Source organism: Vibrio gelatinilyticus (genome assembly GCF_022836845.1).
In the GTDB taxonomy this organism is placed as follows: Bacteria; Pseudomonadota; Gammaproteobacteria; order Enterobacterales; family Vibrionaceae; genus Vibrio; species Vibrio gelatinilyticus.
On the sequence record NZ_JAJNNZ010000017.1, the window covers coordinates 1 to 57671 of the forward strand.

The window sequence follows — 57671 nt, forward strand, 5'->3', positions numbered from 1 at the left end:
CATCACATTGGCAAGCCCTTTTTTGAATTTTTCCTGACTTTTTTACCATTCGGCTAAAAAGCCTACAAAAGAGCTCAAAAAATCACGTTTTCTCTATTGCTGACTAAATTTACTGGCAAATATCGCCACTTTTTCCCAGTTAGTATATTCGACTTCTTTTGACGTATCCGTCTCCCCACCCGTCATGGTCATAATCAGTTTTATCATAAAACGGTCAAAGGGGTTATAACGAGGGTAATAAAGCGCGCCTGCAAAAACACCAATTAAAGAAGGCTGCCAAGGCGATTTACGAAGGAAGGTTTTAATGTAAGCACTCCCTTGCGGAGTATCCTTGCCTTGCTCTTCCTTTCGAGCCGTCAAGTTGACACAAAAAAACGCCGCATTTAGCTTTTCTAACTGGGCAACATTGTCCTCTATATAGCGATAAAGCTTTTTATTCAATTTACCATAGCGAATAGAGGCACCGATCAGGACCTTGTCATATGCTTGAAGGTCTATCTGCTCAGCGTTCTGATGAAGGTCGACGATATCGCAATCCATACCAGAGAGTTGCTCCGCTATATATTCGACTATCTTTTTGGTTTGCCCTTCTCGCGAAGAATACATTAGCAATGCTTTTGTCACTGTGAGTCCTTAGCTAACTACGCCAGAAAGAAGGCGTTAGTAATATCAGTAGCGTAAAAATCTCTAAACGCCCAAATAGCATAGAGACAATGAGTACCCATTTGGCCTTGTCGTTAATGTCACCAAAGTGAAGGGAGACTTCCCCCAAACCAGGGCCAAGGTTATTAAGTGTTGCGGCGACGGCCGAAAACGCACTGAGCTCATCGAGACCAGTCGCGATCAATGCCAGCATACACACTACAAAAACAAGAGCGTAGGCCGAGAAGAAACCCCATACCGCGTCGACGACACGTTGTGGAAGTGCACTGCCTCCGACTTTGATGGTGTAGACGGCTCTTGGGTGGATCAGTCGTTTCATTTCCCTCGCACCTTGCAAAGAGAGCAGAAGAATTCGGATAACTTTCATTCCTCCGCCTGTTGAACCTGCACACCCCCCAACAAAAGAGGAAAAAAGCAAAAGTACGGGCAGAAAGAGCGGCCATTCTGAAAAGCCAGTGGTTGTAAAACCTGCTGTAGTCGATATCGAAACGGTTTGGAATAATGCCTGATCGAACGTGTCATAAATGGAGTCATAACTCTGATGGTTTAGCAGCAATAAAAAGCACACAACGAAGAGTACGGCTTGAATAAAGACAAAAGCTCGAAACTCAGGATCTTTCCAATAGTACTTTGGATGCACCCCACCAGAAGCGAATGCTGCAAAGTGAAGCGAGTAGTTACAGGCTGAAATAAGAAGAAAGACAACAGTAATCATATTGATGGCGTGGCTATTGAAATACCCCATACTGGCATCGTGCGTCGAAAATCCACCAATAGCGATAGTCGAAAAACTATGAGAAATGGCGTCAAAAGGAGTCATACCCGCCAACCAGAATGCGACCGCACACAATATAGTCAGACTCAGGTAGATATACCAAAGCGCTTTCGCAGTTTCTGCAATGCGAGGAGTCATCTTGCTGTCTTTTACCGGGCCTGGAATTTCAGCACGGTATAGCTGCATCCCACCGATACCGAGTACTGGCAAAATAGCGACGGCCAGTACAATGATCCCCATACCACCGAACCATTGAAGAAACTGACGATAAAAAAGTATCGCCTTAGGAAGATGGTCTAAGCCGACAATGACTGTCGCGCCAGTGGTAGTCAGAGCTGAGAATGACTCAAAGAAAGCGTCCGTTATTGAAACATTGGGATTGTCTGATAGTAAAAACGGCAAAGCACCCGCACTGCCGATAACGGTCCAAAACAACACCACAATCAAAAAGCCGTCTCGAGCCTTAAGTTCGTGTTTATGTTTTCTATTAGGAAACCAAAAAAAGCCGCCGCATAACAATAAGACGAAAAACGTCGTTACGAATGGCACACCTGCGCCATCACGATATAGTAACGCAACGAGGGCCGGCGCCAGCATCGACACACTAAATAGAGCCAGCAGTAATCCGACGATTCGGATAATTGAACGAATTTGCATGTATTATTGGTCGAAGACGAGCTTCTCACTTCCTAATTGTTTCTGACCTTGGAAACCATAACCTTGGCTCCGCTTTTATTAATGATGCTCTGTGTTAGCACATCAGCTTGGTTGAGTTCTACTTCCACGACCAAAACCACATTGTCACTATAGTCAGCTGAAACTTCGTCTGCGTGAAACTTACTTAATTCCGTCTGCACGATAGTGATAAGGCTATAGTCTAACTCTAGCCGCAACAGAGTGGTGATTTTTTTTTCGATAGTTTGAACAAGCTTTAGAGCTTGCTGCACGCCACCACCGTATGCTTTTACCAAACCGCCTGTACCCAGCTTAATACCACCGGAATATCGAGTGACCACCGCCGTCAACTCACCAATCCCTGAACCGCTAAGTTGTGCAAGAATGGGTTTGCCCGCCGTTCCCGACGGTTCTCCATCATCGCTAAAACCCCAAAGCATGGAGTTTTCGGGCCTTCCAGCAATGAACCCCCAGCAATTATGACGGGCGCTAGCGTGCTGCCTTTTGACGTCATTAATGAATGATTTCGCCTCATCAACACTCGATGTGGGTGCTATTTGCGTGATAAAAACACTCTTTTTTATCTCTTCTTCAAAGATAACAGGCGTTTCAAGTATCAAGTAGGGGTTTGAGTTCATTGCAGTTTTAATGCTGTGTCGCCTAAAAGGGGTATTCTATCACGGCAGATTTCAATTGACTCAAAGATTAGGTCCTGGTCATAATGTTAAACACTTGTTTAAAAAATGTATTGAAAAAAAATTTATACAGGTTCACACTTACCAAACTGGTCTAACCAGACACTATTACAATAATACCCGTCTTCACAATCACGTATCGTCTGTCACGGAGAATGACAATGATTTACCAAGCTGAAACTCTACAGGTAAAGGAACTGCAAAATGGCATAGCTGAGCTATGTTTCTGCGCTCCAGGCTCAGTTAACAAACTTGACCTAGCTACTCTCGAATCTCTTGATAAAGCCCTTGATGCGCTTGCGCAATGGTCAGATCTCAAAGGTTTGATCCTCACATCTGATAAGAATGCCTTTATCGTTGGTGCTGATATCACTGAATTCCTTGGTTTATTCGCTAAACCAGAACAAGAACTCGCCAATTGGCTTGTTTTTGCCAACAACATATTTAACAAACTCGAAGACCTGCCAGTACCGACTCTGTCAGCGATAAAAGGGCATGCGCTGGGCGGCGGGTGTGAATGTATTCTTGCGACTGACTTTAGAATTGGTGACAAAACGACCAGCGTTGGTTTGCCCGAAACCAAACTGGGTATCATGCCGGGTTTCGGGGGTACGGTTCGCTTACCTCGACTTATTGGCGCCGATAGCGCAATGGAAATGATTACGGCAGGTAAAGCGTGCCGTGCAGATGAAGCCATCAAGCTTGGCCTTATTGATGCGATTGTTGAAACTGACGCACTACATAGTTCAGCAATTCAGACGGTTACAGATGCCGCCAATGAAAAAATAGACTGGAAACTACGCCGCCAACAAAAAACGTCACCATTAACGCTGAGCAAACTCGAGTCAATGATGAGCTTTACTATGGCGAAAGGCTTAGTGGCACAAAAAGCCGGCCCTCACTACCCAGCTCCAATGGCGGCAGTAAAGACAATAGAAAAAGCCAGTGGCTTTTCTCGTGACGAAGCACTAGCTATTGAAGCTGAGTATTTCGTTAAATTGGCCAAATCTGATGTTGCTCAAGCTCTCATTGGTATCTTCCTGAATGACCAATATATTAAAGGGTTAGCAAAAAAAGCAGCAAAATCTGGTAAACCAACCAATAAAGCAGCCGTATTGGGTGCTGGGATCATGGGTGGCGGGATCTCATATCAGTCGGCACTGAAAGGTGTCCCTGTCGTCATGAAAGACATCGCTCAAGCTTCACTCGATCTGGGTATGAATGAAGCCTCTAAGTTACTCAACAAGCGTCTAGAGCGTGGCCACATTACTGGTTTCAAAATGGCGGGTATTCTGTCGTCTATTACGCCAACGCTGCACTACGCGGGTATTCAAGAGGCCGATGTCATTGTAGAAGCCGTTGTTGAGAATCCTAAGATTAAAGCGGCAGTACTGAGCGAAGTTGAAGGCCTTGTCAATGAAGACACCGTCATCACGTCAAATACTTCGACCATTCCAATCAATGTTCTTGCTAAATCGATGAAGCGCCCAGAAAACTTCTGTGGCATGCACTTCTTTAATCCAGTGCATAGAATGCCACTGGTCGAAATCATTCGTGGTGAGCACACATCTGATGAAACCATTGATCGAGTTGTTGCCTATGCGGCAAAAATGGGTAAATCCCCTATTGTGGTTAATGATTGTCCGGGCTTCTTTGTTAACCGTGTTCTGTTTCCATATTTCGGTGGCTTTAGCCAGTTGCTTGCCGATGGCGCTGACTTTACACAAATTGATAAGGTCATGGAGCGTCAATTTGGCTGGCCGATGGGCCCGGCTTATTTGTTAGATGTGGTTGGTATTGATACCGCGCACCACGCTCAAGCTGTGATGGCTGAAGGTTTCCCTGAGCGTATGGCAAAAGAGAGCAAAGACGCGATTGATGTGCTTTTTGAGCAACAGCGATATGGTCAGAAAAATGGCCAAGGGTTCTACTCGTACAGCAAAGATAAAAAAGGCAGACCGAAAAAGTCACCGAGTGAGAGCGTCCCAGCTCTTCTAGCGACAGTTTGTGATTCAGAACGTTCTTTTGATGATGAAACCATTATTCAACGAATGATGATTCCAATGATCAATGAAGTGGTACTTTGTCTTCAAGAAGGCATTATTGCTTCGGCACAAGAAGCCGACATGGCACTTGTCTACGGTTTAGGTTTCCCTCCATTTAAAGGGGGTGTCTTCCGTTACTTAGATACTATTGGCGTAGCCAATTATGTAGCGATGGCAAAACAGCATAGCGACCTAGGTGCAATGTACCGTGTACCGCAAATGCTGGTTGATATGGCAGAAAAAGGCGAGAGCTTTTATCAAGCTCAGCAAGCTAGCAACCTATAACCCACTTAAGGATAAGGAATCTCAAAATGAAAAATGTTGTTGTTGTTGATTGCCTACGTACACCTATGGGCCGATCCAAAGGTGGTGCGTTTCGTCATACCCGTGCTGAAGATCTGTCCGCGCATCTAATGAAAGGGATCTTAAATAGGAACCCTCAAGTAGATCCAAGCCAAATCGAAGATATCTATTGGGGTTGTGTGCAGCAAACTCTAGAGCAAGGTTTTAACGTCGCTCGAAACGCTGCACTGCTTGCAGGACTGCCGATTGAAGTCGGTGCTGTAACGGTCAATCGATTATGTGGTTCATCAATGCAAGCTCTGCATGATGCTTCTCGCTCTATCATGGTTGGCGATGCTGACATTTGCTTGATTGGTGGTGTTGAGCACATGGGCCACGTGCCTATGAATCACGGTGTTGACTTTCACCCTCAGCTGTCAAAAAATGTCGCAAAAGCTGCAGGTATGATGGGGTTAACCGCAGAAATGCTTGGAAAGCTTCATGGTATTAGCCGTGAGCAACAAGACGAGTTCGCCGCTCGCAGCCACCAGCGCGCGCAAGCCGCTACTGTTGAAGGTCGTTTCAAGAACGAAATTCTACCTACAGAAGGCCATGCTGAAGATGGATCCCTCTTTACTTTGGATTATGACGAAGTCATACGCCCAGAAACCAATGTAGAGGGCCTATCCAAACTTCGTCCAGTATTCGACCCTGCAAACGGTACGGTAACGGCTGGTACATCGTCCGCACTGTCTGACGGCGCATCTGCCATGCTCATTATGAGTGAAGATAAAGCCAATGAACTGGGTTTGCCGATTCGCGCGAGAATCCGTTCAATGGCAATTGCTGGCTGCGACCCATCAATCATGGGTTATGGCCCAGTACCTGCGACGCAAAAAGCTCTAAAGCGCGCTGGTCTTACTATGGAAGACATCGATATTGTTGAGCTCAACGAAGCTTTTGCGGCTCAGTCACTGCCGTGTGCGAAAGACTTAGGTCTTCTGGATGCTGTCGATGAGAAGGTCAACCTCAATGGTGGAGCCATCGCATTGGGGCACCCTCTTGGCTGTTCGGGTTCTCGCATCTCAACAACCCTTATCAATATCATGGAAGACAAGGGCGCGAAGATCGGCCTAGCAACCATGTGTATTGGCTTAGGCCAAGGCATCGCGACTATCTTTGAGCGTCCATAAGCCCAAACCATGATGAAACAGCTCCGCTTGCGGAGCTGTTTTTGTTTATGCACATAGCGCATAGATCCAATGTTCAAGTTTCATTTTTTTTTTGCCCATTTCTCACCTACACTTTGCAACAGATAACTCGTCAACTCATTGGAGAACATCATGTTTAACGCATTGTTACTTAACCAAGAAGATAAAAAAACTATCGCTACTATTTCCCAGGTAGACGAGTCACAGCTTCCAGAAGGGAATGTAAAGGTAGATGTAAAATATTCATCTTTAAACTACAAAGATGGGCTAGCAATAACAGGTAAAGGCAAAATTATCCGCAATTTTCCAATGGTGCCGGGCATCGACCTTTCTGGCGTCGTATCTCAATCGGATGATCCTCGCTATAAAGAAGGTGACGAAGTCGTGCTGACTGGCTGGGGTGTGGGTGAAAACCACTGGGGTGGTATGGCAGAGAAAGCCAGCTTAAATGGCGATTGGCTAGTCCCTTTGCCAGCAGGCTTAGATGCTGAAAAGGTAATGACAATAGGTACCGCTGGATTTACGGCTATGCTATGTGTTCAAGCGATTGTTGATGCGGGTATAAAACCTGAAGACGGTGAAGTACTGGTTACTGGCGCTAGTGGCGGTGTGGGCAGCGTATCGATCACTCTCCTTAACCAACTTGGCTATCAGGTGGCTGCGGTAACAGGCCGAGCTTCTGCTAATGGGGAGCTGCTTAAATCGCTAGGAGCATCACGCATTGTTGAGCGCAGCGAACTCGAAGAGCCCGCTAAACCACTTGAACGTCAAGTATGGGCCGCTGCAGTAGACACTGTGGGCAGTAAGCTACTGTCTAAAGTCTTGGCTCAAATGAATTACAATGGTGTTGTGGCGGCGTGTGGACTAGCGGGTGGCTTTGATCTACCTACTACAGTAATGCCATTCATTTTGCGTAATGTTCGCTTACAAGGTGTTGATTCTGTTATGTGCCCTCGTGAAAAGCGTATTAAGGCATGGGATCAACTCGCTACATTGCTACCCGAATCTTTCTACGCACAAGCAAGCAAAACCGTTGCACTTGAAGAGGCGATTCAAGCTGCAGAAGACATTACTAATGGCGCTGTGACTGGTCGTGTCACCATTAAAATCTAGTTACTGAATACATCTATTGATAAGGTCAGCTATCACTGGCCTTTTGTTTATCCTAACCCCACATCTTCAATACGCCGTGCAATCAACTTACCACACTCTTCTTTGACCACTCGTCGCAGCCACTTCTGAGATTCAGAGGTATCACACCGGGTATGCCAAATCAAAGAGTAGTCAAAAGGGGTGAACTCGAAAGGCAGTGGCTTAATGACAAGGTTATATCGCTCTGCGACAAGGTAAGCCAAATCAGCTGGAACCGTAATAACCAAAGGCATTTTATCTACAATGGCCAAGGCAGCTTCCAAATGATAGGCCCGCAACACCATTTTACGAGGTTGCTGATTCAACAGCGACATATCCAATAAGCTTTTGACGCCATCACTGATCGCTATCATGGCATGGGGCAGATGGATATAATCTTCCAACGTCAGCTTTTTATCAGCAAGAGGGTGATTTGCCGATAGCAAACAAGACACTCCAACAGGCCCTAGAACCGCTTGATGCAAAGGCGCGACTGAACCCGTTGGTCGACAAATGGCCATATCGACCTTATCGGTACTTAGCTGCTTGAACAACGCCTCATGCTGTAATGGTGCAAATTCCAGAGAAATGTTTGGTGCCAATTCATAAATTTTAGGCAAAGCATAAGGCAGGATCGTCTGCATAGCGTAATCGGTCGTCGCGATCAAGAATCGGTCCGTACAATACTGTGGTTTGAACTCACTTGGGGTTAACAACTGGCGGAAGGATTCTAAGGGTTGCTCAATCTGCTGGCAGATTTCAAGCGCCTTGCTGGTCGGGATCAATCGCTGTCCTTGTCGAGTAAACAGTGGATCATTGAGCAGTTCTCTTAATCGACCTAACACTCGACTGGTCGCTGACTGACTCAAATTAAGGCGGATTGCCGCTTGGCTGACACTGCCCTCTTCAACAAGCACTTTAAGTGCAACCAACAAATTCAAATCGCGACGATATATCTCTTCTAATTCCATACGACAACCCACAACCTCACAGCGTATTGACCAGTCTACTCCCATATAAAAAAAAATCCCGCCTTTCAGCGGGGAAGCCCAAGAAATTGGGGATAGTGTCGGAATGTGGTGTGCTAAGTGTGTCTTTTACATTTTTATAACACTTAACTTTCATGCTCTTCTGATACGTCGTTCCAGCGGCGCATCTCAACCCAGATGCCAATAATTGCAGCGCTCAAGCCCAATAGGGGCATAAAAGAAGCGTCTACTGGCGATCTCAATACCAGAGCGCAAAAAGCAATAAAACAGAGAACTGAATATATCGTTAGCCTATCCAATGCTGTTAACATAGCTACTCCCTAGCTTCTTTGTTATCAGTTTGTTAAATTAAGTTAAACCAAATTGACTTGTTTGCCAAGTGTTATTGCATAATTTTTCTTCATCTGTATCATTTGGCTGTTTTTTTGTGAAATAAGATGTACCTATGACAATCAATACTGAACTGGCCACGCACAACCTTGAAGCAAAAGGATTACGTTGCCCTGAGCCCGTAATGATGGTCAGGAAGACAATCAGAAAGATGCAAGATGGCGACATTTTGCTGGTGACAGCTGACGATCCCTCCACAACGCGTGACATTCCGAGTTTTTGCGTATTTATGGATCACCAGCTCATCGCATCACAGGTTGAAACTTTGCCTTATCAATATTTGATAAAAAAAGGAATGGAATAAAAAAGGCTGCATAAATGCAGCCTTTTTAACAATTTGACAAGCCTAGTCATCAAATTCTATCGTTCTAATTTCTGACTGAAGTTTCGCCACCTGCTTTTGCAACAAGCGCATTTCGTTGTGCATTGGTATCAAATGAGCAACACGAATCCATGATTCCACGGTCAAGCCCGCCATGATAATAGAACCTGCAACCATTGGGACCCAGAGGTCGGTAAGCGCCATACCTAACAAGGTCAATACAAAACCAAAAGTGAATAAGTAACTCTGATTCTTTGCGGTCATTCCCATATAACGTGTAAGCATGATCGTGCCCTCGCTGACTGTTTTCTATCTATGACTATAAAATAGCACGACGATGTTGACACAAATATGTCGGCCATCACGAATACGATGGCCTCTCTGTCAGTTAATGCTTAAAAAGGCACCAAACCTTTAAAAGAGCGCAGCACCAAAAGCCAAACCGACAAACAATATCGCGGTGACTTTACGGATCAATGTCAATGGCAATTTATCTGCAGACAATTTACCAATCATGACCACTGGAACATTGGCAACAAGCATACCAATGGTAGTGCCAAGAACAACCCAAATAAGGGCATCGGCATACTGCGCGCCTAATATCGACGTCGCGATCTGAGTTTTATCACCAATTTCGGCGATGAAGAACGCGATAAAACTGGCAACAAAAGGCCCTCGATTAGAAATACTTTCATCGCCATCGAGTTTGTCTGGGATTAGAACCCACCCCGCCATGGCTAAAAAGCTCACCACCACCACCCACTTAAGTACCTCTGGGGTTAAAAAGTCGGCTACAACCACACCCAGCCAAGCTGCGAGCGCATGGTTAGCAATAGTAGCCAAAAATATGGCGGCGATGATTGGAATTGGCTTACGATAACGACTTGCCAAAAGTAATGAAAGTAACTGGGTTTTATCGCCGATCTCGGCCAGTGCAACCGTAGTAATTGATATAGCTAAAACGCTCAAGACATGCTCATTAGGGCAGGGATTATAATAAAGTAACCATAGACAAATGCCATGCCCCACCCCGGTTCATGGTATTTGTCTAAGGTCTTGCTAAACTTGTTGGCACAAGTCTCGAACGCCACGGTGATTTTGCACCGATTATGTTGACGAACGAATTCAAACTCCTGATAGAGCCGGAATAAGCTACTCCCCAAAGACGGGCGACATTTTAATCAGACAAAACGAGAAACTCAAGCTTAAAGCGTTACTTTTACGACCAGAATGCCAGTAAAACTAGCACTTTGAGGCAAACAAGAACATGAACCTATAAAAAACGTACTCTTTTACCCCTTTGGTGAAGAATTAGGCAAGATTACTACTACTCGGATGGACAATATCTGGGTATACTTGATCGTTATTTTTACCTTTTTCAGACAGAACTTTTCACATAGAGAATTGCGCGAATAGACTATGCAAAAATACGATATCAAAACCTTCCAGGGAATGATCCTCGCGCTGCAGGATTATTGGGCACAAAATGGCTGTACCATTGTACAACCGCTAGATATGGAAGTAGGTGCGGGCACCTCTCACCCAATGACATGTCTGCGTGCACTTGGCCCAGAGCCAATGTCGACAGCTTATGTTCAACCATCTCGTCGTCCAACAGACGGACGCTATGGTGAAAACCCGAACCGCCTACAGCATTACTACCAATTTCAGGTAGCGCTAAAGCCATCTCCAGACAACATTCAGGAGTTATATCTAGGCTCACTTGAAGTGCTTGGTATCGACCCATTAGTTCACGATATTCGTTTCGTAGAAGATAACTGGGAAAACCCAACTCTAGGCGCATGGGGTCTAGGCTGGGAAGTTTGGCTAAACGGCATGGAAGTAACGCAATTTACGTACTTCCAACAAGTTGGCGGCCTTGAGTGCAAGCCAGTTACGGGTGAAATCACTTATGGTATCGAACGCCTTGCAATGTATATCCAAGAAGTTGACTCTGTGTATGACCTAGTATGGAACGAAGCCCCTGATGGCTCTAACGTGACATACGGCGATATCTTCCACCAAAATGAAGTAGAGCAATCAACCTACAACTTCGAACATGCAGACGTAGGTTTCCTGTTTAACTTCTTCGATCAGTGTGAAAAAGAGTGTAAAGAGCTACTTGAGCTTGAGAAGCCACTGCCGCTTCCGGCCTACGAGCGCATTCTCAAAGCGGGACATGCATTCAACATTCTAGATGCACGCAAAGCAATCTCCGTAACAGAACGCCAACGTTACATCCTCCGTATTCGTAACCTCACTAAAGCGGTTGCCGAAGCGTACTACGCATCACGTGAAGCACTTGGCTTCCCTATGTGTAAAAAACAAGGTGAGGAGAAGTAATCATGGCTAAAGAATTCCTAATCGAGCTGGGTACTGAAGAGTTACCACCAACACAACTTCGTACTCTAGCTGAAGCGTTCGCTGAAAATTTTGAAGCGGAGTTAAAAGGCGCAGCTCTAGCACACGAAGGTGTGAAGTGGTATGCCGCTCCTCGTCGTTTAGCACTTAAAGTATCTGCACTAGCAGAAGGTCAGGCAGACAAAGTGGTTGAGAAGCGCGGCCCTGCGGTATCAGTAGCATTTGATGCTGATGGTAACGCAACCAAAGCGGCTCAAGGCTGGGCCCGCGGTAACGGCATCACAGTCGAACAAGCGGATCGCCTAAAAACAGACAAAGGTGAATGGCTACTGTTTAAACAGGAAGTAAAAGGTAAGGCGACGACTGAAATCGTTGCTGACCTAGCCGCTAAAGCACTTAGTAATCTGCCTATCGCCAAGCCAATGCGTTGGGGTGATAAAACGACTCAGTTTATCCGCCCTGTCAAAACGCTAACCATGCTAATGGGCAGCGACCTTATCGAAGGTGAAATCCTTGGTGTAACTTCTGACCGTACGATTCGTGGTCACCGCTTTATGGGTGAGCAAGAGTTCACTATCGATTCAGCAGAGCAATACCCAACAATTCTTGAAGAGCGCGGCAAAGTCATGGCCGATTACGATGCTCGTAAAGCGATCATTCTTGCTGACTCTCAAAAAGCAGCAGCAGCGGTTGGCGGCATTGCCGATCTAGAAGATGATTTAGTTGAAGAAGTCACCTCTCTTGTTGAATGGCCAGTGGTACTTACCGCTAAGTTTGAAGAAGAGTTCCTAAAGGTTCCTTCAGAAGCGCTGGTTTACACCATGAAGGGCGATCAGAAGTACTTCCCCGTCTATTCATATGAGAATGGCGATGAGAACAAGAAGCTTCTACCAAACTTTATCTTTGTATCGAACATCGAGTCAAAAGAGCCTCGCCACGTTATTGAAGGTAACGAGAAAGTGGTTCGTCCTCGCCTAGCGGATGCAGAATTCTTCTTTAACACTGACCGTAAACGTCCATTGATTGATCGTCTACCTGAACTAGAGCAAGCTGTATTCCAGAAGCAACTGGGGACAATCAAAGACAAAACAGACCGTATTACGGCACTGTCTGGCTACATCGCCAAATTAATTGATGCTGACGTAGAGAAAGCAACGCGCGCAGGCCTACTTGCCAAATGTGACCTAATGACATCCATGGTATTCGAATTTACCGATACTCAAGGTGTGATGGGTATGCACTACGCCACTCACGATGGTGAAGATGAGCAAGTAGCTCTGGCACTATACGAGCAGTACATGCCTCGTTTCGCAGGTGATGATCTACCGAGCACGGGGATTTCTTCTGCAGTCGCTATGGCTGACAAACTAGACACGATTGTAGGCATCTTCGGTATTGGCCAAGCACCAAAAGGCTCTGATCCATTCGCACTACGTCGCGCTTCTCTTGGTGTTCTACGTATCATCGTTGAGAACGGCTACAACCTTGATCTTGTCGACCTTATCCGTGAAGCTAAAGTACAGTTTGGCACTAAGCTTACCAACGACAACGTCGAACAAGATGTGATCGACTTTATGCTAGGTCGCTTCAATGCTTGGTACAAAGACGAAGGCTTCAGCGTGGATATCATCCAAGCAGTACTTGCTCGTCGCCCAACAAAACCGGCTGACTTTGACCAGCGCGTAAAAGCAGTATCTCACTTCCGTGAGCTAGAAGCGGCGGAATCTTTAGCTGCGGCGAATAAGCGTGTGGGTAACATTCTTGCGAAATTTGACGGTGAACTGCCAACCGATATCGACCTGGCACTGCTTACAGAAGACGCAGAGAAAGTACTGGCTGAAAACGTTGAAGTGATGACAGAAGCACTAGAACCTGCTTTTGCGACTGGTAACTACCAGGAAGCGCTGAGCAAACTGGCAGAGCTACGCGAACCGGTCGATGCCTTCTTCGACAACGTGATGGTGATGGCAGACGACGAGGCACTGAAGAAAAACCGCCTAACGCTGCTTAACAACCTCCGTAACTTGTTCTTGCAAATTGCAGACATCTCTCTGCTACAAAAATAACGTTGTGTAGAATAATATCAAGCCCAGTCAGCCGACTGGGCTTTTTTTAGGTTCATCGCGGATTAGCGTGAGCCGATAAGAAAACGGTAGTTGTGGTATGTTTTAGTCGCCAAACAAAAATACACACACAACTACCGCTTTCATGTCGAATAATACTTTTCTATCTTCCTTCTGGGAAGGCTTTCAAGTCATACAGAGCCACAAAACTGACTCGTTAATCACAATAACCTTAAAACCTGACTCCGCAGCTATGTGTCCATGTGATCGCACATCTGATTCTATTCATGACTACCTGTGGCGAGTGTTAAAAGAAGCAATGATGCTCGATACTCCTGTTGAGCTTTCGGTACAAACTCGACGGATAAACTGTCCTGACTGTGGCGTAAGAACTGAAGCTATTTCATAGATTTCTCCATATGCTCGAATCACAAATCGCTTGAAGGGCTATATTGAAAAGTTACTGCCGTTATTGCCTATCAAGCATATCTCCGAGCTGACTGGAGTGCATTGGCATACGATTAAAGAAATTGATAAACAACGTCTTAAGCGAGTTGTACCAACGGTGGCTTGGGGTGATTTACGTCAGCTTGTTATGGACGAGTTCGCCATCTTTCAGGGGCACAGGTATGCGACGGTCATTGCTGATGCTCAAACACACCAAGTGCTCTGGATTGGAATGGGCCGAAGTCGAAAAGACATTCGCCCATTCTTCGAAGAGCTTGGCGTTCATGCTGCCAACATTGAAGTTGTGGCGATGGATATGAACACAGCTTTTGACCTTGAAGTACAGGCACATTGCCCAAACGCTCGTATCGTCTATGACTTGTTTCATGTCGTGGCTAAGTTTGGCCGTGAGGTCATGGACAGGGTTCGTGTAGACCAAGCCAACCAACTGAAAACGGACAAAAAAGCACGTCGTTGGATAAAACGCTCCCGATGGGTTCTTTTAAAGAACCGAGAGAACTCGAGCGTAAAGCAGCAAAGTTATCTTGACCAAATACTGTCGATTAACCGAGATCTCATGATAACTCACCTGCTTGGAGCTCAACTCAAAGAGCTTTGGTATTGTGATTCAGAGGAGCAAGCCAAAGGGCTGTGGGAAGTATGGTGGCAGCAGGTGAATGAAAGTGGGATCCAACCTCTAATTAACTTTGCTAGAAAGCTCAAACCTTACCTTCACGGAATCGTGGCATCGGCTTCATATCATTTGAATACTTGCACGCTGGAAGGCATCAATAACAAGATCAAGCTTATCAAACGGATGGGATATGGCTACAGAGACACGGACTACTTCTTTTTAAAAATCAAAGCGGCCTTCCCCGGAAAACCGCGATGAACCTAAATTAATTAAAACAAATTTGACACATTTCACACAGTAAATTAACATCATTCATGTCATGTCTGTTTGGGAAGAAACGTTACTGGACTTTTTGGGGTTTGTTTACATCAATAGCAACCACTCACAAAGGAACAGGAGATCTTATTTCCTACCTCTATCTTTCTGATAAATTTTTTATACACTCAAGGATCGAATATATGAATAAGACTCTATTGAGCGTCTTGCTCGGTGGCTCAGTTGTACTGGCTGGTTGTGGGGGGGACTCTTCAAGTTCGCCAGGACCTTCACCGACTGCGCAAACGGGGCAGTTTATTGATGCAGCTGTTGCCAATATTAACTATGAAACGGAAACACTTTCTGGTGTGACTGACGAAAATGGTAACTACCAATACGAAGAGGGCGAAACAGTCACTTTTTCTATTGGTTCAGTGACTTTTCCTCCTGTACTAGCTTCAGGTGTCGTAACACCGCTTGATATTGCTGATAGTAACGACACTGAGGATGATCAGGTTGTAAACATCATTCGTTTCTTGCAAACACTCGATACAGATGGCGATCCGAGCAACGGCATTACGATTTCTGATGATGTGAAAACAGCGGCAACAGAAGATATCGACTTTGATGTCAGTAAAGCTGATTTTGAAAGTGATAGTGAAGTATTAGCAGTTATTGCTCAAGGTGGGCAAGAAAGTCCAATCAGTGCGTTAATCGATGAATCTGTTGCTCTTTCCCATTTTGAAGGATCGTTGAACAGTTTTGATATCACTTTTGGTAAGTTCGTAGGCACTTGGCTCATCAGTGGTGACAACGAGAATGAATTATTGTTGTTTACCTTCTTTGAAGATGGCACCTACCTTCATGCTGAAATCGATACTGATCTAGATGGTACCAACCCTGATGAAATCAATGGTATGGAGTGGGGCGAATACGAAGTCAATGACCAAGGAGAATTTTTTAGTGAAACAACGTACTTCGATGAAAATGGCGATACAGGCCTGACTGATATCATTACCTCTGACTTAACTCGCTCTCAAGATGGTGCAACAGTCAAATTTTCTTTCAGTGACGATGGTTTGACCCTCACGTTTAACATCACTGAGTATGAAAATTACGTTGACGTAAGCACTGACACAATGACATTCACTAAGCTAACCAACAATGGCATCGTGGGCACTTGGTTGATTGCGGGTGAGAATGAAAATGAGCTTCTGATGTTCACTTTCCTTGATGATGGAACTTATGTCCATGCTGAGGTTGATACGGATTTAAGCACTGCAGAAAACCCAAGTGAAGACAACGGCTTAGAGTGGGGTAGCTATGAGCTTAATTCACAAACTAATGAAATGACGATTTCGTTTGATTTGCCGGGAACAACAGACTTGAATGGTGATACTGGTCTATCGGATTTTGCAGACAGTTCAGACAACCAGCTGTTCGTTACAGTATCTGGTGATGTAATGACGGTTCGAGTGGTTGAGGGAAGCGATGAAGAAACGCTGACTTTCTATCGTCATTAAATTTAGCGAGTTAACTGCATAGTAAAACGGCCACGCATTGCGTGGCCGTTGTTTGTTTTAACGTATAGCTTGCGATGTACTATAAAACGAATTAAAAATCTGAGGTGGGTTATTATTCCTATAGTAAATCTGCAAGTTTGATATCAAAAACAGGCCTCAAATACTCTTAACGAATATTTCAGACACTTGTTGTACGAATCTCCAAAGGTCGCCTATCTAGGTGACCTTTTTCATTACTGCGTACGTAACAAGGTAGCAAAAGCCCCATCCAATGAATGAGGCTCTTATGTTTGAAGTCCTACTTAATCAAAGATGTGATTAGCGCAGCTACTGAGAGAAGTGTGGGAGTACCATCATTTGCCACGCTCTCCATTTAACTTGAGACTCGTGAGTGTACTTAATCTGCACTCCGATCTTACTCTTGTTTTGATTACGATTAAAATGAAAAAGGCAGCCCTAGGGCGAATGAGAGAGACCACAAAAATGCGGCCACTACATCACGCTTTCGCATTTTATAGCACCAACCGCTTGATACTGAATCGAGAGAAACATATCCTACGGAGGTTAAGTTGTTATGATAGCTAAACGCAATTAGCTATCACCAACAGAATTATTTCCAGCGTAAATAGTGCTTTGCCTCATAGTTTCATTAAGGTATGTTCAAAGATTCATCTTGCTACTCGCAGGATTAAAAACCGAAAAGATATGACAAGTGAACACAATGAACTAGGTACAACAATGCAATTTTCAAAGTTTGGTGAAAAATTTAATCGTTACTCCGGCATTACCCAATTGATGGATGATCTTAATGATGGTCTACGTACGCCAGGTGCCATTATGCTCGGTGGAGGCAACCCTGCTGCCATTCCAGCCATGCTCGAGTACTTTCACCAAGCCAGTGCCGATATGCTTGCCAGCGGCGATCTCGTGGCCGCCATGGCCAACTACGATGGTCCCCAGGGTAAAGATGCCTTTGTTAAAGCACTTGCAAAGCTGCTGCACGACACTTATGGCTGGGATATTACAGAGAAAAACATCAGTCTAACCAATGGCAGTCAAAGTGGCTTTTTCTATCTGTTTAATCTGCTTGCAGGCCAGCAGACAGACGGCTCACACAAAAAGATTCTCTTGCCCATCGCACCGGAATATATTGGCTACGGTGATGCTGGGATTAACGAAGATATCTTTGTCTCTTATCACCCTGACATTGAACTACTTGAGGGTGGACTCTTCAAGTACCATGTCGATTTTGAACACCTCGAAATTGATGACTCGGTGGCGGCGATTTGCGCTTCGCGCCCTACCAACCCGACAGGCAACGTACTGACTGACGCAGAGATCCACAAGCTAGATAAACTGGCGCGTGAGAATAACATTCCACTTATCATCGATAACGCCTACGGTCTGCCGTTCCCAAACATCATCTTTGAAGATGTAGAACCGTTTTGGAACGACAATACGATCCTGTGTATGAGCCTGTCTAAGTTGGGATTACCGGGTTTACGCTGCGGCATTGTCATTGCCAGTGAAGAGATCACTCAAGCGATGACCAATATGAATGGCATTATTAGCCTTGCACCAGGTAGCTTTGGTCCAGCTCTTGCTAACCATATGATTGAAAAAGGTGATTTGCTTGAATTGAGCTCCAATGTGATCAAGCCGTTCTATCAGCAAAAATCACAGCGCGCCGTCGAATTGCTGCAAGCGGCGATTACTGACCCACGTTTTCGTATTCACAAACCGGAAGGTGCCATCTTCTTATGGCTTTGGTTTGATGCGTTGCCAATTACCACTATGGAGCTGTATCAACGCCTTAAAGACCGTGGCGTATTGATAGTTCCGGGTGAGTACTTCTTTATTGGCCAAGAAGATGAATGGGATCATGCTCACCAGTGTCTGCGCATGAACTATGTACAAGATGACGACAAGATGCAAAAAGGCATCGCGATAATCGCAGAAGAAGTCGCAAAAGCCTATAAACAAGCCTAATGAGTAACGGAAAACTAAAAAGAGCGCCTAATGGCGCTCTTTCACTCTTCATAACAGAGCCGACTGACTAGCCTTCAATCAGTTTGTCGCTACCAATCTCGATTTTACGCGGTTTCATTGCTTCGGGGATCTCTCGCTCAAGATCAATGTGCAAAAGACCGTTTTCCATGCTTGCGCCTACCACTTTAACGTAGTCTGCCAATTGGAATTTACGCTCGAAATCGCGCTCTGCGATGCCTTGATATACATAACTCTTACCTTCTTCAGCCTTACGCTCACCTTTAACGATCAGCATATTCTCTTTCTGAGTAAGATCGAGCTGATTTTCAGCAAAACCCGCCACCGCCATTGTGATGCGGAAATGGTTCTCATCCTGTTGCTCGATATTGTATGGAGGGTAACCGCCAGGAGAATTTTTCGCTGTGTTCGCTTCCATCATGTTGAATAGACGATCGAAGCCAATTGCGTTGCGGTATAAAGGAGTGAAATCTACAGTTCTCATAATGCTATCCTCATAGTAAGCAATAGTCTTAGCCGTGAGTGTTCACCAACACCAAGTTCATAATTAGATGCAATGACGACTAAGGGATTTATCCACCACTCCACTGACAGCCTTGCTGTTCGGGGACGTAGCAACAAATCATATTTTTTTAAGTGTGCCGTTAAAGTTATCCTCCACTGAGCGATACTTTGCTGGCGTCTAAAAGGTCTGTTTCTTCTCTCTTGAGCAAGACAGCTCCCTCTTCACAACTAGATATAGGGATGGCGAAAATCGCTTTCAAGTCATTTTCTTAAATTATTTTTATAATGGTTATTTTTCATAGCGTTAAAAACAAAAAAAGACCGTCATCAGTGACAGTCTTCTCTGTATTAGATTGTTTTATTAAAGCTGGATGGGCTTAGTTCAAGGAGAAGGCGCGCAGTTTATAATCATAAATGAGCACCTTCGACACGGAAATCGGTTCACCCAGCGAAGAGAAATCAATCTAAACGTCTAGGTTGGCTACTTTAAGTGCGTTTTCTTCAATGAAGTTACGACGAGGTTCTACTTGATCACCCATTAGCGTGGTGAACAGCTGGTCTGCACCGACAGCGTCTTCAATGGTTACTTGCATCATGCGGCGTGTTTCCGGATCCATCGTAGTTTCCCACAGCTGATCTGGGTTCATCTCACCAAGTCCTTTATAACGTTGCAAAGACAGGCCGCGACGCGATTCTTTGATCAGCCAGTCTAAGGCTTCGACAAAGTTGCTCACAGCTTGCTTACGCTCACCACGCTTGATGTAAGCACCGTCTTCAATCAAGCCATCTAGAGCTTCCGCTAGATCGGCTAACTTGCCGTACTCTTTCGAGCTTAGCAAATCGACACTAATAACATGTTCGTGAGTCACACCATGAGTGCGGACCACCAACTTAGGCAGATTCACACCTAGCTCAGTATGTTGCTCAACCTCAAGGTTATATTGACTAGCTCCAACTTCTTTTGCGTTAAGCTGAGTGACCAGTTGATTACCCCATGCTTCAACAGCTGCCGCATCATGACACTGCTCAGCTGTGAGTCGAGGCATGTAAATAAATTCATGCACCAAAGAACGTGGGAAGCGGCGGCTCATACGATCCACCAGCTTAATGCCGGAATTGTATTGCTTAACCAATTGCTCTAGAGCCTCACCGGCTAGCGCTGGGGCGTCGGCATTGACGTGCAAAGCGGCATTATCCAGAGCCAAAGAGACTTGATACTGATTCATAGCGTCTTCATCTTTGATGTACTGCTCTTGCTTGCCTTTCTTCACTTTATAGAGTGGTGGCTGAGCAATATAGATATAGCCACGTTCAATAAGTTCTGGCATTTGACGATAAAAGAACGTCAACAATAGAGTGCGAATGTGAGAACCATCGACGTCCGCATCGGTCATGATAATGATGTTATGGTAACGCAGTTTATCTGGGTTATATTCGTCGCGGCCGATACCACAACCTAGCGCGGTAATCAGCGTGGCAACCTCTTGAGAAGACAACATCTTGTCGAAGCGAGCTTTCTCAACGTTAAGGATTTTACCTTTAAGAGGAAGAATCGCCTGGTTCTTACGGTTACGGCCTTGTTTTGCGGAGCCGCCTGCCGAATCACCCTCCACTATGTACAGTTCAGAAAGCGCTGGGTCTTTCTCTTGGCAGTCTGCCAGCTTACCTGGAAGGCCAGCTAGGTCGAGAGCGCCTTTACGACGAGTCATTTCACGCGCTTTACGTGCAGCATCACGAGCTCGCGCAGCATCGATAATTTTAGTACAAACAATCTTTGCTTCACCCGGGTTCTCAACGAGGAACTCAGACAGTTTCTCACCCATCGCAGACTCAACCGCTGATTTCACTTCAGAAGAAACCAACTTGTCTTTAGTTTGGCTTGAGAACTTAGGATCAGGCACTTTCACCGAAACGATAGCCGTTAGACCTTCACGAGCATCATCGCCGGAAGTCGCTGTTTTCGCTTTCTTGGAAAAGCCTTCTTTGTCCATAAAACTGTTTAGTGTACGTGTCAATGCAGCACGGAAGCCAGCAAGGTGCGTACCACCATCACGTTGAGGGATGTTGTTGGTAAAGCAGTAAATATTTTCTTGATAACCATCATTCCATTGCATCGCGACTTCAACGGTAATGCCATCTTCACGCTCAAAATCGAAATGGAAGATTTTTTGAATGATCGGTGTTTTATTGGTGTTAAGGTGTTCAACGAACGCCTGGATACCACCTTCAAACATGAAGTGATCCATTTTGTCTTCTTCACGCTCGTCGATAAGCTTAATCGATACACCAGAGTTAAGGAACGACAGCTCACGCAAGCGCTTCGCTAAAATGTCGTAATGAAACTCAACGTTAGAGAACGTTTCTTCACTTGGCCAGAAGCGGATTTCAGTACCCGTTGTCTCTGTCTGACCAACAACTGATAATGGGCCTTGAGGCTCACCGTGATGATACGTTTGCGAGTGAATTTCTCCACCACGATTAATCGTGAGCGTCACTTGCTTAGACAATGCGTTAACCACCGACACACCAACACCGTGCAGTCCACCCGATACTTTGTATGAGTTATCATCGAACTTACCACCGGCGTGAAGTACCGTCATGATAACTTCTGCAGCCGATACTTTTTCTTCTTGATGCATTTCTGTCGGGATACCACGGCCATCATCGCGAACCGAGACCGAGTTGTCCTCATGAATAGTCACAATGATGTCATTACAGTGACCTGCCAACGCTTCATCAATTGAGTTATCCACCACCTCAAAAACCATGTGGTGCAGACCGGTCCCATCGTCAGTGTCGCCGATGTACATACCTGGACGCTTACGTACCGCATCCAGACCCTTTAGTACCTTAATACTCGATGAATCGTAGTTCTGTGACATGAGTTACTCTCTCACTATTTATCCTTGCTCTATTGTGCCATGTTCCACATGAAACATCTTGCCATTTTCGTCGATCATGTCGACAACCTGACTTTCGGTAATAGAGCTTACAAAAACTTGAGCCTTCGTCTGTTTTAAGTAATCCGCTAAGCGTTTACGACGTTGACTATCTAATTCTGAAGCAAAGTCATCTATCAAATAAATGCTCTGCTTTCCGGTTAACTGAGCGAGATGTTGGCCTTGCGCCAAACGCAAAGCACACATCATCAACTTCAATTGACCACGAGACAACACATCCTCTACGGGCGTATTGTTGACCTTAATTCTTAAATCGGCTTTGTTGGGACCGCTAAACGTATATCCAAGCGACTGATCACGCTCGAAGTTTTTTTCTAGCAACGCATCATAAGACGTGTCTTTATCCCAGCCGCGGTAATAACCGAGTTTAATTTCAAACTCGGGTAAAAATGCTTGGCACATTTCTTCTGCCAACGGTTGCATTTGAGCAACATAAGCACGCCGCCAGCTGTCTATTTGTTCAGCCAGTTGCGCTAACTGACGATCCCAATACTGCATTTCTCGATAGCCCAATGCATTTTTGAGTAAGGCATTTCGTTGTTTGTTGAGCCGCTTAAATCGACCCCAAGCTTCATAAAACCCCACTTCGGAGTGAAAAACGCCCCAATCAATAAAAGCACGTCGGTGCTTTGGCCCATCGGTCAATAAATCAAACCCTTCGGGATGAATCAACTGCAGCGGTAGCACTTGCGCTAACTGTGCCAGTTTTTGCCCAGATTGACCGCCTATTTTAACCTCTGTTGAGCCATTGCGCTGCTTATTAATGCCAATTGGTAGCTCAAATTGATCCGAGTTCAAAAAACGGCCATGAATAAACAGTTCTGGGCACTCATTTTGAATCACTCGGCTGGTGAGCGAGCTCTTAAATGAGCGACCATGACCCAGCATATAAATCGCTTCGAGCAAGCTGGTTTTGCCACTTCCATTAGGGCCAATAATAAAGTTAAAGCCTGTAGATAACTGAATATCACAGGCTTTAATATTACGAAATTGCTGAACGACTAATCGCGTTAGAGGCATTATTCGTCTCTAACTTACAAACGAATTGGCATCACCACATACATGGCACTGTCATCTTCGCTATTTTCTATCAATGCGCTGGCATTGGCATTCGACATAGAAACCCTAACCTTCTCACAACGTAAGGTGTTGAGGACATCCAATACATAAGAAACATTAAAACCGATTTCTAGAGCATCGCCCTGATAGCTAACATCCAGCATTTCTTCGGCTTCTTCTTGCTCTGGGTTGTTGGCAGTTATGCGCATTTCGCTGTCAGCAAGATTGACCCGAACACCGCGAAATTTTTCATTCGACAATATAGCGGCACGGGAAAAAGCTTGGCGAAGTTCATCGCACCCAGCTTCTAAAAACTTGTCGGTATTTTGAGGTAATACGCGGCGATAATCGGGAAAACGGCCATCAACTAACTTGCTGGTAAAGACAAAGTTGTTCACTTCGGCGCGGATATTTGAGCCACCGATTTGTAGCGTTACAGGTTGCTCTGGCGCATCAAGCAGTTTGGATAGCTCTTGAACCCCTTTACGAGGAACAATGATCTGCTTTTGTTCGAATGCACTTGGTAGCAACACCTGAGACACCGCCATACGGTGACCATCAGTCGCAACACTGCGCAGCGTGGTGTCTTCTATCTCAAACAGCATACCGTTGAGGTAATAGCGCACGTCTTGATTCGCCATCGAAAACTGGGTCTTATCAATCAGCCCTTTCAGTTCGGCTTGAGTGACCGTGACCTCAGCTTCTTGGTGCCAGTCTTCAATATTAGGAAAATCACTAGCAGGTAGTGTCGACAACGAGAAGCGACTACGCGCTGAACGTACTTGAACGCGGTCCCCTTCCAATACAATGGTGATTGTCGACTCATCAGGAAGTCCACGACAGATATCAAGAAACTTGCGCGAAGGCACTGTAATACTGCCCGCTTCAAAATCACTTTCTAAGGCGATTTTACCTATGAGTTCAACTTCCAAATCAGTCGCGGTTATGGACAAAACACCATCGGCGACTTTAATCAGCAAATTACCTAAAATCGGTAAGGTGGGACGACCACCTAGAGCACCAGAGACCTGCTGAAGTGGTTTAATAAGATGTTGACGTTCAATAGTAAATTTCATAGATGACTCTTCGCAAACGGGGCATTCCATGCCACTCAATTTCTTGATATTTCTAACTAGGGATAATTATAGTGATTGTCTATTGATTAGGAAGACAGCGTACGAATTAAGTTAGAGTAATCTTCTTTGATATCATGGCTCTCTTCGCGCAACTGAGCAATCTTACGACACGCATGAAGAACCGTCGTATGGTCGCGACCACCAAAAGCATCACCGATTTCAGGCAAGCTGTGGTTGGTGAGTTCTTTGGCGAGAGCCATAGCAAGTTGTCTTGGCCTGGCAACAGAGCGCGAACGACGTTTAGACAAGAGATCGGCCATTTTTATCTTGTAGTACTCGGCCACCGTTTTTTGAATATTGTCGATAGTGACAAGCTTTTCTTGCAGCGCAAGAAGATCTCGCAACGCTTCACGAACAAAATCAATGGTAATCGGACGACCAGTGAAGTTGGCATTGGCAATAACGCGGTTTAATGCTCCTTCAAGCTCACGAACATTCGAACGCAGACGCTTGGCAATGAAGAAAGCCACTTCATCGGCCAGATGAATTTGGTGGTCTTCAGCCTTTTTCATCAAGATGGCAACGCGCGTTTCAAGCTCTGGCGGCTCGATAGCAACGGTTAAACCCCAGCCAAAGCGAGATTTAAGGCGGTCTTCTACCCCATTAATTTCTTTAGGGTAACGGTCAGAGGTCAGAATGATTTGCTGGTTGCCTTCAAGTAGCGCATTAAAGGTATGGAAAAACTCTTCTTGAGAACGCTCTTTATTGGCAAAGAATTGGATATCATCGATAAGCAATGCATCAACACTGCGGTAATAACGTTTAAACTCTTCGATGGCATTATTCTGCAGCGCTTTTACCATATCCTGAACAAAACGCTCTGAGTGCATGTACACCACTTTAGCGTTAGGCTTGTTATCCACAATCGCATTGCCCACTGCGTGCAATAAGTGAGTTTTACCTAAACCAGTCCCGCCATACAAAAACAATGGGTTATATGCAGCTCCAGGGTTATCAGCCACCTGACGAGCAGCGGCTAGTCCAAGTTGGTTCGATTTACCTTCAACAAAATTGTTGAACTTGTGCTTCATATTCACATTTGAGCGGTGGTTAATATCGACGACTTCAGTCTCATTGTCCCACGTTTTATGAACAGGCTGACGAGCTTGTAATCGAGCAGGGCCGGATGACTCCGCAGCGACATCAGCTGCAGTACGCACAGGTTTTGGTGGTGGAGCAGATACAGGACGGCTACCGACTTCGAATCGTAGATTAGGTACGTCATGGCCACAGTATTCCATCAGTAATCGGTTAATACTGTTGAGATATTTATCGCGAACCCAATCCAAAACAAATCGGTTTGGCGCAAATAAAGTCAAGGTATTGTCATTGAGCTCGGCTTGTAGGGGTCTTACCCACATACTGAATTCGGTAGCTGGTAGCTCTTCTTGAAGCTGTTGCAGACACTGCAACCAAAGCGAAGATGACACGATGCCCTCACTCTATTTATTGGAAATGGGAAAGATTGCTAATTTTACCTGTTGATAACCAAGATCGCTAGTAAATGATCGTCATTCCGGTGAATAAGATCTAAGTTATTCACAAATTTGCGCACCGATTTGGCTAGATCCCCACAAGCAACCCTTATTTTACTCACATTTTCATTCACAATTACGCGATCAAAGCTGAACTAACTACGATCTCGATAAAGTCGTAAAGCTGTGTATAGTTCGGTGTTTAAACTGTTATTGTATAAACTATCAACAACATTATTAATTAGCACAAAATCAACCCTTACTTGGTTATGGATAATAACAACTGGTTATTATCCATAACGTGTCAATAGACAGTAACATCTCACCCCATAAATAGGAGGAGTTGTACTATGAAAACCTGGATGAAAAGTATTTTGACTGTCATTGCTCTATCAGCATCGATGACACAAGCAGTTCACGCTGCCGCACAAGAAGTAAAAGTCGGCATGTCTGGGCGCTATTTCCCATTCACATTCGTCAAACAAGACGAACTACAGGGCTTTGAAGTGGATTTGTGGAATGAAATAGGCCGCCGCAATGACTACAAAGTTGAATATGTTACAGCCAGCTTCTCCGGTTTGTTTGGATTATTGGAAACAGGACGTATCGACACCATTTCGAACCAAATCACCATGACGGATGCGCGCAAAGCTAAATACCTTTTTGCAAACCCTTATGTCGTTGATGGTGCCCAAATTACTGTGCGCAAGGGTAATGACAGCATTCAAGGCCTTGAAGATCTCCAAGGCAAAACAGTAGCAGTAAACTTAGGTTCAAACTTTGAGCAGTTGCTTCGTAGCATTGATAAAGACGGAAAAATCAACATCAAGACTTACGATACTGGCATTGAACACGACGTGGCACTAGGCCGTGCTGATGCCTTTGTTATGGATCGCTTGTCCGCACTAGAATTGATTAAAAAGACAGGCTTGCCACTACAACTGGCTGGGCAACCTTTTGAGACAATTGAAAATGCATGGCCATTCGTCAACAATGATAAGGGACAACAGCTGCAAAAAGAGGTGAACTCAGCACTAGAAGCCATGCGAGCCGATGGCACGCTTAAAACCATCTCTGAGAAATGGTTCGGTGCAGATATCACTCAGAAGTAAGTGATCACTTTCTGTTGACGCCCACTACTCTTAGTCGTGGGCGTTTTGTTTTTCTAATCACTATTGATTCGTTGTATAAGTTAAGTTGGATACATTATGGGATTTGATTTTCAATACATGCTAGGCCTAATGCCAATACTCCTTAAGTATCTCGGTACCACTATGGAAATGGCCATTTGGGGCCTACTTTTTTCTTTAGTTCTGGCTGTGATCCTCGCCAATATTCGGGTATTTAAAATTCCGGTGCTGGATCAGTTAAGTCAGCTGTACATTAGCTTCTTCCGTGGTACACCGCTACTGGTACAACTCTTCTTACTTTACTATGGCTTACCACAAGTGTTCCCATTTTTGGTGGGCCTCAACGCCTTTAGTGCTGCTGTCATAGGTCTCACCTTACATTTTGCTGCCTATATGGCAGAAAGCATTCGTGCAGCCATCATTGGTATTGATCGCAGCCAAATGGAAGCGAGCTTATCTGTAGGTATGACGACCAATCAAGCAATGCGCCGAATTATCTTGCCACAGGCAACTCGCGTCGCCTTACCATCGCTCATGAACTACTTTATCGACATGATAAAATCCACCTCATTAGCCTTCACTCTAGGGGTTGCCGAGATCATGGCCAAAGCTCAAATGGAAGCAGCATCAAGCTTTCGATTTTTCGAAGCCTTCTTAGCCGTAGCACTTATATACTGGGTTGTAGTGTTAGTACTCACTCGCATTCAACTATGGGCTGAAAAACATCTCAATAAGGCGTACGTACGATGATCCAATTAAAAAACATTCATAAGTCCTTTGGTGATACGCAAGTACTTAAAGGCATTGATATTGACATCAAGCAAGGTGAAATCGTTGTTGTCATTGGCTCTAGCGGTACAGGAAAGTCCACACTGTTACGCTGTGTAAACTTCCTAGAGCACGCCGATCAAGGCCAGATCTCGATTGATGATGTTCAGGTTGACTGTGCAAACCACAAAAAGTCTGATGTGCTAGCGCTACGCCGAAAAACGGGCTTTGTATTTCAGAACTACGCACTATTTGCCCATATGACAGCCAAGCAAAATATCGCAGAAGGCTTAATCACTGTAAAAGGATGGAAAAAAGACGCCGCTTACCAACGCGCTCAACAAATTTTGGATGATATTGGCTTAGATGATAACGCCAATCAATATCCTGCATCTCTTTCTGGCGGCCAACAGCAACGTGTTGGGATTGGTCGTGCGATGGCACTTCAGCCAGAATTGCTGTTGTTTGATGAACCAACTTCGGCGCTGGATCCTGAGTGGGTGGGCGAAGTTCTCCATTTAATGAAGAAGCTAGCCACGCAACATCAAACAATGCTGGTGGTCACACACGAAATGCAATTTGCCAAAGAAGTGGCTGATAAAGTGATCTTTATGGCCGACGGACACATTGTAGAACAAGGCTCTCCAGAGCAAATTTTCAATCATCCACAGGATGTTAAGCTTAAGAAATTCCTAAAAAACGTCGGGATCGAATAAGGATCCTTGCGCTCTGGCTCACAAAACGTATAATTCGCCAACCGGAATTTTAGTCAAACTGATTATTGACTCTTTGTGAGTCAGTGATTACAATTCCGCCTCTTTGTTGAGAGGCGTCGGATTTCCTCTTTATATAATAGAGAAGAAAATACACCCACGCCGGGTTTGACAAGAACCTAAAACTACTGATCAGTAAAGGTAATAAACATGAAACGCACTTTTCAACCTTCAGTTCTAAAGCGCAAGCGCAGCCACGGTTTCCGTGCTCGCATGGCAACAAAGAACGGTCGCAAAGTAATTAATGCACGTCGTGCAAAAGGCCGTGCGCGCCTTTCAAAATAATTTTCTATTTTGAGTAAGCACGCATTTTATCGGGAGTTACGTTTGTTAACTCCCGAGCATTATCAAAACGTCTTTAAGCAAGCTCATCGAGCAGGCTCCCCCCACTTCACCATCATTGCTCGCAAAAACGACTTATCACACCCTCGACTTGGTTTAGCGGTTCCTAAAAAGCAGATAAAAACAGCTGTAGCTAGAAATCACTTTAAGCGATTGGTTCGTGAAAGCTTTCGTAACAAACAACATGACCTTCCAAGTAAAGATTTTGTTGTAATTGCGAAAAAGAGTGCGCAAACTCTAAGCAACGATGAAACATTCAAACTTCTAGATAAATTATGGCATCGCCTATCTCGCCCTTCGCGTGGTTAGCTATCGGTATAGTCTATCTATACAGATGGATAATTAGCCCCTTAATTGGCCCCCGCTGCCGATTCACTCCAACATGCTCTCTTTATGCAATTGAAGCGTTGAAAGCTCACGGTTTTGTAAAAGGGTGTTGGTTATCAGGCAAACGTCTATTAAGATGTCATCCTTTGAATGAAGGGGGATTTGACCCCGTACCACCAGTCCAAAAACAAGACAGAGATAAATAACGATGGATTCTCAACGTAATATTCTGTTAATCGGTTTGGCTTTGGTTTCTTTTTTGCTGTTTAATCAATGGCAAGCATATAAGAACCCAGCTCCTCAACCGGTTGCACAGACTCAAAGCAGCAGCACTCTACCTGCACCGTCATTTGCTGGCGATCTCGACCCAGCACCTGGTCACGCAGCAGCAGCGAAAACAATTACTGTCAGTACTGACGTATTGACTCTGTCAATCGACACTGTAGGTGGTGACGTCGTTTCTACTAAACTGAACCAATACTCAGCTGAGCTCGATTCAGATGAACCATTTGTGCTACTGAGAAATGAGCAAGGTCATCAGTTTATTGCGCAAAGTGGTCTAGTTGGTCCTCAAGGTATCGATTTAAGCAGCACAAATCGCCCTGCCTACCACGTTTCAGCCGATAGCTATACTCTACAAGACGGTCAAGACGAACTACGCGTTCCTATGAGCTACGAAGCCAATGGACTGACGTACACCAAGACTTATATCTTCAAGCGCAACAACTATGCGATTGATGTGGAATATGCCGTAAACAACACCTCGGGCCAGAACGCGACATTTGGTATGTACGCTCACCTGCGCCAAAGCCTGCAAGATAAAGGCGGCAACATAGCCATGCCGACATACACTGGCGGTGCTTACTCAACACAAGACACTCGTTACAAGAAGTACAGCTTCGACGATATGCAAGATCGTAACTTGTCGCTAAACCTGGTTGATGGCCAGGGTTGGGCAGCAATGATTCAGCACTATTTTGCTGCGGCTTGGATCCCTCGAGATGAGCCGGGAACAAGCCTTTACACTCGCGTGATTGGTAATTCTGGCGATATCGGTATCCGCATGCCAAACAAAACGATTGCAGATGGCCAAAGCGCCACTTTAAAGGCAACGCTTTGGGCTGGACCTAAACTGCAAAACGAAATGGAAGCGACGGCACCAAACCTTGACCTAGTAGTAGACTATGGTTGGCTATGGTTCATTGCCAAACCTCTGCACACGCTTCTATCGTTCATTCAAGGCATCGTCGTAAACTGGGGTCTTGCGATCATCTGTTTGACTTTCTTGGTTCGGGGTGCAATGTACCCACTGACGAAAGCTCAATACACCTCGATGGCAAAAATGCGTATGCTGCAACCAAAACTGCAAGCAATGCGCGAGCGTATTGGTGATGACCGCCAGCGTATGAGCCAAGAAATGATGGAGCTGTACAAGAAAGAAAAAGTAAACCCACTGGGTGGTTGTTTACCTATTCTTCTACAAATGCCTATCTTCATCGCACTTTACTGGGCACTAATGGAATCTGTTGAACTTCGTCATTCGCCGTTCTTCGGTTGGATCCACGATCTATCAGCACAAGACCCTTACTACATCTTGCCTCTACTAATGGGTGCAAGCATGTTCGTTATCCAGAAAATGAGCCCGACGACCGTAACGGATCCAATGCAGCAGAAGATCATGACCTTTATGCCGGTTATGTTTACCTTCTTCTTCCTGTGGTTCCCATCAGGTCTTGTTCTGTACTGGTTGGTATCGAACATCGTGACGCTTATCCAGCAGACCTTGATCTATCGAGCGCTGGAGAAAAAAGGCTTACATTCGAAGTAACCTAAAGCACAATCAATAACAGAAAGGCGGCCTAAATGGTCGCCTTTTTTATTTACCATGATTACAATTCATCTAAAGCAATGCGACTAGGCGATAATATGACAACTGATACGATTGTGGCGCAAGCCACAGCGACTGGACGAGGTGGTGTAGGCATCATCCGAGTTTCCGGCCCACAGGCAGCACAGGTAGCGTTAGAGGTCACAGGTAAGGCTCTTAAACCAAGGTATGCAGAATACCTTCCGTTTAAAGCCACAGATGGCCTCGAACTGGATCAAGGTATCGCTCTCTATTTTCCAAATCCTCATTCGTTTACAGGCGAAGATGTTTTAGAGCTACAGGGGCATGGTGGTCCTGTTGTTATGGATATGCTCATTAAGCGAATTCTGGAAATCCAGGGGCTACGCCTTGCAAGACCGGGTGAGTTTTCTGAGCGAGCTTTCCTTAATGACAAACTCGATCTCACACAGGCAGAAGCGATTGCCGACTTAATTGATGCCAGCTCAGAAGAAGCGGCTAAATCGGCCCTGCAATCATTGCAAGGTGAGTTTTCCAAACGAATCCACGTATTGGTCGAATCCCTAGTCCATTTGCGCATTTATGTCGAAGCTGCCATCGATTTTCCAGAAGAAGAAATCGACTTCCTTGCCGATGGTAAAGTGTCCGCTGACTTACAAACTATTATTGATAACCTTGCTGAAGTCATTAGAGAAGCAAACCAAGGCGCTATTATGCGTGAAGGCATGAAAGTGGTTATCGCGGGTCGGCCAAATGCAGGTAAATCAAGTTTACTCAATGCACTTTCAGGAAAAGACTCAGCCATCGTCACCGACATAGCAGGTACTACTCGAGATGTACTTAGAGAGCATATCCATATTGATGGTATGCCACTGCACATTATAGATACAGCAGGCCTTAGAGATGCCTCAGATGAAGTTGAACGTATCGGTATCGAAAGAGCTTGGGATGAAATTGAACAAGCTGATCGCGTGTTATTTATGGTCGATGGCACCACAACGGATGCTACTAATCCGCTCGATATCTGGCCTGACTTTATGGACAAACTACCTGAAAAGATCGGTATAACGGTGATCCGCAATAAAGTGGATCAAACGAAGGAAGAATTAGGGATCTGCCACGTCAATGATCCAACGCTCATTAGGCTGTCAGCAAAGACTGGACAGGGTGTGGATGCATTACGCGAGCATTTGAAGTCCTGCATGGGCTTTCACGGCGCAAATGAAGGCGGCTTTATGGCAAGGCGACGTCACCTCGACGCCCTTGCTAACGCTGCTGATCATCTAACCATTGGTCAGCAGCAGCTCGAAGGCTACATGGCTGGAGAAATCCTAGCAGAAGAACTTCGAATCACGCAGCAATACCTCAACGAGATCACCGGTGAATTTAGCTCTGATGATCTTCTTGGCCGTATCTTCTCTTCATTCTGTATTGGAAAATAAAAGGATTACAATGATTCACATCATCACAGGAAGTACCTTAGGCGGCGCTGAATATGTTGGCGACCACCTCAGTGATCTCTTAATAGAACAAGGCCTACAAACCGAGATACATAACCAGCCTGATTTGACTGAGATCGGAAATCAAGGGTTATGGCTTATCGTAACCTCGACACATGGCGCTGGTGACTACCCAGATAACATTCAACCTTTTATTCAAGCCTTACAAAATACGCCACCGAAAATGGATGAGGTAAAGTATGCAGTCATCGCCATTGGTGATTCTAGCTACGATACATTTTGCCAGGCAGGTAAACACGCTCACGAGTTACTTCTTGATATAGGAGCAACACCGGTGAGTGACTGTTTCACTATCGATATTCTTGAGCATTCGGTCCCGGAGGATCAGGCTGAAGAGTGGCTAAGAACGCATATTTCACGTCTCTAACCCCAGAACTACATCATCAGAAAGCGGCATTTTGCCGCTTTTTTTACACCTGTGTATAAATTTTGGGGTCAAGCAACGATCTGACCGCTCACATTTTAACCACTTAGACTGTGTATAACTAGTCAAGTAATCAGTGAAGAACCTATAGTTATCCCAATAACAACTTAGCCTCTCTCCCCCCCCTGTGTATAACTAGCCATTTTGATCCCAGCTAATCCTCGATCAGATCAGAGCAAGATCACAAGAAACGATCCACAAAAGATCCATGTCTTTGTTGATCATTTTCGAGTTATCCACAGAAATGGGCGATCCTAATAATAGATCTAATAAAAGATCATATAAATAGATCTTATATTTAATAGATCTCTTGTCTTGATCCAAAAAAACCGAAAAGCGTTTTATCACCGCTTGAAAGGAGGTAGAATATCGCTCCTTTTTGTTTGTCTAATTTCTCTATTGAATACCAGAGGTCGGTTCATGCTTTATCACGAAACATTTGATGTCATTGTTGTTGGTGGCGGACATGCTGGAACGGAAGCGGCACTCGCATCAGCCCGTACAGGACAAAGTACACTTTTACTCACTCAAAACATCGATACCTTAGGGCAAATGTCCTGCAACCCAGCCATTGGTGGGATTGGTAAAGGCCATCTGGTAAAAGAAGTGGATGCTATGGGTGGATTAATGGCTCAAGCCATTGATTACGCAGGTATTCAATTTAGGACGTTGAATGCATCAAAAGGGCCAGCGGTACGAGCAACTCGAGCTCAGGCGGATCGTGCGCTGTACAAAGCGCATGTTCGACACGCTCTTGAAAACACCCCCAACCTGACGTTATTTCAACAATCGGTCGATGATCTTATTGTTGAACAAGATCATGTCCGTGGTGTTGTTACCCAAATGGGGCTTAAAATCCACGCCAAATCCGTTGTGTTGACCGTTGGCACCTTCCTTGGTGGTAAGATACATATCGGCATGGAAAACTTCTCTGGTGGCCGTATGGGCGATCAACCATCAATTGCGTTGGCAGATCGATTACGTGAATTACCATTTAGAGTGGATCGACTGAAAACGGGTACACCGCCACGAATTGACGCTCGAAGTGTCGATTTTTCAAAAATGGAAGTACAACACGGTGATAACCCAACGCCTGTATTTTCATTTATGGGACGTCGTGAACAGCACCCAACACAGATCCCATGTTTTATTACTCACACCAATGAAAAAACGCATGACTTAATTCGTGCCAATTTAGATCGAAGCCCAATGTATGCAGGGGTGATTGAAGGTATTGGTCCGCGATATTGCCCGTCGATTGAAGATAAGGTAATGCGTTTTGCTGACAAAAATAGTCATCAGATTTTCGTTGAGCCAGAAGGCTTAACAACACACGAATTATACCCAAATGGTATCTCGACTAGTCTACCATTTGATGTTCAGATCCAAATCGCACGTTCGATGAAAGGATTTGAAAATGCACATATTGTTCGCCCTGGTTATGCGATAGAGTATGATTTTTTTGATCCTCGTGATCTCAAGCAAACCTACGAAACCAAATTCATCCAAGGTTTATTCTTTGCCGGACAAATCAATGGTACTACTGGCTATGAAGAAGCTGCCGCTCAAGGTCTTATGGCTGGCTTGAACGCGAGCTTATACGCTCAAGATAAACCAGGGTGGAGCCCGCGTCGTGATCAGGCCTACATGGGGGTTTTGATTGATGACCTATCGACCATGGGGACCAAAGAACCGTATCGTATGTTTACTTCTCGAGCCGAGTACCGATTGTTACTACGTGAAGACAACGCGGATATTCGCCTCACCGAAAAGGCGCGTGAATTGGGTCTTGTGGATGATGCTCGCTGGGCACGATTTAATGAGAAAGTCGACAATATGTCCAAAGAACGTCAACGCTTGAAAGACGTTTGGGTGAACCCGAAATCTCAAGGAATTGAGCAGTTAAACGCTCTGCTGAAAACACCAATGTCGCGTGAAGCAAGTGGTGAAGATCTTTTGCGTCGTCCAGAGATCTCATATGAACAGTTAACCTCGTTAGAGACTTTTGCTCCTGCTCTTGATGATCATCAAGCATCCGAGCAGGTAGAGATCCAAGTCAAATATGAGGGCTACATCCAAAGGCAGCAAGACGAAATTGCTAAGTCACTGCGACATGAACATACTCAATTGCCAGCCGAGTTGGACTACAACGATGTAAAAGGCCTGTCGAACGAGGTGATTGCCAAACTGTCTGAAACCAAACCGGAAACGATTGGTATTGCATCTCGAATTTCTGGTATTACCCCGGCGGCCATTTCCATTTTGTTGGTCTATCTGAAAAAACAAGGTTGGCTAAAAAAAGGTGAAACAGCATGAGTTCTTTAAGAGTTTTACTTGATGATCTGCTTCTTCAAACCTCACTCGAGGTCTCAGAAAAGCAACGAGACCAGTTGGTTGGCTACGTAAATCTGTTAAACAAGTGGAATAAAGCGTATAACTTAACGTCAGTTCGTAATCCTGAAGAGATGTTAGTGAAACATATCCTTGATAGCATCGTCGTTAGCGAGCACCTCGAAGGGAACCGATTTATTGATGTGGGCACAGGCCCAGGTTTACCAGGGATCCCACTGGCTATCATGAATCCGGATAAACGCTTCCATCTTTTGGACAGTTTAGGTAAACGCATCCGATTTATTAAACAGGTTTTGCATGAACTAAGAATCGAGAACGTCACAACAGTTCAGGCTCGAGTGGAAGAATTTCAACCTGAGGAGTTGTTTGACGGTGTCTTAAGCCGAGCGTTTGCTTCCATCACGGATATGGTTAATTGGTGTAGACACTTACCAAAATCGCAAGATGGTCGCTTTTATGCTCTAAAGGGCCAACTTCATCAATCAGAGCTTGATGACAGACCCGAGTGGTGTTCTGTGATCGGTATCAAACCTTTGCAAGTTCCTGAGTTGGAAGGTGACCGTCATCTTGTAATCTTATCCGCTAAGGGATAATGGAGAGTGTGTCGTGGGAAAAATTGTCGCTATCGCCAATCAAAAGGGTGGCGTAGGTAAAACTACAACGTGTATTAATCTTGCGGCATCAATGGCTGCGACCAAACGCAAAGTACTGGTCATCGATTTGGATCCTCAAGGGAACGCCACCATGGCATGTGGTGTCGATAAGTACCAGATAGAAACAACTGCTTACGATTTGTTGGTTGAGGAATTACCGTTCGATGACGTAGTTTGCCGTCAGACGACGGGTAATTTTGATTTAATTGCAGCTAACGGTGACGTGACTGCTGCGGAAATCAAATTAATGGAAGTTTTTGCACGTGAAATACGTCTAAAACAGGCATTAGCCCCAATCCGTGATAACTATGATTTCATCTTTATCGATTGTCCACCGTCTTTGAACTTGCTTACAATCAACGCGATGGCAGCAGCAGACTCTGTGCTAGTGCCAATGCAATGTGAGTATTTTGCGTTGGAAGGCTTAACCGCCTTGATGGATACGATCAGTAAATTGGCAGCAGTGGTGAACGAAAACCTCAGAATCGAAGGCCTATTGCGAACCATGTATGACCCAAGAAATCGACTGGCGAATGAAGTCTCAGACCAGTTGAAAAAGCATTTTGGAGATAAGGTTTATCGAACCGTCATTCCTCGAAATGTACGTCTGGCGGAAGCGCCAAGTCATGGTAAGCCAGCAATGTACTACGACAAGTATTCCGCTGGAGCGAAAGCCTATTTGGCTTTGGCCGGCGAGATGCTACGCCGTGAAGAAGTCGTAGCGTAACCATTTAAGGAAAGGTCTCAATGTCGAAACGAGGTTTAGGAAAAGGGCTAGATGCACTGTTATCTACCAGTTCAATAGCACGTGAAAAGCAACAAGTTGCTACACACAGTCAGTCACTCTCTTCGGAAGGAGAGTTAACGGACTTAGCCATCAATAGCTTGCGACCTGGTATTTATCAACCTCGCAAGGATATGGCTGCCGAAGCGCTTGAAGAACTCGCGGCCTCTATTCAATCTCAAGGCATCATTCAACCGATAGTGGTTCGAAGTATTGGTAACGATCAGTTTGAAATCATTGCCGGTGAACGCCGCTGGCGTGCCGCTCGTCAAGCAGGTTTGAGACAGGTACCCTGTATCGTCAAAAACGTTCAGGACCGTGCAGCGATCGCGATGGCGTTGATTGAAAATATCCAGCGTGAAGATCTAAATGCCATTGAAGAAGCACAGGCGTTAGAGCGACTGCAAGATGAGTTCAAGTTAACGCATCAACAAGTGGCTGATGTAATCGGTAAATCCAGAACGGCTGTGAGCAATCTATTGAGATTGAACCAATTAGAGCCGGATGTGAAAAAACTGGTTGAAGGCAAAGCTCTTGATATGGGACACGCCAGAGCACTGTTAGCCCTTGAAGGTGATATGCAGTGCGATGTGGCAAGTACCGTTGCCAAGAAGCAATTAACGGTGCGTCAAACTGAAGATTTAGTGAAAAAGTGTTTAAAACCGAACTCTTCTGAAGAAAAACGGCCAGAAGATGGCGGTGCGATAGAAATTTCAAAGCGACTGAGCGAAATCTTGGGTGCTAAAGTTTCATTAACGCGGTCTGCAAGCGGAAAGTCTAAAGTGACAATAAGTGTTGATGAGCCTCACAAATTAGAGCAACTAATTGCCAAGCTTGAGAGCTAAATGAGATAATTGATGTAGGTCAATTATCGATTAATTGATTTTTTGTGCGAAAGTTATGGTTTTGTGAATAAAAGCGCGGCTTTTTGCTGTGGTTTAATTGCAATAAGTTTAATGAAACGTATAATTTTCGCCAATTTCCCAGCACAGTAGTATTTAGGTGCAATGTGGATATTACTAGAGGTAAAGAATACATGGTAGCGGCGTTGGTAAGGCCTGGACGAGAGCTCGCAAAGCGATTGTTAATAATCCAAGCTAGCGCGGTTACAATAGTGGCGGCTGTTATGGCGATTGCTGTAAATGCTGAGTGGGGACTTTCGGCGCTGATTGGTGGAGGCATATTTGTGTTTGCCAATGCAGTTTTTGCGCTGTTTGCTTTCATGTTTAGTGGAGCTCGAGCCTCAAAACAGGTGATGATCTCTTTCTATGCAGGAGAAGCACTGAAAATCCTTATTACGGTGATTCTATTTTCGGCCGTCTACATGTATGCACGGGTGGAACTTGTTCCCCTGAAACTAACCTATTTGCTGGCACTAGGTATTAATATCTTTGCGCCAGTGCTATTCATTAACAACAAAAAATAGGACGAGTTATGGCTGCGCCAGGTGAAGCGCTTACATCGGCCAGTTACATCACTCACCACTTAACCAATCTTTCTTTAGGAAGCCTTGGTCTGGTGGACGAGTCGAGTTTCTGGAACGTACATATCGATAGCCTGTTTTTCTCTGTGCTTACTGGTTTACTCTTTTTGGGAGTGTTCCGTAAGGTAGCAAAGGGAGCAACAGCAGGTGTGCCGGGCAAGCTGCAGTGTTTTGTTGAGATGGTTGTTGAATTTGTCGATACTAACGTCAAAGATACATTCCATGGACGCAATCCGCTAATAGCACCCCTAGCACTGACTATCTTCTGTTGGGTTACACTAATGAACTTGATGGATTTAATTCCTATCGATTTCTTACCGTATCCTGCAGAGCAGATTGGCATCCCTTATCTAAAAGTGGTTCCTTCTGCAGATGTTAATATCACCATGGCTATGGCACTGGGCGTTTTTGCTCTGATGATCTACTACAGCATCAAAGTAAAAGGTCCGGTTAATTTTGCTAAAGAGTTGACTTTACACCCGTTTAATCACCCAATCATGATTCCTTTCAACATGTTGATTGAGATTGTTTCGTTGCTTGCGAAACCGTTATCACTCGGTATGCGTCTGTTTGGTAACATGTTTGCAGGTGAGGTTGTATTTATTCTCTGTGCAGCAATGCTTCCATGGTATTTACAATGGATGGGTTCTCTACCGTGGGCTATTTTCCACGTGATGGTAATCCTGATCCAAGCCTTCGTGTTCATGATGCTAACAATTGTTTACTTATCAATGGCACATGAAGATAGTGATCATTAATTTTTTAACGCTTTTTATTTAGGCTTTTAGCCAGCAACTATAAATTGGAGATAGTAATGGAAACTTTACTGAGCTTTTCTGCAATCGCCGTAGGCCTTATCGTAGGTCTAGCTTCTTTGGGTACGGCGATCGGTTTCGCGATTCTAGGTGGTAAATTCCTAGAAGGTGCAGCTCGTCAACCTGAAATGGCTCCTATGCTACAAGTTAAGATGTTCATCATCGCAGGTCTACTTGATGCGGTTCCAATGATTGGTATCGTAATTGCGCTTCTATTCACTTTCGCGAACCCATTTGTTGGCCAACTAGGTTAATCAACGTTTGTGGCAAATATCGATTTGCCTTTGATTACTGCTAGTTAGTTAGTGAATAAATAGAGGGGTAGCTGTTGTGAATATGAACGCAACTCTGCTGGGTCAAGCAATCTCATTCGCACTGTTTGTGTGGTTCTGCATGAAGTATGTATGGCCACCAGTGATGCAGGCGATTGAAGAACGTCAGAAGAAAATTGCTGACGGTCTAGCAGCCGCTGAACGCGCTGCGAAAGACTTGAACCTGGCACAAGCCAACGCTTCCGACCAATTGAAAGAAGCGAAGCGCACTGCAACTGAAGTTATTGATCAGGCAAACAAGCGTAAAGCTCAAATTATGGATGAAGCACGCGAGGAAGCTCAGGCAGAACGCCAGAAAATCCTAGCGCAAGCTGAAGCAGAAGTTGAAGCTGAGCGTAACCGTGCCCGTGATGAGCTGCGCAAACAGGTTGCAACTCTGGCAATAGCTGGTGCCGAGAAAATTCTTGAGCGTTCTATCGATAAAGATGCGCAAAAAGATATTCTCGATAACATTACTGCGAAACTTTAAAGCGAGGGGCGCTTATGTCTGAATTGACTACAATTGCACGCCCCTATGCTAAAGCAGCATTTGACTTTGCGGTAGAAAAAGAAGCATTAGACCAATGGGTTGAAATGTTAACTTTTGCTGCCGAAGTCACCAACAATGAAAGTATTGCAGATCTCCTTTCTGGAGCTGTAACCGCAGACAAGTTGTCTGAAATTTTCATTGCAATTGGTGGCGAACAGTTTGACGAGTTTGGTCAAAACCTTATTAAGGTAATGGCTCAAAATGGTCGATTAGCAGCGTTGCCTGCTGTGTTAGCTGAATTCATCTCTCTTAAACAAGAGCATGAAAAACAGATTGATGTAAATGTCGTATCTGCATCAGAACTAACAGAGCAACAACAAGCTGGTATCAGCGACAAACTGGAAAAGCGCTTAGCGCGCAAAGTTAAGCTGAATTGCAGTATAGATGAGACCTTACTTGGTGGGGTCATAATTCGAGCCGGAGATCTTGTCATCGATAACTCAGCACGCGGTCGATTAAACCGCCTGAGCGATGCATTGCAGTCTTGATGGGGATTGGAGCATGCAACTTAATTCCACGGAAATTAGCGAACTAATCAAACAACGTATCGAATCTTTCGAGGTTGTGAGTGAAGCTCGTAATGAAGGTACTATCGTATCGGTAAGCGATGGTATCATTCGCATTCACGGCCTAGCGGACGTGATGCAAGGTGAAATGATTGAATTACCGGGTGGCCGCTTTGCACTGGCACTTAACCTTGAGCGTGACTCGGTTGGTGCGGTTGTAATGGGCCCATTTGCCGACCTACAGGAAGGCATGAAAGTAACAGGTACTGGTCGTATTCTTGAAGTGCCAGTTGGTCCAGAAATGCTTGGTCGTGTTGTTAACACGCTGGGTGAGCCAATTGATGGTAAAGGTCCAATTGAAGCGAAGCTTACGTCGCCAGTAGAAGTGATTGCACCAGGCGTAATCGACCGTAAATCGGTAGATCAACCTGTACAAACCGGCTATAAGTCAGTTGACTCAATGATCCCAATCGGTCGTGGTCAGCGTGAGCTTATCATCGGTGACCGTCAGATCGGTAAAACGGCAATGGCGATCGATGCAATCATCAACCAGAAAGATTCTGGTATTTTCTCAATCTACGTCGCAATTGGCCAAAAAGCCTCAACGATTGCTAACGTAGTTCGCAAACTAGAAGAGCACGGCGCACTGGCGAATACCATTGTTGTTGTTGCCTCTGCTTCTGAATCTGCTGCGCTGCAATACCTTGCACCGTATTCAGGTTGTGCGATGGGCGAATACTTCCGTGACCGCGGTGAAGATGCACTGATTGTTTATGATGATCTATCTAAGCAAGCGGTAGCGTATCGTCAGATCTCTCTACTATTGAAACGTCCACCTGGCCGTGAGGCATTCCCTGGTGATGTATTCTACCTCCACTCTCGTCTACTAGAGCGTGCAGCTCGTGTAAGTGAAGAGTACGTAGAACGTTTCACTAACGGTGAAGTGAAAGGTAAGACGGGTTCTTTGACTGCTCTGCCGATCATCGAAACTCAAGCGGGTGACGTATCTGCATTTGTACCGACTAACGTAATCTCGATTACCGATGGTCAGATCTTCCTACAAACTGAGCTATTCAACGCGGGTGTTCGTCCTGCTGTTGACCCAGGTATCTCAGTATCTCGTGTAGGTGGTTCAGCGCAAACGAAAATCATCAAGAAGCTATCGGGCGGTATCCGTACAGCTCTAGCTCAATACCGTGAACTTGCAGCGTTTGCTCAGTTCTCGTCAGATCTTGATGAAGCGACTAAGAAGCAGCTTAACCATGGTCAAAAAGTAACAGAACTAATGAAGCAGAAACAATATGCTCCAATGTCTGTATTTGACCAAGCTTTGGTTATCTTCGCGGTAGAACGTGGCTACTTGAATGATGTAGAACTTAACAAAGTTCTTGATTTCGAAGCGTCACTACTGTCGTACGCTCATAGTCACTACGCTGATTTCGTTAAAGAAATCAACGCAACGGGTGCATTTAACAACGATATTGAAGAGCAGCTTAAGAAGCTAACCGACGATTTCGTAGCAACCCAGACTTGGTAATTGGTTGGTGACTCTAGGGTCACCCACTAACGGAGAGTAACAATGGCCGGCGCAAAAGAGATTCGTAATAAGATCGGGAGTGTCAAAAGCACTCAAAAGATCACGAAAGCAATGGAAATGGTAGCAGCTTCAAAAATGCGTCGCTCGCAAGATGCACGCGAAGCTTCTCGTCCATATGCTGAAACAATGCGTAAAGTGATCGGTCATTTGGCAAATGCAAACCTAGAGTACAAACATCCGTACCTAGAGGAGCGTGAAGCCAAGCGTGTTGGTTATATCATTATTTCTACTGACCGTGGTTTGTGTGGTGGTTTGAACATTAACTTGTTTAAGAAGTCCATCAAAGACATGCAAGCTTGGTCTGAGAAAGGTGCAGAAGTCGAACTGGCAATCGTTGGTTCAAAGGCGACAGCATTTTTCAATAACAGTGGCGCTAAAGTAGCCGCGCAGGTTTCTGGTCTAGGTGATAACCCTAGTCTTGAAGACTTGATCGGTTCTGTCGGCGTGATGCTGAAGAAATATGATGAAGGCGAATTAGATCGTCTGTACGTAGTGTTCAACAAATTTGTGAACACTATGGTTCAAGAACCAACGATCGATCAATTACTACCTTTGCCTAAATCGGATAGCGAAGAAGTTCAGCGCGATCATTCTTGGGACTACATTTATGAGCCCGAGCCAAAACCATTACTCGATGCTTTGTTGATTCGTTATGTAGAATCACAAGTGTATCAAGGTGTGGTCGAGAACCTTGCTTGTGAGCAAGCGGCTCGTATGATTGCAATGAAGGCTGCAACTGATAACGCTGGTGACATTATTGAAGATCTAGAACTTGTGTATAACAAAGCCCGTCAGGCGGCGATTACACAAGAACTATCTGAAATTGTTTCCGGGGCCGCAGCGGTTTAAAGCTTAGGTAAAACTAAATAGTTAGAGGATTAACGATGGCTACAGGTAAGATCGTACAGATCATCGGTGCGGTAGTCGACGTAGAGTTCCCGCAGGGTGAAGTACCACGTGTATACGACGCTCTAAATGTTATTGAAGCGAAAGAACGTCTTGTTCTTGAAGTTCAGCAACAGCTAGGCGGTGGCGTAATTCGCGCAATCGTAATGGGTAGCTCTGATGGTTTACGTCGTGGTTTGACAGTAGAAAATACTGGCGCTCCAATCACAGTTCCAGTGGGCAGCAAAACGCTTGGCCGTATCATGAATGTACTTGGTGATGCGATTGACGAGTGTGGCGACATTGGCGCTGAAGAACATTATGCAATTCACCGTTCAGCTCCAAGCTATGAAGAGCAGTCTAACGAGACAGCCCTTCTAGAAACTGGTGTTAAAGTAATCGACTTGATTTGCCCATTCGCGAAGGGTGGTAAAATCGGTCTATTCGGTGGTGCAGGTGTAGGTAAGACCGTCAACATGATGGAACTTATCAACAACATCGCACTACAGCACTCAGGTCTATCCGTATTTGCGGGAGTTGGTGAGCGTACGCGTGAAGGTAACGATTTCTACTTTGAAATGCAGGAAGCCGGTGTTGTAAACATCGAAAACCCTGAAGAATCAAAAGTAGCAATGGTTTACGGTCAGATGAACGAGCCACCAGGCAACCGTCTACGTGTTGCACTGACTGGCCTAACAATGGCAGAACGTTTCCGTGACGAAGGTCGTGACGTACTGTTGTTTGTTGATAACATCTACCGTTATACACTTGCAGGTACAGAGGTTTCGGCTCTACTAGGTCGTATGCCATCTGCGGTAGGTTATCAGCCAACTCTTGCAGAAGAGATGGGTGTACTTCAGGAGCGTATCACGTCAACTAAGTCTGGTTCTATCACGTCTGTACAGGCGGTATACGTACCAGCGGATGACTTGACTGACCCGTCTCCAGCAACCACCTTTGCTCACTTAGATGCAACAGTTGTACTTAACCGTAATATCGCAGCAATGGGTCTTTACCCTGCGATTGACCCACTAGATTCAACATCTCGTATGCTTGATCCTCTAGTTGTAGGTCAAGAGCACTATGATATCGCTCAAGGTGTTCAAGGAACACTTCAGCGTTATAAAGAGCTGAAAGATATCATTGCTATCCTAGGTATGGACGAGCTATCTGAAGAAGATAAGCAAGTTGTATCTCGTGCTCGTAAGATTGAGAAGTTCCTTACTCAGCCTTACCACGTAGCGGAAGTATTTACAGGTGACCCAGGTGTTTACGTAGCTCTTAAAGAGACTCTGCGTGGCTTTAAAGGTCTACTAGCTGGTGAATACGATGACATTCCAGAGCAAGCGTTCATGTACTGCGGTACTATCGACGAAGCTATTGAGAATGCCAAGAAGCTATAAGGCTAAATAGGAGGCGATATGGCAGCAATAACCTTTCATCTTGATGTTGTCAGTGCGGAGAAGAAACTATTTTCTGGCCGTGTTGAAACATTCCAGGTGACCGGTAGCGAAGGTGAACTGGGTATATTCCACGGCCACACTCCGCTGCTGACCGCTCTTACGCCTGGTATGGTGCGTATCGTGAAACAGCACGGCCACGAAGAGTTCATTTATGTCTCTGGTGGTATTGTTGAAGTTCAGCCAGGCACTGCGACAGTGTTGGCTGATACAGCAATCCGTGGTGAAGAACTTGATGCATCGAAGGCAGAAGAAGCCAAGCGCAAGGCTGAGGAGCATATCCACAATCAGCATGGCGACATGGACTTCGCACAAGCGGCCAGTGAACTGGCTAAAGCCATCGCTCAGCTTCGTGTAATCGAACTGACGAAAAAGCGTCGCTAGTTTAGTTAACTAAATTAGCCGCGAACCAAAGGCGACCTCAAGGTCGCCTTTTTGTTTTATTTTTAGAGAAAACTTGACCAAAAAGTTTAACACTTAAGCGGATCATCGTTAAAATTACAATCATAAAATACAACGTCAATGGATAGAAAATGAAATTTAGTGCAGTGGTTCTTGCGGCGGGTAAGGGTACCCGTATGTACTCAAATATGCCGAAGGTGTTGCACACCTTAGCGGGCAAACCGATGGTGAAGCATGTGATTGACACCTGTCAAAACGTGGGTTCGCAAAACATTCACTTGGTGTTTGGCCATGGTGGGGAGCAGATGCAGCAGACTCTGAGCGCTGAGAGCGTTAATTGGGTTTTGCAAGCAGAGCAGCTCGGTACTGGCCACGCGGTTGATCAAGCATCCCCGCACATTGCCGACGATGAAAAAGTGCTGGTGTTGTACGGCGATGTGCCACTCATTTCAGAACAAACGATCGAGAACCTTCTCGATGCTCAGCCAAATGGCGGTATTGCGCTGCTAACAGTGGTGCTTGATAACCCTGCGGGTTACGGTCGCATTGTACGTCGCAATGGCCCAGTAATAGCGATTGTCGAGCACAAAGATGCGACAGAAGAGCAAAAATTAATTAAAGAAATCAATACTGGTGTGCTGGTGGCTACTGGTGGCGATCTTAAACGCTGGTTATCTGGCCTGAGCAATAATAATGCCCAGGGGGAATACTATCTCACCGACGTTATCGCTGCGGCACACGCGGAAGGGCGTGCGGTTGAAGCGGTGCATCCTGCCAACCCTATTGAAGTTGAAGGCGTGAATGATCGTGCTCAGTTGGCACGATTAGAGCGAGCTTTTCAATCAATGCAAGCTCAGACTCTGCTAGAGCAGGGCGTGATGCTGCGCGACCCTAGTCGTTTTGATCTGCGTGGTCAGCTTCAGTGTGGAATGGATGTTGAAATTGATACAAATGTAATTATTGAAGGCAGTGTAACACTAGGCGACAACGTCATTATTGGTACTGGTTGCGTATTGAAAGATTGCGAAATCGATGACAATACTATTGTCCGTCCATACAGCGTGATTGAAGGTGCGACCGTTGGTGAAAAATGTACGGTAGGTCCATTCACCCGTCTTCGTCCTGGTGCGGATATGCGCAATGACTCTCACGTCGGTAATTTTGTTGAGGTGAAGAATGCTCGTTTAGGTGAAGGTTCTAAAGCCAATCACTTAACGTACTTGGGCGATGCTGAGATCGGCCAGCGCACTAATGTTGGTGCGGGTGTGATTACTTGTAACTACGATGGCGCGAACAAATTTAAGACGGTCATTGGTGATGACGTTTTTGTTGGGTCTGATTCTCAGCTGATTGCACCTGTGACGATTGCCGATGGTGCCACTGTAGGTGCTGGTTCGACTGTCACCAAGGATGTCGCAAAAGATGAACTGGTCATTTCACGAGCTCGTGAGCGCCGAATTGCCAACTGGCAGCGCCCAGTAAAAAAGAAGTCATAGTCATCAATATCATATAATTAAGCCCCGATTTATCGGGGCTTTTTTTGGTGTTAATGAGAGGGGATGGCAATGCGCTTTTCTAGCCAACGAATTGCTTGTGAAACCAGTAAAATTAGCAGTAAATACTCAATCACTAAAAAGGTATAGATCTCTAGCGGTAAGTACTCATTAACCACCAACTCATTAGCTCGCCGGGTCAGATCGCTCAGACCAATCACACTGACCAAAGAGGACATTTTTAAAATATAAACAAACTGGTTACCTAGCGGTGGCAGTATTTGTCTGAATGCTTGGGGCAGGATAATTAAACGCATTTTTTGCCAATAATTAAGCCCCAACGACTCTGCGGCTTCGTGTTGTCCTTGTGAAATGGCTTGTATTCCTCCACGAAACACTTCGGCCATAAAGGCGCTTTCAGCGACAGTGAGTGCGATCACGCCAGCCCAAAAGTGATTGAGGGAAATGTCCAGTAAGGTGGGCATGCCATAATAAACCCACAGCAAAAGGACCAGCACCGGAATGGACCGTATTACTTCAACATACACGCGGTTTAGCCATTGAAGCCAGCGACGGTGCGATAGAGCAGGAAAGGCGACAAGCAGGCCAAGCAACATGGCCAATACCATACTGAGCAGTGATATTTTTATGGTATCTGAGAAGCCTGAGATCAGAAACCGCAGGTTTGTCTGTCCTTGTGTTGTCGATGGATCGAGAACATACCATCCCCAGTCATAGCCACTACAACCTTGCAGAAATGGTAAAAAAAGAGCGATAAAAATAATTTTTTGGCTCACAAAGGCCTCTCTTTCCCAGAAAAATCTTTTATATACTGCTATGTTATCAATGTTGTCGGAAAAATGTTAAATACTTTAAGGGATTAATTAATGAAGAAGTGGATTCTAGTATTATCACTCGTTGTTTTATCAGTGGGGCAAGTGTCGGCGGAAGTGAGCCGGTTACAGAAAATTTTGGATGACGGAGTTCTGAGAGTCGGAACTACAGGGGATTGGAACCCAATGACCATAAAAGATCCGGCGACCAACTCTTATCGCGGGTTCGATATTGATGTGACCACTGAGCTTGCTAAAGATCTCGGGGTGAAAGTGGAATACGTAGCCACGGATTGGAAAACGCTAGTGAATGGTATTACCGCTGATAAATACGATATGACGGGCAGCGCGTCGCTAAATATGTCTCGAGCCAAAGTCGCTGGCTATAGTCAGCCCTATTTTTATTTAGCGTTTGTTCCAGTGGTGCAAAAGAAAGACCTTGAGAAATACTCTGGCTGGGCGGATTTTAATCAACCAAGTGTTAAAGTAGCAGCCACATTAGGAACGGTTCAAGAAAAGATGGTGAAAGACTTCTTTCCAAAAGCTGAGCATATTGTGATTGAAGCGCCTGCTCGTGATTTCCAGGAACTGTTGGCGCGTCGTGCTGATGTTTCTGTCACGTCAAATGTCGAAGCGGCTACATTGGTTACCAAATTCAAACAACTCGCAATCGCGCCAGTAAAAGAAGCGCGTAAACCGACCCCGATTTCAATGCTATTGCCCCAGACCGATCAGGTTTGGATTAATTATGTTAATCACTGGGTCGAACTGAAAAAGACACAAGGCTTCTTTAAGGCAACGGCCGAAAAGTGGGGTTTAAAAAGCCTCTAACGTAGTAAAGGGCGACAGAGTCGCCCTTTGTGGTTTTTTGCTGCTAGCTTTTTTATTCGTCACTTACAACGCGTGAGTTATCTGGCAATGTAAGCCCACGAGTGAGTGTTGGAGTAGCAATAAGGTAACTTAACCACATCAAGACTAAGCAGCCTAAAATAACATAACCCACGGCTGCCTGCGCTACGAGTGCGAACGCAGCAACGATGACACTGGCAAGGCTACTGATGCCTATTTGTAGGCTATTTTGCAATCCTGCCGCTGTTGCAGAGCAATGTGGTGCGCTAGATAGGGCGCGATTGACCACAATTGGGTAAAGCGCACCATTCGCGACAGCCAGCAGACAAAATGGAGCGAGAATTGGCCAAACGCTTGAAAGTTCCCATTGGCATGCAACAAAAACCAGTAAAATAGCCACTGTCTCTAGACCAAGTAATTGTTTAAGGACTGTCTCATCTCCAAGCTTTACCACCAACTTCTTACCTAGGTAACCACCAAGCATAAAAGCGATGGTTTGCGGAACAAAGCTCATTCCAATGTCTTTCGCTGAGTAACCCAATTGGCTCATGATCTCTGGCATACCGGTTAAGTAAGCAAAGAAAGCAGCCGAAGCAACAGCGTATAGCAACACATTGCCGACATAGTCACGTGAGGCTAATAAACTCTTTAGATCATCTGAGATGGCGGTTTGTTTTTGCTCTATCTTTTGCTGATCGTTCATTGATAGGGTAATCGCAGCTAAAAGCGCTCCTGTTATGGCTAGTACCACAAAAATGCTATGCCAGCCCCATAGTTCGGTAAGCAAGACGCCTAACTGCGGTGCAAGCGCCGGAGATAGCGCCACCAGCGGCATAATAGTAGCAAAAACCTGTTGGCTGGTTTTTTTATCGAACTTGTCAATGACCATCGACTGCCAGATCACGGCTGGTGCGCAAACGCCGATGGCTTGAAGTAAACGAAGAGACAATAGTTGCCATACCTCTTGGCTCCATGCCAGCCCCACCGAAGCGACGGTAAAAATGGCTAAGCCAGAAAATAACGTGTTGCGATGACCAAAACGATCGCTGGCCAGTCCCCATAAGAATTGTCCTAAGCCCATACCAACTAAAAAAACGGTAAGCGATAGCGCAATTTGCTCTGGCCCGGTAGCAAAGTCCTGCTCAATCAGCTTAAAAGCAGGTAAGTACATGTCCGTGGCTATAAAGCCCAACATAGATAAAGCAGAAAGATAGATAAGTTGTAGTTTTGTGATTTTCATTTTATTTTCCTTGAAATTATTTCACAGGAAAGGTTTGGCGCCAGCCCTATCTGTAAATCATCGACATTCTATTTATTGTCTCTATAAAAATGAAACGCTATATTTTCTAGTTATCTATCAAATTATTTGAAAGCAATGTATGTACTCAAGATCATCGTTAGAAATGTTGGATATGGTAGCGAGGTTGGGCAGTTTTAGTGCCGCAGCCGAGGCATTGCATAAAGTGCCTTCTGCGATCAGTTATAGCGTGCGCCAGATTGAACAGGAACTGGGGGTTAAGGTGTTTCATCGACTGCCTCGAAAAGTAGAGTTGACACCAGCAGGTAAGGTGTTTCTTGAACAAGCGCGGCTGATGCTAAGGCAGATGGATGAGATCACTCATAGAACAAGACGTACAGCTCAAGGGTGGCAAAGTACCTTAAAGCTGACGTTAGATAATATTGTAAGGCTGGATAAGCTTCCGCTACTCATTGAAGATTTCTATGCGCAATTTGAATTTGCTGAACTGCAGATCAATATGGAAGTCTATAACGGTTCGTGGGAAGCATTATCACAGCAGCGTGCGGACATTGTGATTGGGGCAACCAGCGCGGTGCCAATCAACGGTGAATACGGTGTGACCAATATGGGGAGTCTGGACTGGGCATTGGTTATGTCACCCAATCATCCGTGTGCGGGCCTCACAACCCTGACAGAAGAGCTGGTGTCCCCTTTTCCTGCTGTGTGTCTTGATGATACCTCCAGAGAGTTGCCCAAGCGTCATACTGACCACTACGCAAAACAACGTAGGCTGTTGCTGCCAAATTGGTACAGCGCCATTGAATGTCTCAAGCAGGGAGTGGGTGTGGGCTATATGCCGCGTCATATCGCTCAGCAATATCTATCTCGAGGGGAATTGGTGGAAAAGATCATCGGAACCCAAAAGCTCAATAGTGAGTGCTGCCTGGTGTGGCATAAGCGTCAAAACCATCGCTTGATAAATTGGATGATCGATTATTTGGGGGATGAAGAGCAGCTTTATCTAGATTGGCTGAAATAAGAAATGGGAAGCGAGGCTTCCCATGTTGAATCATTGATTAAGATAAGAAAAACTTGTACGACGGGTTGTCCGTCTCATCTTTGCATTGATAGCCTAGCTCTCGCAAATGAGCGGAGAACTCATGTAAATCACTGTCTTCAAGCTCAAAACCACATAGCACACGGCCATAATCAGCGCCTTGGTTACGGTAGTTGAATAAGCTAATGTTCCAGTGAGTTCCTAACGTGCTCAAGAACTTAAGTAAAGCTCCTGGGTATTCAGGGAATTCAAAACTATACAAGCGTTCTTTTATTGGCTTGGATGGCCTACCGCCAATCATATAGCGAATATGCAGTTTCGCCATTTCATCGTCAGAGAGGTCGACAACGGGATAACCACTGGCGCGAAGATCATTAATGATACCTTCCAGCTCATCTTGGCCGCCAATAAGACGTACACCAACAAAAATATTGGCCAGCTTGTCGTCGTTATAGCGGTAGTTAAACTCCGTAACCGCACGACCACCAATGATGTTACAGAATTCAAAGAAAGCACCTTGGCGCTCAGGAATGGTCACAGCCAAAATACCTTCACGTTTCTCACCAAGTTCACAACGTTCTGAAACATAGCGTAAACCATGGAAGTTAGTGTTCGCTCCAGAGAGCACTGTGCCAAGTTGTTTATCTTTTAACTCATTGCTTTCTGCAAACTTTTTCAAACCCGCAAGGGCAAGAGCTCCTGACGGCTCAGCAATCGCTCGAGTGTCTTCAAAGATATCCTTAACCGCAGCACAAATCTCATCACTCGATACCGTGATATGGCCATCAATGTATTTCTGGCACAATCTGAATGTTTCATTACCGATAATTTTAACGGCAACACCATCAGCAAACATGCTGACTTGATCCAATGCGACGGGTTCCCCGGCATCCAGTGCAGCTTTCAGGCAGGCTGAGTCTTCGGGCTCAACCGCAATCACTTTGATTTCAGGCATTAGCTGTTTGACCAACACCGCGACGCCAGCCGCTAGGCCGCCACCGCCAACAGGGACAAAAATATAGTCGAGATGGCCATTTTGCTGCAGCATCTCCATACCAATCGTACCTTGTCCTGCAATGACCAATGGGTGATCGAAAGGAGGAACAAAGGTGTAGCCATGCTTGACAGACAGGCGTTCAGCCTCAGCCTTGGCTTCATCAAAGTTGCTGCCATGAAGAACCACGTTGCCACCGAAGCCCCTTACCGCTTCGACTTTGATGTCTGGGGTGGTTTTAGGCATCACAATGGTGGTGTTGATGCCTAATTTAGTCCCAGATAGCGCCATTCCCTGAGCATGGTTACCTGCTGAGGCTGCAATCACGCCCGCACGTTTCTGCTCATCGGTTAAGTTAGCCACCATGTTGTAGGCACCACGCAGTTTAAACGAGTGTACTGGCTGGCGATCTTCGCGTTTAATTTGTACTTGGTTACCGATACGAGCGCCCAGTCTTGGCATATCTTGAAGTGGCGTTACGGTTGCCACTTCATAAACCGGCGCTCTGAGTATCTGACGCAGATAATCTGCGCCAGATTCGGGATGATTATCTGCTGGACTCATCGCCGTTAACCCTCGAGTTTAGACTTATCGCGCACAGCACCTTTGTCTGCACTGGTTGCAAGATTGGCATAGGCCTTAAGCGCCAGAGATACGGTTCGTTCACGATCTACTGGCTTCCAACCCAGTTTGTCTTGTTCAATGCGGCGAGCAGCAAGCTCGGACTCAGAGACATCAAGAGTGATAGTACGTGAAGGAATGTCGATGCTGATGGTATCACCGCTTTTCACAAGGCCAATTGTGCCGCCATTAGCAGCTTCAGGTGAAGCATGACCAATAGACAGGCCAGATGTACCGCCCGAGAAGCGTCCATCTGTCAGTAGAGCGCACTCTTTGCCTAGCCCCATCGACTTTAGATAAGTCGTCGGATACAGCATTTCTTGCATTCCAGGGCCACCTTTAGGACCTTCATAGCGAATCACAACCACATCGCCAGCTTTGACTTTTCCACCAAGAATGCCATCTACGGCATCTTCTTGGCTTTCAAATACCACAGCAGGGCCTTGGAATTTAAGACTACCTTCATCGACACCAGCCGTTTTCACAATACAGCCGTCTAGGGCGATATTACCCTTAAGAACCGCCAGGCCACCATCTTGGCTAAAGGCGTTTTCTTTTGTGCGAATACAGCCATCTGCACGGTCATCGTCTAGGGTATCCCAGCGACAGTCTTGTGAGAATGCTTGAGTTGTTCGAATGCCGGCGGGACCTGCGCGGAAGAATTGACGAACGTCTTCAGACTTAGTCTGCATAATATCGTATTGAGCAAGCTGCTCTTCCATTGACAGACCAAGCACCGTTTGGGTTTGGTTGTTGATAAGACCAGCTCGGTCAAGTTCACCCAAAATAGCCATGACGCCACCAGCACGGTGTACGTCTTCCATGTGGTATTTTTGTGTTGATGGTGCAACTTTACACAGGTGAGGTACACGGCGTGACATACGGTCAATATCTTCCATATCAAAGTCGATTTCACCTTCTTGGGCTCCAGCCAGTAGGTGTAAGACTGTATTGGTTGAGCCGCCCATAGCGATATCCAGTGCCATTGCATTTTCGAAGGCTTGCTTATTGGCAATATTACGAGGCAGTGCAGACGCATCGTCTTGCTCATAGTAACGCTTGGTGAGCTCAACAATACGCTTGCCCGCATTAAGAAATAGAGCTTCGCGATCGGCGTGTGTTGCTAACATTGAACCATTCCCCGGTTGAGATAAACCGAGAGCTTCAGTTAAGCAGTTCATTGAGTTTGCGGTAAACATACCAGAGCACGAACCACAGGTAGGGCATGCAGAACGTTCAATCTGTTCGCTTTGCTCATCGGAGACTTTTGGGTCAGCCCCCTGAATCATGGCATCCACGAGGTCCAGTTTGATGATTTGATCAGAAAGCTTGGTTTTACCCGCTTCCATTGGTCCACCAGACACAAAGATTACAGGAATATTGAGGCGCAGTGCCGCCATCATCATTCCAGGGGTAATTTTGTCGCAGTTAGAGATACAAACCATGGCATCGGCACAGTGGGCATTGACCATATATTCCACAGAATCGGCAATCAGCTCGCGTGAAGGTAGTGAATAGAGCATACCTCCATGACCCATAGCGATACCGTCATCAACAGCGATTGTGTTGAACTCTTTAGCAATACCGCCGGCTTTTTCTATTTCACCGGCAACAAGTTGGCCCATATCTTTAAGGTGCACGTGACCTGGAACAAACTGGGTGAAAGAGTTAACAACCGCGATAATCGGTTTTCCAAAATCCTCTTCTTTAACGCCAGTTGCACGCCAAAGGGCGCGAGCACCGGCCATGTTACGACCGTGGGTTGTGGTTGCTGATCTATATTTAGGCATGTGACTCGTTCCTTATTTTGCCGGTGCTGCGTTTTTGTCAGTGTCTTGAGGGTATACGTAATCTAACCAACCCCATTTATCTTCTGTAGTGCCATTAAATAGGCCGAAGTAAGCATCTTGCATCACTTTTGTGATTGGGCCTCGTTTACCCGTGCCCACTTCAATCTTGTCGACAGTGCGAACAGGAACAATTTCAGCTGCCGTTCCTGTCATAAAAATCTCATCTGCGAGGTAGAGCGCTTCACGTGCAATATTGGTTTCTAGAACTTCGTAACCCAAGTCTTTAGCAATGGTCATAATACTGTCGCGCGTAATCCCAGGAAGGATGGCACTGGTCGCTGGTGGCGTCATCAAAACCCCATCCTTGATCACAAAGATGTTTTCGCCTGCGCCTTCAGATAGGTAACCATCGACACTAAGCGCAATACCTTCATCATAGCCATGTCGGCGAGCTTCCCCACCGACCAGTAGCGAAGAAAGGTAGTTACCGCCAGCCTTTGCTGCTGTTGGAATTGTGTTAGGTGCCGCGCGATTCCAACTAGAAATCATGGCATCAACGCCATTGGCAAGCGCTTCTTCACCAAGATAAGAGCCCCATGGGAAGGCGGCTATAATCAGCTCCATTTCGGTGCCTTCTGGAGGACAAACACCAAGACCGACGTTACCAACGAAGCCCAATGGACGAATGTAGGCTGACTCCAGTTTGTTTTGGCGTAGCGTTTCGCGCGTTGCTTCCATGATCTCCTCTTCTGAATAAGGGATAGGGAAACGATAAATTTTGGCAGAGTTTTTTAACCGCTTTGCGTGTTCAGGGTGACGGAAAATGACCGGACCGTTCGGCGTGTTGTAGCAACGAACACCTTCAAAAACAGAGGTGCCGTAGTGCATAGCGTGAGTAAGGACGTGAACATTGGCTTTGTCCCAAGGAACCATCTCACCATTAAACCAAATAAAATCTGCTGTACTTTTAGACATTTAGCACTCCTTCCTTATGCACTTTGTTCTTGTAAGTTGTGATTAGGCAGCTCGTTATTTTTCAGCTCTGTCACCTCAATGGTGCGAATGTCCCAAAGCTTTTCAATCTGATTGATCAAAGTGGTAATCGAGCGATCACTGTCGACAATGATTTCGACGCTGGCCACCTTACTTTCGTGGTTTTGAGTCGCGGCAACCTGTTTGATGATAAATCCACGGTGACGGATGACTCGCAGTACGCGTTCAAGCAAAACTGGCTTGTCGTCCGCTTTGATGTCGAGTAAGTATCTATTCATTAGGTATTCTCCAACATATCACTATTTGAGGCGCCGGGTGGTACGAGCGGCCAAACATTTTCTTCTTCGTCGATCAGAACGTGAAGCAGATAAGCGGTTTTGCTTTCTAGCATCTCTTTTAAAGCGGGCTCTACTTCTTCTTTCTTGGTGATGGTTTTACCTGGAATGTCGAATGCTTTGGCTAACATGACGAAATCAGGATTGTCATCAAGGATGGTTTGACTGTGTCTGCCATCGAAGAACAGTGACTGCCACTGTCTTACCATACCGAGGCGCTGGTTATTGAGCAGCACCATCTTTACTGGGATCTGGCGACGTTTTAAGGTGCCTAGCTCCTGAACATTCATCATAAAGGAGCCATCACCAGAAATCAGAATGGACTGATCATCCGGTCGACCTACGGCGGCACCCATTGCTGCTGGCAGACCAAAGCCCATGGTGCCCAACCCTGCTGAAGTGATGAAGTTCTCAGGCATTCGAGGTTGGATGTGCTGTGCTGCCCACATTTGATGTTGGCCAACATCAGTAGAGACGATCGCGCTGTCTGGCATCATTTCCGACAACTGCTTGAGTAATAATGGGGCGAAAATAAGCTCACCAGGGTGGTCGTAACGCCACTTGAAGGCACTGCGCAGGCTCTCGCTGTGGTGAGCCCATGGGGAAATGTCTTTAGACACTTCAAGCTGAGGTAAGATGACGTTGATATCACCACGCAGTGCTGCATTAGCGGTTCTCAGCTTATTGAATTCAGCAGCGTCGATATCGATGTGAATGACTTTTGCGTGAGGGGCAAACGTATCTAATTTACCGGTCACGCGATCGTCGAAACGCGCGCCAACAACAATCAATAAATCGCATTCCTGCACGACTAGGTTTGCAGCCTTGGTGCCATGCATACCTAACATACCAAGGTAATGAGGATCGTGGCGGTCAACCGTACCGAGACCTTTTAAGGTGCTTACACAAGGCATCGGATTGATGCGCAGAAATTCTCGAACCGATTCAGTTGCTTTCGCCAATTGCACGCCGCCACCGACGTACAAGACAGGGCGGCTGCTGCTATCGAGCAACTGTTGAGCTAGGGCAATATCATGACTGGCTGCAATTGGCATCGCTGGTGGCGTGAACGCAGGCAGTACATCAACAGGAGCCTCTGCCAGTTGCACATCTTTAGCGATATCAACAATAACTGGCCCTGGTCGGCCATTTTTGGCCACTTCAAAGGCCTCTGCAAGTGTAGGGGCAAGGTCATTGATGTCTGTAACTAGATAGCTGTGCTTAGTGCAAGACAACGACATACCGATCACATCCATTTCTTGGAAAGCATCAGTACCGATATGCGAGCTAGCGACTTGACCTGTAATGGCCACAAGAGGGATTGAATCGAGGAAAGCATCGGCTAAGCCAGTGACGAGGTTGGTCGCTCCCGGGCCCGAAGTGGCCATGCAGACGGCGACATCTTGTGTCGCTCGCGCCATGCCGATGGCTGCCATAGCTGCACCTTGCTCATGGCGACAGAGGATATGCTCAACACCACCATCGTATAATGCATCGTATATTGGCATGATAGCGCCACCGGGATAACCAAATATGGTCTGGATACCTTGTTGCTTTAGAGCCGCTACGACTAATTCTGCACCTTTCATCGTAACACTCCTATTTTCCTACGAGTTGAATCGTAGTCGCTGTTCGTTCGATTGCACATCTTGTGCTCCCATTTCTTCCTGTCAATTCGGTTCGACACTTCGACCTGCATGAGTAATAACTAAAAATCAAACTGCTTTTTCTAGAGATTCATATTTGTAAAAAAACCCCCGGACTTTTCAGTGCGGGGGTTTTTCGAATCTTGTGGTTATTTTCCGCCCACATACCCCCGTGCGGTTCCAGCTAGGACCACGATAATCAGGGTAATCAGAATGTGCGTACGGGCGAAAAATATCATTCTTTTTATCTTGTAAATATTCTTTATTATTTTACGAAATTGTTTGCGTCCCTAGTGGTATCACAATTTTCTGTTACCTGACAAGCAAAAACTCATTCTTTTATCACATTTCATCAGCATCAAATCACGCTATATAACATGTTTGATTGATAAAAATCTGAATATTCAAACCATGGTTGTGATTATTTGGAGGAAAAAAGGGGTTTTATGGGATTATCGATTGTTTACAGTCGCGCAAGTGTTGGCGTTGAAGCGCCGCTGGTTACTGTCGAGGTTCATATTAGCAATGGTATGCCGGGGTTTGCATTGGTTGGGTTGCCTGAAACGACGGTGAAGGAGTCGCGCGATCGTGTGCGCAGTGCCATCGTGAACTCTCGTTTCGAGTTTCCAGCAAAGAGGATCACGGTGAATTTGGCACCGGCTGACTTACCTAAAGAAGGGGGGAGATTCGATTTACCTATTGCTTTAGGTATTTTGGCAGCTTCGCATCAAATCCCTCAGGAAGGAATATTGCAACACGAGTTTATCGGTGAGCTTGCCTTATCGGGAGAGTTACGCTGCGTGAAAGGTGTGTTACCTGCCGCGTTATCTGCTAGTGCTTGTCGCCGAAAAATTGTTGTGCCTGAAGACAATGCCGGTCAGGCGGCACTTGCTGATAAGAATGCACACAAGTCGGCATCGTCACTCATCGATGTCGTGGCGGATCTGATGGGCCAGCAAACCTTAGGGTTAGCAGTGCCCCCTCCTTCAGCGGTCAAAGTGCCTCACACGCGCGATATGCAAGATATTATTGGTCAGCAGCAAGGTAAGCGAGCGTTGGAGATTGCTGCTGCGGGTAATCACAATTTGCTATTTTTAGGACCACCAGGAACCGGAAAGACCATGCTGGCGTCGCGTCTGTGTGACCTGTTACCGGAAATGACTCAGCAAGAGGCCATGGAGACGGCTTCAGTGGCGTCGTTAACGCAAAAAGAAATTAATGAACACAATTGGAAGCGGCGGCCCTTTCGTGCTCCTCATCATTCAAGTTCGATGGCGGCATTGGTTGGTG

At 45.6% G+C, this 57671-nt stretch carries 53 protein-coding genes and 1 pseudogene (1 of these 54 running past the window's edge); 35 read left to right on the top strand and 19 right to left on the bottom strand.

Annotation, left to right across the window (positions count from 1 at the left end):
- Positions 1 to 93: 93 nt before the first annotated feature.
- The 3 genes from hemG to LNL84_RS16620 are packed head-to-tail and all read right to left on the bottom strand — an operon-like array spanning position 94 to position 2751.
- Positions 94 to 624, bottom strand: a complete 531-nt coding sequence (hemG, locus tag LNL84_RS16610) for a menaquinone-dependent protoporphyrinogen IX dehydrogenase (RefSeq protein WP_244358752.1) — start codon at positions 622 to 624, stop codon at positions 94 to 96.
- Between the two features lie 13 nt (positions 625 to 637).
- Positions 638 to 2095 carry a TrkH family potassium uptake protein gene (locus tag LNL84_RS16615; protein WP_244358754.1) on the bottom strand — a complete coding sequence of 486 codons (1458 nt, stop codon included), beginning with the start codon at positions 2093 to 2095 and terminating at the stop codon, positions 638 to 640.
- 32 nt (positions 2096 to 2127) lie between these two features.
- On the bottom strand, positions 2128 to 2751 hold the full coding sequence (locus tag LNL84_RS16620; RefSeq protein ID WP_244358755.1) for a YigZ family protein: 624 nt from the start codon (positions 2749 to 2751) through the stop codon (positions 2128 to 2130).
- A gap of 218 nt (positions 2752 to 2969) precedes the next feature.
- Here LNL84_RS16620 and fadB point away from each other — a divergent pair, with 218 nt between their 5' ends.
- From fadB to acuI, 3 genes are all read left to right on the top strand, one after another.
- Entirely contained in the window at positions 2970 to 5138 is a 2169-nt protein-coding gene (gene fadB / locus LNL84_RS16625) for a fatty acid oxidation complex subunit alpha FadB (RefSeq protein WP_244358757.1), read from the top strand.
- 26 nt (positions 5139 to 5164) lie between these two features.
- Positions 5165 to 6328, top strand: a complete 1164-nt coding sequence (fadA, locus tag LNL84_RS16630; RefSeq protein ID WP_244358758.1) for an acetyl-CoA C-acyltransferase FadA — start codon at positions 5165 to 5167, stop codon at positions 6326 to 6328.
- A 150-nt stretch (positions 6329 to 6478) separates the two neighbouring features.
- Positions 6479 to 7459 carry an acrylyl-CoA reductase (NADPH) gene (acuI, locus tag LNL84_RS16635; RefSeq protein WP_244358759.1) on the top strand — a complete coding sequence of 327 codons (981 nt, stop codon included), beginning with the start codon at positions 6479 to 6481 and terminating at the stop codon, positions 7457 to 7459.
- Positions 7460 to 7506: 47 nt separating this feature from the next.
- Here the strand turns inward: acuI and LNL84_RS16640 are convergent, their stop codons facing one another.
- Positions 7507 to 8448 (bottom strand): LysR family transcriptional regulator, encoded by a 942-nt coding sequence (locus LNL84_RS16640; protein ID WP_244358760.1) that lies wholly within the window; start codon positions 8446 to 8448, stop codon positions 7507 to 7509.
- A gap of 143 nt (positions 8449 to 8591) precedes the next feature.
- Positions 8592 to 8777 (bottom strand): hypothetical protein, encoded by a 186-nt coding sequence (locus LNL84_RS16645; protein WP_244358761.1) that lies wholly within the window; start codon positions 8775 to 8777, stop codon positions 8592 to 8594.
- Between the two features lie 134 nt (positions 8778 to 8911).
- Between LNL84_RS16645 and tusA the strand changes: the two genes are divergently transcribed.
- On the top strand, positions 8912 to 9160 hold the full coding sequence (gene tusA / locus LNL84_RS16650; RefSeq protein ID WP_244358763.1) for a sulfurtransferase TusA: 249 nt from the start codon (positions 8912 to 8914) through the stop codon (positions 9158 to 9160).
- A 42-nt stretch (positions 9161 to 9202) separates the two neighbouring features.
- Here tusA and LNL84_RS16655 read toward each other — a convergent pair whose 3' ends face one another.
- Positions 9203 to 9463: a hypothetical protein gene (locus tag LNL84_RS16655; RefSeq protein ID WP_244358765.1), complete on the bottom strand. Its 261-nt coding sequence runs from the start codon at positions 9461 to 9463 to the stop codon at positions 9203 to 9205.
- 129 nt (positions 9464 to 9592) lie between these two features.
- Positions 9593 to 10147 (bottom strand): TMEM165/GDT1 family protein, encoded by a 555-nt coding sequence (locus tag LNL84_RS16660; RefSeq protein ID WP_244358767.1) that lies wholly within the window; start codon positions 10145 to 10147, stop codon positions 9593 to 9595.
- 450 nt (positions 10148 to 10597) lie between these two features.
- On the opposite strand from LNL84_RS16660, the gene glyQ reads away from it, so the two are divergent.
- From glyQ to LNL84_RS16685, 5 genes and pseudogenes are all read left to right on the top strand, one after another.
- Positions 10598 to 11521 carry a glycine--tRNA ligase subunit alpha gene (gene glyQ / locus LNL84_RS16665; RefSeq protein ID WP_244358768.1) on the top strand — a complete coding sequence of 308 codons (924 nt, stop codon included), beginning with the start codon at positions 10598 to 10600 and terminating at the stop codon, positions 11519 to 11521.
- 2 nt (positions 11522 to 11523) lie between these two features.
- On the top strand, positions 11524 to 13605 hold the full coding sequence (gene glyS, locus LNL84_RS16670) for a glycine--tRNA ligase subunit beta (RefSeq protein WP_244358769.1): 2082 nt from the start codon (positions 11524 to 11526) through the stop codon (positions 13603 to 13605).
- A gap of 142 nt (positions 13606 to 13747) precedes the next feature.
- Positions 13748 to 14941, top strand: a pseudogene (locus LNL84_RS16675) (ISL3 family transposase).
- Positions 14942 to 15141: 200 nt separating this feature from the next.
- A complete protein-coding gene (locus LNL84_RS16680) occupies positions 15142 to 16461 on the top strand; it encodes a hypothetical protein (protein ID WP_244358770.1) in 1320 nt (439 codons plus the stop codon).
- A 738-nt stretch (positions 16462 to 17199) separates the two neighbouring features.
- Positions 17200 to 18450 (top strand): valine--pyruvate transaminase, encoded by a 1251-nt coding sequence (locus LNL84_RS16685; RefSeq protein ID WP_244358771.1) that lies wholly within the window; start codon positions 17200 to 17202, stop codon positions 18448 to 18450.
- A gap of 67 nt (positions 18451 to 18517) precedes the next feature.
- Here the strand turns inward: LNL84_RS16685 and LNL84_RS16690 are convergent, their stop codons facing one another.
- The 5 genes from LNL84_RS16690 to dnaA form a co-directional block, all read right to left on the bottom strand.
- Entirely contained in the window at positions 18518 to 18952 is a 435-nt protein-coding gene (locus tag LNL84_RS16690) for an Hsp20 family protein (protein WP_244358772.1), read from the bottom strand.
- A 484-nt stretch (positions 18953 to 19436) separates the two neighbouring features.
- Positions 19437 to 21854 (bottom strand): DNA topoisomerase (ATP-hydrolyzing) subunit B, encoded by a 2418-nt coding sequence (gene gyrB, locus LNL84_RS16695; protein ID WP_244358773.1) that lies wholly within the window; start codon positions 21852 to 21854, stop codon positions 19437 to 19439.
- 18 nt (positions 21855 to 21872) lie between these two features.
- The gene (gene recF / locus LNL84_RS16700) at positions 21873 to 22952 is read right to left on the bottom strand and encodes a DNA replication/repair protein RecF (RefSeq protein WP_244358775.1); all 1080 of its coding nucleotides are present in this window, start codon (positions 22950 to 22952) and stop codon (positions 21873 to 21875) included.
- 14 nt (positions 22953 to 22966) lie between these two features.
- Complete coding sequence (gene dnaN / locus LNL84_RS16705; protein WP_244358777.1) at positions 22967 to 24067, bottom strand: DNA polymerase III subunit beta; 1101 nt, start codon at positions 24065 to 24067, stop codon at positions 22967 to 22969.
- An 86-nt stretch (positions 24068 to 24153) separates the two neighbouring features.
- The gene (gene dnaA, locus LNL84_RS16710; protein ID WP_244358778.1) at positions 24154 to 25557 is read right to left on the bottom strand and encodes a chromosomal replication initiator protein DnaA; all 1404 of its coding nucleotides are present in this window, start codon (positions 25555 to 25557) and stop codon (positions 24154 to 24156) included.
- A 395-nt stretch (positions 25558 to 25952) separates the two neighbouring features.
- On the opposite strand from dnaA, the gene LNL84_RS16715 reads away from it, so the two are divergent.
- The 23 genes from LNL84_RS16715 (at position 25953) to glmU (ending at position 46026) form a co-directional block, all read left to right on the top strand.
- Positions 25953 to 26714: an amino acid ABC transporter substrate-binding protein gene (locus LNL84_RS16715; protein ID WP_244358779.1), complete on the top strand. Its 762-nt coding sequence runs from the start codon at positions 25953 to 25955 to the stop codon at positions 26712 to 26714.
- Between the two features lie 96 nt (positions 26715 to 26810).
- Positions 26811 to 27482: an amino acid ABC transporter permease gene (locus LNL84_RS16720; protein ID WP_244358780.1), complete on the top strand. Its 672-nt coding sequence runs from the start codon at positions 26811 to 26813 to the stop codon at positions 27480 to 27482.
- On the top strand, positions 27479 to 28216 hold the full coding sequence (locus LNL84_RS16725) for an amino acid ABC transporter ATP-binding protein (protein ID WP_244358782.1): 738 nt from the start codon (positions 27479 to 27481) through the stop codon (positions 28214 to 28216). Before LNL84_RS16720 ends, LNL84_RS16725 begins: the two co-directional genes overlap by 4 nt.
- A gap of 207 nt (positions 28217 to 28423) precedes the next feature.
- On the top strand, positions 28424 to 28558 hold the full coding sequence (gene rpmH, locus LNL84_RS16730; protein ID WP_009600312.1) for a 50S ribosomal protein L34: 135 nt from the start codon (positions 28424 to 28426) through the stop codon (positions 28556 to 28558).
- 9 nt (positions 28559 to 28567) lie between these two features.
- Entirely contained in the window at positions 28568 to 28924 is a 357-nt protein-coding gene (gene rnpA / locus LNL84_RS16735) for a ribonuclease P protein component (protein WP_244358784.1), read from the top strand.
- The gene (gene yidD, locus LNL84_RS16740; protein ID WP_244358786.1) at positions 28891 to 29148 is read left to right on the top strand and encodes a membrane protein insertion efficiency factor YidD; all 258 of its coding nucleotides are present in this window, start codon (positions 28891 to 28893) and stop codon (positions 29146 to 29148) included. Before rnpA ends, yidD begins: the two co-directional genes overlap by 34 nt.
- 2 nt (positions 29149 to 29150) lie before the next feature.
- On the top strand, positions 29151 to 30770 hold the full coding sequence (gene yidC, locus LNL84_RS16745) for a membrane protein insertase YidC (RefSeq protein ID WP_244358788.1): 1620 nt from the start codon (positions 29151 to 29153) through the stop codon (positions 30768 to 30770).
- Between the two features lie 98 nt (positions 30771 to 30868).
- Complete coding sequence (gene mnmE, locus LNL84_RS16750; RefSeq protein ID WP_244358789.1) at positions 30869 to 32230, top strand: tRNA uridine-5-carboxymethylaminomethyl(34) synthesis GTPase MnmE; 1362 nt, start codon at positions 30869 to 30871, stop codon at positions 32228 to 32230.
- Positions 32231 to 32240: 10 nt separating this feature from the next.
- Entirely contained in the window at positions 32241 to 32675 is a 435-nt protein-coding gene (gene mioC, locus LNL84_RS16755; protein ID WP_244358791.1) for an FMN-binding protein MioC, read from the top strand.
- 477 nt (positions 32676 to 33152) lie between these two features.
- On the top strand, positions 33153 to 35048 hold the full coding sequence (gene mnmG, locus LNL84_RS16760; protein WP_244358793.1) for a tRNA uridine-5-carboxymethylaminomethyl(34) synthesis enzyme MnmG: 1896 nt from the start codon (positions 33153 to 33155) through the stop codon (positions 35046 to 35048).
- The gene (gene rsmG / locus LNL84_RS16765; RefSeq protein WP_244358795.1) at positions 35045 to 35677 is read left to right on the top strand and encodes a 16S rRNA (guanine(527)-N(7))-methyltransferase RsmG; all 633 of its coding nucleotides are present in this window, start codon (positions 35045 to 35047) and stop codon (positions 35675 to 35677) included. The genes mnmG and rsmG overlap by 4 nt, the downstream gene beginning before the upstream one ends.
- A gap of 13 nt (positions 35678 to 35690) precedes the next feature.
- Positions 35691 to 36464: a ParA family protein gene (locus LNL84_RS16770; protein ID WP_244358797.1), complete on the top strand. Its 774-nt coding sequence runs from the start codon at positions 35691 to 35693 to the stop codon at positions 36462 to 36464.
- Between the two features lie 20 nt (positions 36465 to 36484).
- The gene (locus LNL84_RS16775) at positions 36485 to 37366 is read left to right on the top strand and encodes a ParB/RepB/Spo0J family partition protein (RefSeq protein ID WP_244358799.1); all 882 of its coding nucleotides are present in this window, start codon (positions 36485 to 36487) and stop codon (positions 37364 to 37366) included.
- 191 nt (positions 37367 to 37557) lie between these two features.
- Positions 37558 to 37947, top strand: a complete 390-nt coding sequence (locus tag LNL84_RS16780) for a F0F1 ATP synthase subunit I (RefSeq protein WP_244358873.1) — start codon at positions 37558 to 37560, stop codon at positions 37945 to 37947.
- Positions 37948 to 37955: 8 nt separating this feature from the next.
- Complete coding sequence (gene atpB, locus LNL84_RS16785; protein ID WP_244358800.1) at positions 37956 to 38762, top strand: F0F1 ATP synthase subunit A; 807 nt, start codon at positions 37956 to 37958, stop codon at positions 38760 to 38762.
- Positions 38763 to 38818: 56 nt separating this feature from the next.
- The gene (gene atpE, locus LNL84_RS16790) at positions 38819 to 39073 is read left to right on the top strand and encodes a F0F1 ATP synthase subunit C (RefSeq protein ID WP_244358802.1); all 255 of its coding nucleotides are present in this window, start codon (positions 38819 to 38821) and stop codon (positions 39071 to 39073) included.
- A gap of 76 nt (positions 39074 to 39149) precedes the next feature.
- Positions 39150 to 39620: a F0F1 ATP synthase subunit B gene (gene atpF, locus LNL84_RS16795; RefSeq protein WP_244358803.1), complete on the top strand. Its 471-nt coding sequence runs from the start codon at positions 39150 to 39152 to the stop codon at positions 39618 to 39620.
- A 14-nt stretch (positions 39621 to 39634) separates the two neighbouring features.
- On the top strand, positions 39635 to 40168 hold the full coding sequence (atpH, locus tag LNL84_RS16800) for a F0F1 ATP synthase subunit delta (protein ID WP_244358805.1): 534 nt from the start codon (positions 39635 to 39637) through the stop codon (positions 40166 to 40168).
- Positions 40169 to 40181: 13 nt separating this feature from the next.
- A complete protein-coding gene (atpA, locus tag LNL84_RS16805) occupies positions 40182 to 41723 on the top strand; it encodes a F0F1 ATP synthase subunit alpha (RefSeq protein ID WP_244358806.1) in 1542 nt (513 codons plus the stop codon).
- A 42-nt stretch (positions 41724 to 41765) separates the two neighbouring features.
- Positions 41766 to 42632 (top strand): F0F1 ATP synthase subunit gamma, encoded by an 867-nt coding sequence (gene atpG, locus LNL84_RS16810; protein WP_244358808.1) that lies wholly within the window; start codon positions 41766 to 41768, stop codon positions 42630 to 42632.
- Positions 42633 to 42667: 35 nt separating this feature from the next.
- Entirely contained in the window at positions 42668 to 44071 is a 1404-nt protein-coding gene (atpD, locus tag LNL84_RS16815; protein WP_244358810.1) for a F0F1 ATP synthase subunit beta, read from the top strand.
- A gap of 18 nt (positions 44072 to 44089) precedes the next feature.
- Positions 44090 to 44512, top strand: a complete 423-nt coding sequence (locus LNL84_RS16820) for a F0F1 ATP synthase subunit epsilon (protein ID WP_244358811.1) — start codon at positions 44090 to 44092, stop codon at positions 44510 to 44512.
- Between the two features lie 149 nt (positions 44513 to 44661).
- Positions 44662 to 46026 (top strand): bifunctional UDP-N-acetylglucosamine diphosphorylase/glucosamine-1-phosphate N-acetyltransferase GlmU, encoded by a 1365-nt coding sequence (gene glmU / locus LNL84_RS16825; RefSeq protein ID WP_244358812.1) that lies wholly within the window; start codon positions 44662 to 44664, stop codon positions 46024 to 46026.
- A gap of 50 nt (positions 46027 to 46076) precedes the next feature.
- Here glmU and LNL84_RS16830 read toward each other — a convergent pair whose 3' ends face one another.
- Entirely contained in the window at positions 46077 to 46820 is a 744-nt protein-coding gene (locus LNL84_RS16830; protein ID WP_244358813.1) for an amino acid ABC transporter permease, read from the bottom strand.
- 90 nt (positions 46821 to 46910) lie between these two features.
- On the opposite strand from LNL84_RS16830, the gene LNL84_RS16835 reads away from it, so the two are divergent.
- Positions 46911 to 47687: a transporter substrate-binding domain-containing protein gene (locus LNL84_RS16835; RefSeq protein WP_244358815.1), complete on the top strand. Its 777-nt coding sequence runs from the start codon at positions 46911 to 46913 to the stop codon at positions 47685 to 47687.
- Positions 47688 to 47739: 52 nt separating this feature from the next.
- Here the strand turns inward: LNL84_RS16835 and punC are convergent, their stop codons facing one another.
- Positions 47740 to 48945, bottom strand: coding sequence for a purine nucleoside transporter PunC (punC, locus tag LNL84_RS16840; protein WP_244358817.1), 1206 nt, complete (start codon positions 48943 to 48945; stop codon positions 47740 to 47742).
- 139 nt (positions 48946 to 49084) lie between these two features.
- Here punC and punR point away from each other — a divergent pair, with 139 nt between their 5' ends.
- Positions 49085 to 49984: a DNA-binding transcriptional activator PunR gene (punR, locus tag LNL84_RS16845; RefSeq protein WP_244358819.1), complete on the top strand. Its 900-nt coding sequence runs from the start codon at positions 49085 to 49087 to the stop codon at positions 49982 to 49984.
- Positions 49985 to 50021: 37 nt separating this feature from the next.
- Here punR and ilvA read toward each other — a convergent pair whose 3' ends face one another.
- Genes ilvA through ilvG form a run of 5 tightly spaced genes read right to left on the bottom strand, consistent with a single transcriptional unit; the run spans position 50022 to position 56324 of the window.
- Positions 50022 to 51560 (bottom strand): threonine ammonia-lyase, biosynthetic, encoded by a 1539-nt coding sequence (gene ilvA / locus LNL84_RS16850; protein ID WP_244358820.1) that lies wholly within the window; start codon positions 51558 to 51560, stop codon positions 50022 to 50024.
- Between the two features lie 5 nt (positions 51561 to 51565).
- A complete protein-coding gene (gene ilvD, locus LNL84_RS16855) occupies positions 51566 to 53407 on the bottom strand; it encodes a dihydroxy-acid dehydratase (RefSeq protein ID WP_244358822.1) in 1842 nt (613 codons plus the stop codon).
- A 12-nt stretch (positions 53408 to 53419) separates the two neighbouring features.
- Positions 53420 to 54382: a branched-chain amino acid transaminase gene (locus LNL84_RS16860; RefSeq protein ID WP_244358824.1), complete on the bottom strand. Its 963-nt coding sequence runs from the start codon at positions 54380 to 54382 to the stop codon at positions 53420 to 53422.
- Positions 54383 to 54396: 14 nt separating this feature from the next.
- Positions 54397 to 54678 carry an acetolactate synthase 2 small subunit gene (gene ilvM, locus LNL84_RS16865; protein ID WP_244358826.1) on the bottom strand — a complete coding sequence of 94 codons (282 nt, stop codon included), beginning with the start codon at positions 54676 to 54678 and terminating at the stop codon, positions 54397 to 54399.
- Positions 54678 to 56324: an acetolactate synthase 2 catalytic subunit gene (gene ilvG, locus LNL84_RS16870; RefSeq protein WP_244358828.1), complete on the bottom strand. Its 1647-nt coding sequence runs from the start codon at positions 56322 to 56324 to the stop codon at positions 54678 to 54680. Before ilvG ends, ilvM begins: the two co-directional genes overlap by 1 nt.
- 503 nt (positions 56325 to 56827) lie before the next feature.
- Between ilvG and LNL84_RS16875 the strand changes: the two genes are divergently transcribed.
- On the top strand, positions 56828 to 57671 hold the 5' portion of the coding sequence (locus tag LNL84_RS16875; RefSeq protein ID WP_244358830.1) for a YifB family Mg chelatase-like AAA ATPase. Its footprint extends 683 nt past the window's final position; the window shows 844 of its 1527 coding nt (coding positions 1–844); its start codon is at positions 56828 to 56830; the stop codon falls past the right edge of the window.

Coding starts and splice junctions, on each gene's coding strand:
- LNL84_RS16615 (WP_244358754.1), bottom strand. CDS start 2,095: ATGCAAATTCGTTCAATTATCCGAATCGTCGGATTACTGCTGGCTCTA.
- LNL84_RS16620 (WP_244358755.1), bottom strand. CDS start 2,751: ATGAACTCAAACCCCTACTTGATACTTGAAACGCCTGTTATCTTTGAA.
- fadB (WP_244358757.1), top strand. CDS start 2,970: ATGATTTACCAAGCTGAAACTCTACAGGTAAAGGAACTGCAAAATGGC.
- fadA (WP_244358758.1), top strand. CDS start 5,165: ATGAAAAATGTTGTTGTTGTTGATTGCCTACGTACACCTATGGGCCGA.
- acuI (WP_244358759.1), top strand. CDS start 6,479: ATGTTTAACGCATTGTTACTTAACCAAGAAGATAAAAAAACTATCGCT.
- LNL84_RS16640 (WP_244358760.1), bottom strand. CDS start 8,448: ATGGAATTAGAAGAGATATATCGTCGCGATTTGAATTTGTTGGTTGCA.
- LNL84_RS16645 (WP_244358761.1), bottom strand. CDS start 8,777: ATGTTAACAGCATTGGATAGGCTAACGATATATTCAGTTCTCTGTTTT.
- tusA (WP_244358763.1), top strand. CDS start 8,912: ATGACAATCAATACTGAACTGGCCACGCACAACCTTGAAGCAAAAGGA.
- LNL84_RS16655 (WP_244358765.1), bottom strand. CDS start 9,463: ATGCTTACACGTTATATGGGAATGACCGCAAAGAATCAGAGTTACTTA.
- glyQ (WP_244358768.1), top strand. CDS start 10,598: ATGCAAAAATACGATATCAAAACCTTCCAGGGAATGATCCTCGCGCTG.
- glyS (WP_244358769.1), top strand. CDS start 11,524: ATGGCTAAAGAATTCCTAATCGAGCTGGGTACTGAAGAGTTACCACCA.
- LNL84_RS16680 (WP_244358770.1), top strand. CDS start 15,142: ATGAATAAGACTCTATTGAGCGTCTTGCTCGGTGGCTCAGTTGTACTG.
- LNL84_RS16685 (WP_244358771.1), top strand. CDS start 17,200: ATGCAATTTTCAAAGTTTGGTGAAAAATTTAATCGTTACTCCGGCATT.
- LNL84_RS16690 (WP_244358772.1), bottom strand. CDS start 18,952: ATGAGAACTGTAGATTTCACTCCTTTATACCGCAACGCAATTGGCTTC.
- gyrB (WP_244358773.1), bottom strand. CDS start 21,854: ATGTCACAGAACTACGATTCATCGAGTATTAAGGTACTAAAGGGTCTG.
- recF (WP_244358775.1), bottom strand. CDS start 22,952: ATGCCTCTAACGCGATTAGTCGTTCAGCAATTTCGTAATATTAAAGCC.
- dnaN (WP_244358777.1), bottom strand. CDS start 24,067: ATGAAATTTACTATTGAACGTCAACATCTTATTAAACCACTTCAGCAG.
- LNL84_RS16715 (WP_244358779.1), top strand. CDS start 25,953: ATGAAAACCTGGATGAAAAGTATTTTGACTGTCATTGCTCTATCAGCA.
- LNL84_RS16720 (WP_244358780.1), top strand. CDS start 26,811: ATGGGATTTGATTTTCAATACATGCTAGGCCTAATGCCAATACTCCTT.
- LNL84_RS16725 (WP_244358782.1), top strand. CDS start 27,479: ATGATCCAATTAAAAAACATTCATAAGTCCTTTGGTGATACGCAAGTA.
- rpmH (WP_009600312.1), top strand. CDS start 28,424: ATGAAACGCACTTTTCAACCTTCAGTTCTAAAGCGCAAGCGCAGCCAC.
- yidD (WP_244358786.1), top strand. CDS start 28,891: ATGGCATCGCCTATCTCGCCCTTCGCGTGGTTAGCTATCGGTATAGTC.
- yidC (WP_244358788.1), top strand. CDS start 29,151: ATGGATTCTCAACGTAATATTCTGTTAATCGGTTTGGCTTTGGTTTCT.
- mnmE (WP_244358789.1), top strand. CDS start 30,869: ATGACAACTGATACGATTGTGGCGCAAGCCACAGCGACTGGACGAGGT.
- mioC (WP_244358791.1), top strand. CDS start 32,241: ATGATTCACATCATCACAGGAAGTACCTTAGGCGGCGCTGAATATGTT.
- mnmG (WP_244358793.1), top strand. CDS start 33,153: ATGCTTTATCACGAAACATTTGATGTCATTGTTGTTGGTGGCGGACAT.
- rsmG (WP_244358795.1), top strand. CDS start 35,045: ATGAGTTCTTTAAGAGTTTTACTTGATGATCTGCTTCTTCAAACCTCA.
- LNL84_RS16775 (WP_244358799.1), top strand. CDS start 36,485: ATGTCGAAACGAGGTTTAGGAAAAGGGCTAGATGCACTGTTATCTACC.
- LNL84_RS16780 (WP_244358873.1), top strand. CDS start 37,558: ATGGTAGCGGCGTTGGTAAGGCCTGGACGAGAGCTCGCAAAGCGATTG.
- atpB (WP_244358800.1), top strand. CDS start 37,956: ATGGCTGCGCCAGGTGAAGCGCTTACATCGGCCAGTTACATCACTCAC.
- atpE (WP_244358802.1), top strand. CDS start 38,819: ATGGAAACTTTACTGAGCTTTTCTGCAATCGCCGTAGGCCTTATCGTA.
- atpH (WP_244358805.1), top strand. CDS start 39,635: ATGTCTGAATTGACTACAATTGCACGCCCCTATGCTAAAGCAGCATTT.
- atpA (WP_244358806.1), top strand. CDS start 40,182: ATGCAACTTAATTCCACGGAAATTAGCGAACTAATCAAACAACGTATC.
- atpG (WP_244358808.1), top strand. CDS start 41,766: ATGGCCGGCGCAAAAGAGATTCGTAATAAGATCGGGAGTGTCAAAAGC.
- atpD (WP_244358810.1), top strand. CDS start 42,668: ATGGCTACAGGTAAGATCGTACAGATCATCGGTGCGGTAGTCGACGTA.
- LNL84_RS16820 (WP_244358811.1), top strand. CDS start 44,090: ATGGCAGCAATAACCTTTCATCTTGATGTTGTCAGTGCGGAGAAGAAA.
- glmU (WP_244358812.1), top strand. CDS start 44,662: ATGAAATTTAGTGCAGTGGTTCTTGCGGCGGGTAAGGGTACCCGTATG.
- LNL84_RS16835 (WP_244358815.1), top strand. CDS start 46,911: ATGAAGAAGTGGATTCTAGTATTATCACTCGTTGTTTTATCAGTGGGG.
- punC (WP_244358817.1), bottom strand. CDS start 48,945: ATGAAAATCACAAAACTACAACTTATCTATCTTTCTGCTTTATCTATG.
- punR (WP_244358819.1), top strand. CDS start 49,085: ATGTACTCAAGATCATCGTTAGAAATGTTGGATATGGTAGCGAGGTTG.
- ilvA (WP_244358820.1), bottom strand. CDS start 51,560: ATGAGTCCAGCAGATAATCATCCCGAATCTGGCGCAGATTATCTGCGT.
- ilvD (WP_244358822.1), bottom strand. CDS start 53,407: ATGCCTAAATATAGATCAGCAACCACAACCCACGGTCGTAACATGGCC.
- LNL84_RS16860 (WP_244358824.1), bottom strand. CDS start 54,382: ATGTCTAAAAGTACAGCAGATTTTATTTGGTTTAATGGTGAGATGGTT.
- ilvM (WP_244358826.1), bottom strand. CDS start 54,678: ATGAATAGATACTTACTCGACATCAAAGCGGACGACAAGCCAGTTTTG.
- ilvG (WP_244358828.1), bottom strand. CDS start 56,324: ATGAAAGGTGCAGAATTAGTCGTAGCGGCTCTAAAGCAACAAGGTATC.